The 47,977-nt window shown below is 71.6% G+C and carries 43 protein-coding genes (1 of these 43 running past the window's edge); 31 read left to right on the top strand and 12 right to left on the bottom strand.

What is annotated here, in order from left to right; genetic code table 11:
- Positions 1 to 145: 145 nt before the first annotated feature.
- Positions 146 to 400, bottom strand: a complete 255-nt coding sequence (locus ACWGUG_RS09310; RefSeq protein ID WP_452324494.1) for a hypothetical protein — start codon at positions 398 to 400, stop codon at positions 146 to 148.
- Positions 401 to 888: 488 nt separating this feature from the next.
- On the opposite strand from ACWGUG_RS09310, the gene smc reads away from it, so the two are divergent.
- From smc to ACWGUG_RS09295, 3 genes are all read left to right on the top strand, one after another.
- Positions 889 to 4,437, top strand: coding sequence for a chromosome segregation protein SMC (smc, locus tag ACWGUG_RS09305; RefSeq protein ID WP_452324493.1), 3,549 nt, complete (start codon positions 889 to 891; stop codon positions 4,435 to 4,437).
- Positions 4,438 to 4,452: 15 nt separating this feature from the next.
- Positions 4,453 to 5,325: a signal recognition particle-docking protein FtsY gene (gene ftsY / locus ACWGUG_RS09300; protein ID WP_336396923.1), complete on the top strand. Its 873-nt coding sequence runs from the start codon at positions 4,453 to 4,455 to the stop codon at positions 5,323 to 5,325.
- A gap of 104 nt (positions 5,326 to 5,429) precedes the next feature.
- Positions 5,430 to 5,930 (top strand): DUF2004 domain-containing protein, encoded by a 501-nt coding sequence (locus ACWGUG_RS09295; protein ID WP_336396924.1) that lies wholly within the window; start codon positions 5,430 to 5,432, stop codon positions 5,928 to 5,930.
- Between the two features lie 17 nt (positions 5,931 to 5,947).
- On the opposite strand, the gene lipA is transcribed toward ACWGUG_RS09295, so the two are convergent.
- Positions 5,948 to 7,000: a lipoyl synthase gene (gene lipA, locus ACWGUG_RS09290; RefSeq protein ID WP_452324492.1), complete on the bottom strand. Its 1,053-nt coding sequence runs from the start codon at positions 6,998 to 7,000 to the stop codon at positions 5,948 to 5,950.
- Positions 6,997 to 7,635, bottom strand: coding sequence for a lipoyl(octanoyl) transferase LipB (lipB, locus tag ACWGUG_RS09285; RefSeq protein WP_378881264.1), 639 nt, complete (start codon positions 7,633 to 7,635; stop codon positions 6,997 to 6,999). Before lipB ends, lipA begins: the two co-directional genes overlap by 4 nt.
- Before the next feature lie 93 nt (positions 7,636 to 7,728).
- On the opposite strand from lipB, the gene ACWGUG_RS09280 reads away from it, so the two are divergent.
- Both ACWGUG_RS09280 and ffh read left to right on the top strand, forming a co-directional pair.
- Positions 7,729 to 8,724 (top strand): TetR family transcriptional regulator, encoded by a 996-nt coding sequence (locus tag ACWGUG_RS09280; RefSeq protein ID WP_452324491.1) that lies wholly within the window; start codon positions 7,729 to 7,731, stop codon positions 8,722 to 8,724.
- 70 nt (positions 8,725 to 8,794) lie between these two features.
- A complete protein-coding gene (gene ffh, locus ACWGUG_RS09275; RefSeq protein WP_452324490.1) occupies positions 8,795 to 10,357 on the top strand; it encodes a signal recognition particle protein in 1,563 nt (520 codons plus the stop codon).
- Between the two features lie 40 nt (positions 10,358 to 10,397).
- Here the strand turns inward: ffh and ACWGUG_RS09270 are convergent, their stop codons facing one another.
- Positions 10,398 to 11,561, bottom strand: coding sequence for a glutamate--cysteine ligase (locus ACWGUG_RS09270; protein WP_336396928.1), 1,164 nt, complete (start codon positions 11,559 to 11,561; stop codon positions 10,398 to 10,400).
- Between the two features lie 300 nt (positions 11,562 to 11,861).
- Between ACWGUG_RS09270 and rpsP the strand changes: the two genes are divergently transcribed.
- From rpsP to ACWGUG_RS09250, 4 genes are all read left to right on the top strand, one after another.
- Complete coding sequence (gene rpsP, locus ACWGUG_RS09265) at positions 11,862 to 12,293, top strand: 30S ribosomal protein S16 (RefSeq protein ID WP_452324489.1); 432 nt, start codon at positions 11,862 to 11,864, stop codon at positions 12,291 to 12,293.
- A 4-nt stretch (positions 12,294 to 12,297) separates the two neighbouring features.
- Complete coding sequence (locus ACWGUG_RS09260) at positions 12,298 to 12,528, top strand: RNA-binding protein (protein ID WP_018171095.1); 231 nt, start codon at positions 12,298 to 12,300, stop codon at positions 12,526 to 12,528.
- A gap of 49 nt (positions 12,529 to 12,577) precedes the next feature.
- The gene (gene rimM, locus ACWGUG_RS09255) at positions 12,578 to 13,201 is read left to right on the top strand and encodes a ribosome maturation factor RimM (RefSeq protein WP_452324488.1); all 624 of its coding nucleotides are present in this window, start codon (positions 12,578 to 12,580) and stop codon (positions 13,199 to 13,201) included.
- Between the two features lie 101 nt (positions 13,202 to 13,302).
- Complete coding sequence (locus ACWGUG_RS09250) at positions 13,303 to 17,364, top strand: molybdopterin-dependent oxidoreductase (protein ID WP_452324487.1); 4,062 nt, start codon at positions 13,303 to 13,305, stop codon at positions 17,362 to 17,364.
- Between the two features lie 87 nt (positions 17,365 to 17,451).
- On the opposite strand, the gene ACWGUG_RS09245 is transcribed toward ACWGUG_RS09250, so the two are convergent.
- Entirely contained in the window at positions 17,452 to 18,885 is a 1,434-nt protein-coding gene (locus ACWGUG_RS09245) for an MFS transporter (protein ID WP_336396932.1), read from the bottom strand.
- A 181-nt stretch (positions 18,886 to 19,066) separates the two neighbouring features.
- Between ACWGUG_RS09245 and trmD the strand changes: the two genes are divergently transcribed.
- Positions 19,067 to 19,762, top strand: a complete 696-nt coding sequence (gene trmD / locus ACWGUG_RS09240; protein WP_194398189.1) for a tRNA (guanosine(37)-N1)-methyltransferase TrmD — start codon at positions 19,067 to 19,069, stop codon at positions 19,760 to 19,762.
- Positions 19,763 to 19,790: 28 nt separating this feature from the next.
- Here the strand turns inward: trmD and ACWGUG_RS09235 are convergent, their stop codons facing one another.
- From ACWGUG_RS09235 to nirB, 4 genes are read right to left on the bottom strand one after another with little or no spacing between them, the layout of a single operon-like run.
- Complete coding sequence (locus ACWGUG_RS09235) at positions 19,791 to 20,927, bottom strand: uroporphyrinogen-III synthase (protein WP_452324486.1); 1,137 nt, start codon at positions 20,925 to 20,927, stop codon at positions 19,791 to 19,793.
- Positions 20,924 to 21,679: a uroporphyrinogen-III C-methyltransferase gene (gene cobA / locus ACWGUG_RS09230; RefSeq protein ID WP_452324485.1), complete on the bottom strand. Its 756-nt coding sequence runs from the start codon at positions 21,677 to 21,679 to the stop codon at positions 20,924 to 20,926. Before cobA ends, ACWGUG_RS09235 begins: the two co-directional genes overlap by 4 nt.
- Positions 21,676 to 22,074, bottom strand: coding sequence for a nitrite reductase small subunit NirD (gene nirD, locus ACWGUG_RS09225; protein WP_194398192.1), 399 nt, complete (start codon positions 22,072 to 22,074; stop codon positions 21,676 to 21,678). The genes cobA and nirD overlap by 4 nt, the downstream gene beginning before the upstream one ends.
- Positions 22,071 to 24,650: a nitrite reductase large subunit NirB gene (gene nirB / locus ACWGUG_RS09220; protein ID WP_452324484.1), complete on the bottom strand. Its 2,580-nt coding sequence runs from the start codon at positions 24,648 to 24,650 to the stop codon at positions 22,071 to 22,073. Before nirB ends, nirD begins: the two co-directional genes overlap by 4 nt.
- Before the next feature lie 309 nt (positions 24,651 to 24,959).
- On the opposite strand from nirB, the gene glgX reads away from it, so the two are divergent.
- From glgX to treZ, 3 genes are read left to right on the top strand one after another with little or no spacing between them, the layout of a single operon-like run.
- Positions 24,960 to 27,173 carry a glycogen debranching protein GlgX gene (glgX, locus tag ACWGUG_RS09215; protein ID WP_452324483.1) on the top strand — a complete coding sequence of 738 codons (2,214 nt, stop codon included), beginning with the start codon at positions 24,960 to 24,962 and terminating at the stop codon, positions 27,171 to 27,173.
- On the top strand, positions 27,170 to 29,527 hold the full coding sequence (gene treY / locus ACWGUG_RS09210; RefSeq protein WP_452324482.1) for a malto-oligosyltrehalose synthase: 2,358 nt from the start codon (positions 27,170 to 27,172) through the stop codon (positions 29,525 to 29,527). The genes glgX and treY overlap by 4 nt, the downstream gene beginning before the upstream one ends.
- Positions 29,524 to 31,257 carry a malto-oligosyltrehalose trehalohydrolase gene (gene treZ / locus ACWGUG_RS09205; protein WP_452324481.1) on the top strand — a complete coding sequence of 578 codons (1,734 nt, stop codon included), beginning with the start codon at positions 29,524 to 29,526 and terminating at the stop codon, positions 31,255 to 31,257. Before treY ends, treZ begins: the two co-directional genes overlap by 4 nt.
- 1 nt (position 31,258) lies before the next feature.
- On the opposite strand, the gene map is transcribed toward treZ, so the two are convergent.
- On the bottom strand, positions 31,259 to 32,041 hold the full coding sequence (gene map, locus ACWGUG_RS09200) for a type I methionyl aminopeptidase (RefSeq protein WP_452324480.1): 783 nt from the start codon (positions 32,039 to 32,041) through the stop codon (positions 31,259 to 31,261).
- A gap of 119 nt (positions 32,042 to 32,160) precedes the next feature.
- Here map and ACWGUG_RS09195 point away from each other — a divergent pair, with 119 nt between their 5' ends.
- The 9 genes from ACWGUG_RS09195 to ACWGUG_RS09155 all read left to right on the top strand — a co-directional run bounded on the left by ACWGUG_RS09195 (position 32,161) and on the right by ACWGUG_RS09155 (position 39,334).
- A complete protein-coding gene (locus ACWGUG_RS09195; RefSeq protein WP_336396939.1) occupies positions 32,161 to 32,655 on the top strand; it encodes an MFS transporter permease in 495 nt (164 codons plus the stop codon).
- A 167-nt stretch (positions 32,656 to 32,822) separates the two neighbouring features.
- Entirely contained in the window at positions 32,823 to 33,170 is a 348-nt protein-coding gene (rplS, locus tag ACWGUG_RS09190) for a 50S ribosomal protein L19 (RefSeq protein ID WP_172989725.1), read from the top strand.
- A gap of 134 nt (positions 33,171 to 33,304) precedes the next feature.
- Positions 33,305 to 34,081, top strand: a complete 777-nt coding sequence (gene lepB / locus ACWGUG_RS09185) for a signal peptidase I (protein WP_336396940.1) — start codon at positions 33,305 to 33,307, stop codon at positions 34,079 to 34,081.
- Positions 34,078 to 34,737 (top strand): ribonuclease HII, encoded by a 660-nt coding sequence (locus ACWGUG_RS09180; protein ID WP_336396941.1) that lies wholly within the window; start codon positions 34,078 to 34,080, stop codon positions 34,735 to 34,737. Before lepB ends, ACWGUG_RS09180 begins: the two co-directional genes overlap by 4 nt.
- Before the next feature lie 63 nt (positions 34,738 to 34,800).
- Positions 34,801 to 35,124 carry a DUF2469 family protein gene (locus ACWGUG_RS09175; RefSeq protein ID WP_159843786.1) on the top strand — a complete coding sequence of 108 codons (324 nt, stop codon included), beginning with the start codon at positions 34,801 to 34,803 and terminating at the stop codon, positions 35,122 to 35,124.
- Between the two features lie 111 nt (positions 35,125 to 35,235).
- Positions 35,236 to 35,604 carry a YraN family protein gene (locus tag ACWGUG_RS09170; protein WP_336396942.1) on the top strand — a complete coding sequence of 123 codons (369 nt, stop codon included), beginning with the start codon at positions 35,236 to 35,238 and terminating at the stop codon, positions 35,602 to 35,604.
- Positions 35,601 to 37,124, top strand: coding sequence for a YifB family Mg chelatase-like AAA ATPase (locus ACWGUG_RS09165; protein ID WP_452324479.1), 1,524 nt, complete (start codon positions 35,601 to 35,603; stop codon positions 37,122 to 37,124). The genes ACWGUG_RS09170 and ACWGUG_RS09165 overlap by 4 nt, the downstream gene beginning before the upstream one ends.
- The gene (gene dprA, locus ACWGUG_RS09160; RefSeq protein ID WP_452324478.1) at positions 37,121 to 38,311 is read left to right on the top strand and encodes a DNA-processing protein DprA; all 1,191 of its coding nucleotides are present in this window, start codon (positions 37,121 to 37,123) and stop codon (positions 38,309 to 38,311) included. The genes ACWGUG_RS09165 and dprA overlap by 4 nt, the downstream gene beginning before the upstream one ends.
- Before the next feature lie 117 nt (positions 38,312 to 38,428).
- Positions 38,429 to 39,334 (top strand): tyrosine recombinase XerC, encoded by a 906-nt coding sequence (locus ACWGUG_RS09155; RefSeq protein ID WP_452324477.1) that lies wholly within the window; start codon positions 38,429 to 38,431, stop codon positions 39,332 to 39,334.
- Between the two features lie 33 nt (positions 39,335 to 39,367).
- Here the strand turns inward: ACWGUG_RS09155 and ACWGUG_RS09150 are convergent, their stop codons facing one another.
- On the bottom strand, positions 39,368 to 39,907 hold the full coding sequence (locus tag ACWGUG_RS09150) for a murein hydrolase activator EnvC family protein (RefSeq protein WP_452324476.1): 540 nt from the start codon (positions 39,905 to 39,907) through the stop codon (positions 39,368 to 39,370).
- A 351-nt stretch (positions 39,908 to 40,258) separates the two neighbouring features.
- On the opposite strand from ACWGUG_RS09150, the gene rpsB reads away from it, so the two are divergent.
- The 9 genes from rpsB to ACWGUG_RS09105 all read left to right on the top strand — a co-directional run bounded on the left by rpsB (position 40,259) and on the right by ACWGUG_RS09105 (position 46,993).
- Entirely contained in the window at positions 40,259 to 41,164 is a 906-nt protein-coding gene (rpsB, locus tag ACWGUG_RS09145) for a 30S ribosomal protein S2 (RefSeq protein ID WP_452324475.1), read from the top strand.
- Positions 41,165 to 41,269: 105 nt separating this feature from the next.
- Positions 41,270 to 42,097 (top strand): translation elongation factor Ts, encoded by an 828-nt coding sequence (gene tsf / locus ACWGUG_RS09140; protein ID WP_336396948.1) that lies wholly within the window; start codon positions 41,270 to 41,272, stop codon positions 42,095 to 42,097.
- Between the two features lie 84 nt (positions 42,098 to 42,181).
- Positions 42,182 to 42,901, top strand: a complete 720-nt coding sequence (gene pyrH / locus ACWGUG_RS09135; RefSeq protein ID WP_336396949.1) for a UMP kinase — start codon at positions 42,182 to 42,184, stop codon at positions 42,899 to 42,901.
- Between the two features lie 48 nt (positions 42,902 to 42,949).
- Positions 42,950 to 43,504, top strand: coding sequence for a ribosome recycling factor (gene frr, locus ACWGUG_RS09130; protein WP_336396950.1), 555 nt, complete (start codon positions 42,950 to 42,952; stop codon positions 43,502 to 43,504).
- Between the two features lie 9 nt (positions 43,505 to 43,513).
- The gene (locus tag ACWGUG_RS09125) at positions 43,514 to 44,620 is read left to right on the top strand and encodes a phosphatidate cytidylyltransferase (RefSeq protein WP_452324474.1); all 1,107 of its coding nucleotides are present in this window, start codon (positions 43,514 to 43,516) and stop codon (positions 44,618 to 44,620) included.
- On the top strand, positions 44,617 to 45,180 hold the full coding sequence (locus ACWGUG_RS09120) for a DivIVA domain-containing protein (RefSeq protein WP_336396952.1): 564 nt from the start codon (positions 44,617 to 44,619) through the stop codon (positions 45,178 to 45,180). The genes ACWGUG_RS09125 and ACWGUG_RS09120 overlap by 4 nt, the downstream gene beginning before the upstream one ends.
- 58 nt (positions 45,181 to 45,238) lie before the next feature.
- Positions 45,239 to 45,976, top strand: a complete 738-nt coding sequence (locus ACWGUG_RS09115) for an aggregation-promoting factor C-terminal-like domain-containing protein (RefSeq protein ID WP_452324473.1) — start codon at positions 45,239 to 45,241, stop codon at positions 45,974 to 45,976.
- A 3-nt stretch (positions 45,977 to 45,979) separates the two neighbouring features.
- Positions 45,980 to 46,264, top strand: a complete 285-nt coding sequence (locus tag ACWGUG_RS09110; protein ID WP_452324472.1) for a hypothetical protein — start codon at positions 45,980 to 45,982, stop codon at positions 46,262 to 46,264.
- Entirely contained in the window at positions 46,265 to 46,993 is a 729-nt protein-coding gene (locus ACWGUG_RS09105) for an alpha/beta hydrolase (protein WP_336396955.1), read from the top strand.
- 22 nt (positions 46,994 to 47,015) lie between these two features.
- On the opposite strand, the gene ACWGUG_RS09100 is transcribed toward ACWGUG_RS09105, so the two are convergent.
- Positions 47,016 to 47,977, bottom strand: the 3' portion of a protein-coding gene (locus tag ACWGUG_RS09100) for an AI-2E family transporter (RefSeq protein WP_336396956.1). Its footprint extends 106 nt past the window's final position; 962 of the gene's 1,068 nt are visible here — the last part of the coding sequence; its start codon lies beyond the right edge, outside the window; its stop codon occupies positions 47,016 to 47,018.

Raw genomic sequence — 47,977 nt, 5'->3', positions numbered from 1 at the left:
GTCACCCCCCCCTGCCCCCCGCGGGGCCCCGCCGTGGGGGCATGGGGGGTGGGTTCCCCCCCCCTCTGGCGGGGGCCGGGCGGGTGGGGGTTGGTTTCATGGGGGGGGCCCGCCCCCGGGGGGGGGGGGCCGGACCCGGTGGCCGTCACGGCCGTGGCGCGAGGGAGGCCTCGCGGAAGTAGAGGCGCTCTCGGAGCGCCGCGTCCTCCTGCCGCCGGTACGCCTCGGCGTGTCGGCGGCGATCGTCGGTGAGCCGCGGTGTGCGGGTGCTCCACAGCAGGAGACGCACGCCCGCGTGCAGGGCGAGACGGTCCAGGAGCGAGACGCGGGTGTCGCGGCTCGGGAGCCGCAGCGTATCGGGGCGGCCCGAGGGGCGCTGCGGCGCGATGAGGGTGTTCATGATGGTTCTCTTTCCGATCTGGAAGGGATGCCTCCGGCGGGCGCCGGAGGCGGAGATGCCGTGCCGCAGCACGACGGGACGATGCAGGGGGAGCGCGCTCAGCACCGCGGGGCGGATGCGGCGCAGCAGACGGGTGTCGCCCGGAAGCGGGCAGACTCGTCCCCTGCGGGGATCAGATGGCGGCGGGGAAGCGGCCGCTCAGCACGGCGCCGAAGGAGAGGGTCCCCGACGCGCGCAGACGAATCGCACCGCCGAATCCGGCGGTGATTCCTGTGGTGTTCATGTGCATCATCGGTGACCTCCTTTCTCGACTTCAGACGCGGTGAGTGACGTTACAGGGTGCGGGAGACCCTCGTCAAGCGTTTTCGCAGATTCGGTGATCCCATGGCGTGTCGCCGCATCCGCCCGGCGCTCCGCTCGCCTGCCGGGCTCACGCGGCCGGCTCGGGTAGCGTAGGCGGGTAATCGAGGCGGGGTGGAGGGCGATCCATGCACCTGAAGAGCGTGACGCTCAAAGGGTTCAAGTCGTTCGCCCAGCCGACGACCTTCGCCCTCGAGCCGGGCGTCACCTGCATCGTGGGACCGAACGGATCCGGCAAGTCGAACGTCGTCGACGCCCTCGCCTGGGTCATGGGCGAGCAGGGGGCGAAGACCCTCCGCGGCGGCAAGATGGAGGACGTCATCTTCGCCGGCACCGCGACCCGTGGGCCGCTGGGCCGCGCCGAGGTGCAGCTCACGATCGACAACAGCGACGGGGCGCTGCCGATCGACTACTCCGAGGTGACGATCAGCCGCACGCTGTTCCGCAACGGCACGAGCGAGTACGCGATCAACGGCGAGTCCTGCCGGCTCCTGGACGTCCAGGAGCTGCTGAGCGACTCCGGGCTCGGCCGCGAGATGCACGTGATCGTCGGCCAGGGCCGGCTCGACAGCGTCCTGCAGGCCACGCCCGAGGACCGCCGCGGATTCATCGAGGAGGCGGCGGGCATCCTCAAGCACCGCCGGCGCAAGGAGAAGACCCTGCGCAAGCTCGACGCGATGGAGGCCAACCTCACGAGACTGAGCGACCTGGCCGGTGAGCTGCGGCGCCAGCTCAAGCCGCTGGGCCGCCAGGCGGAGATCGCCCGCGAGGCCGCGACGATCGCTGCGGTGGTGCGGGACGCCAAGGCGCGGCTGTTCGCAGACGAGATCGCGGGCCTGCGGGACGAGCTGGCCTCGCACGCCCGGAGCGAGCAGGAGCGTCATGGGGAGCGCATGGTGCTGCAGGAGCGCCTCGACAACGCCCGGGTGCGCATCGAGCAGCTCGAGAACGATCAGCGCTCGGAGAGCGTCGACCGCGCCCGCCACGTCGCGCACGGCCTCGAGCGCGTCCAGGAGCGGCTGCGGAGCCTGTACGCCCTGGCCGGCCAGCGGCTCGCCCTGCTGGGTGACGCCGAGGACGAGGAGCGCATCGAGCTGACGACCGTGTCCCAGGCGATGATCGACGAGGCGCGCGCCGAGATCGACGACGTGTCCGACGGGCTGGGAGCGGCGCAGGATGCCGCCGCCGAGGCGGCACGCGAGGTCGTGCGCGCCCGCGCCGAGCTGGACGCGCTCGACGCCGACATCGCGGAGCAGAGCGCCCTCGTGTCGGAGCACGACATGCGCATCACGGCGCTCCGCGGCACCGCCGAGGCCGCGGCATCCGCTCTCGCGGCAGTCCGCGGCGCCGTCGAGCGTCAGCAGCGGGCGCTCGATGCGGCACTGACACGCCGCGCGGAGGCCGAGGAGATCCTCGACGGCGTCGACCCCGATCTCGTGCCGGAATCCTCGTCCGCCGACCAGGCCGCCGCCTACGAGCGCGCGCAGCGGGAGGCGGCCGACGCGGAGGCGGCGGTCGCGGCCCTCCGCGACCGTCTGCACGCCGCCGAACGCGAGCGAGACGCCCTGACGGCTCAGACCATGGCGCTCAGCCGCGCCCTCGACGTCAAGAACGGCGCGTCCGCGCTGATCGCCCAGGGGCGCGAAGGCGTCCGTGGGCTCGTCGGAGACGCGGTGCAGGTCAAGCCGGGGTTCGAGGCGGCCATCGCGGCCGTCTTGGGTCCCGTCGCGGAGGGCGTGCTCGTCGACGACCGCGACAGCGCGTTCGCCGTCGCGGACGACGCGCGCGACTCCGAGGCCGGGATGGTCGACATCGTGATCGCCTCGGCCGGGACGACGCGTCCGGCGTTCCCGCCGCAGGACGGCGTGGTGCCGGCGCGCGAGGTGGTCACGGCGCCCGACGGCGTGCTCGGGCTGCTCGCGTACGTCGTGGTCGCCGACGACCTTCCGACCGCGCGTGCGGCCGGTCCGGCGCTGGCCGCCGCAGAGCTCGGCGGGCCGATCACGCTCGTCACCCGTCGTGGCGAGGTGTACACCGAGCACTCGCTGCGCGCGGGCGCGGGCGCGTCTCGATCGCGCCTGGAGCTTGCTGCTGAGCGGGATGCCGCAGCCGACCGCCGCGACGAGATCGCCGTCGTCGCCGACTCGCTGCGGGAGGCGCTGGCGGACGCGACGCGCGAGCTGGAGTCGGCGCGGCAGCGCACCAAGACGGCGCTGGCGACGCTGCGCGAGCACGATGCTGCCCTCGCCGCCCACGCCGAGCAGGTCAACCGGGCCACGGTGCGTCATGAAGCCGCCGTCGCCGAATGCGAGCGCCTGGCCGCCGGACTCGCGCAGGCTGCAGCAGCCGTAGACGAGGCCGAGGGCGCCGCGCGCTCGGCGGAGGAGCAGCTCACCGCGGCACTGGAGGCCCCGCGCCCGATCCTCGACGCCTCGGCGCGCGAGGGCATGCTCGCGGCGCTCGAAGAGGCGCGGGACGGCGAGATGCGCGCGCGGCTCGACGTCGAGACGCTGCGGGAGCGCATCCGGGCCGGCGAGGCGCGCGTGATCGCGCTCGAGCGTCAGCGCGAGCGGGAGCGCGAGGCGGCGGCCGAGGCCGCACGCCGCGCGGTCGTCCGCCGCGCGCAGCGCGAGATCGCCGCAGGCGTGGCGGGGCAGCTTCCGGCCGTCATCGACTCGGTCGACCGGTCGCTCGCGCAGGCGCGCGCGGAGCTCTCCGCGGCCGAAGCCGAACGCACCGCCGTCACGACGGAGCTCGCGACGCTGCGCGGCCAGGAGGCGTCGGTGCGCGAGCGCCTCGCGGGGCTCACCGAGAGCGTGCACAGCCTGGAGCTGCAGATCCACGAGAAGAGGCTGCACGTCACCGGCATCCTCGAGCGGGTGCAGTCCGAGCTCGGCCTCGACGAGGACATTCTGATTTCGGAATATGGCCCGGATCAGCCGGTTCCGCTGGATCCCGTGGCGGATGCGACCGAGACGCTGCGCGACGACGACGGTGCGGCATCCACCCCGTTCGACCGTGCGCAGCAGCGACGACGCCTGCAGGACGCGGAGCGGAAGCTCAGCCAGCTGGGCCGGGTGAACCCGCTGGCGCTGGAGGAGTTCGAGGCGCTCGAGCAGCGCCACAAGTTCATGACCGAGCAGCTGGCCGACCTGACGCAGACGCGCAAGGACCTGCTGACGATCATCGAGGAGCTCGACGAGCGGATGCAGGCCATCTTCCTCGCCGCGTTCGAAGACACGAGGACCGCGTTCGGCGAGGTGTTCCCCATCCTGTTCCCCGGTGGCACGGGATCGATCAGCCTCACCGACCCCGACTCGCCGCTCACCACCGGCATCGAGGTCGCGGTGAGGCCAGTGGGCAAGAAGATCGAACGCCTCTCGCTGCTGTCGGGCGGCGAGAGGTCGCTCGCCGCCGTCGCGCTGCTGACGGCGATCTTCAAGGCGCGCCCGAGTCCGTTCTACATCCTCGACGAGGTTGAGGCGGCGCTCGACGACGCGAATCTGGGTCGCCTCCTGGGCGTCTTCGAGCAGCTGCGGGAGTCCAGCCAGCTCATCGTGATCACGCATCAGAAGCGCACGATGGAGATCGCCGACGCCCTCTACGGGGTGTCGATGCGGCAGGACGGCGTGTCCGCCGTGGTGGGGCAGCGCATCGCCGAGCGCGTCGCGTCCTGACCCTAGGCTGGGGGTATGGCAGAGAGCTCCTGGTCGCTCGGTCGCGCGCTGCGCGGCATGTTCGTCAAGCCCACCATCGACGACAGCACGTGGGAAGACCTCGAGACGGCGCTGCTGACCGCGGACTTCGGCCCCGACATCACCGAGCGGATCGTGGATGAGCTGCGCGAGAAGGTCGAGCGCTATCGCACGACCGACCCGCGGGACCTGCAGCGGATGCTGAAGGAGACGCTCGAGGAGCACTTCGCGAAGTTCGACACGACGCTCCGGCTCACGGAGCGCCCGGCCGTCGTGCTGGTGGTCGGGGTCAACGGCGTGGGCAAGACGACGACGATCGGCAAGTTCGCGAAGTTCCTGCAGCGCTACGGCCGCTCGGTGGTCGTCGGCGCCGCCGACACCTTCCGCGCTGCCGCCGTCGACCAGCTCGCGACGTGGGCCGAGCGCGGCGGGGCTGCGATCGTCCGGCCGCAGCAGGAGGGTCAGGATCCGGCATCCGTCGCCTTCCAGACCATCGCGTACGCGAAGCAGACCGGCACCGAGATCGTGCTGGTCGACACCGCGGGTCGGCTTCACACCAAGGGCGGGCTGATGGACGAGCTCGGCAAGATCCGCCGCGTCGTCGAGAAGCAGGCGCCGATCAGCGAGGTCCTGCTCGTGCTCGATGCGACCACCGGCCAGAACGGCGTCATGCAGGCGCAGGCGTTCCTCGAGCACGCCGGCGTGACCGGGCTGGTGATCACGAAGCTCGACGGCTCCGCGAAGGGCGGATTCGTCCTCGCCGTCCAGGAGCGCACCGGGATCCCGGTCAAGCTCCTCGGCCAGGGCGAGGGCATCGGCGACCTCACCGGCTTCACGCCGCACGTGTTCGCGGCCTCGCTCGTGGACTGATCCGGGGCCCTGAGCCCGGCCGCGCGACGCGGGTGCGGCGGCCGATTCCGCGCCATGCCGGGTTCGGGGTATCGCCTGGGCGCGGGTTGCGGTTTCATGGGGACATGGCGATCGAGCACGACTATTTCGGACTCCTCGAATCCGGGCCGGACGGATCGATCTTCTGGTCCGAGAACGTCGAGCTCGGCGACCAGTCCGTGACCGTCGATCTGACCGCGCCCGATCAGGACGACGTCTCCGAGGCGGCCCTCGACGTCGCGGCGGCGCTGATCTCCGCGCTCGAGGACATCGACCGCAGCGCCCGCAACGCGATGGTCAACGAGCTCAGCGATCGCACCAGCGAGGTGACCGAGTACATCCTGCAGCAGCAGGAGACGCTGGGGGAGTCGCTGGAGGACACCCTCGTCGACATCTCCGGCGATGTCCACATCGACGTCATCCGCTCGCTGCAGCTGATGAGCATGACGATCCTCGCGGACGAGCACGGCGGAGCCGACCCGTTCGCCGTCCTCGAGTACGCGCTGGACCCGGATGCCACCGACGACGTGCTGCTGGTCAACCTCGGCTCCGACGGCGCGGTGCTGTCGGTGACGAGCGCCGACTGACCCCGCCCAGAGGCGGGTCACACCGCCTGGGCGAATCCCCGCTCGACGTGGACGTCCTCGGCGATGTGCGCGAGGTGCGCGGGGATCGGGCGGCCCTTCGACAGCATCGACTGCGCCCACAGCCGCCCCGCCCGGTACGAGGAGCGCACGAGGGGGCCGGCGAGCACCCCGAGGAAGCCGATGCGCTCGGCCTGCTCCTTGAACTCCACGAACTCCTGGGGCTTCACCCATCGGGCGACCGGCAGGTGGCGGGGCGACGGCCTGAGGTACTGCGTGATCGTGATGATGTCGGTGCCCGCGGCGTGCAGATCCTCGAGGGCCTGAACCACCTCGTCGGGCTCCTCGCCCATCCCGAGGATCAGGTTGGACTTGGTGATGAGCCCCGCATCCCGGGCCCGCGTCAGCACGTCGAGCGAGCGCTCGTACCGGAACGCAGGGCGGATGCGCTTGAAGATGCGCGGGACCGTCTCGACGTTGTGCGCGAACACCTCCGGGCGACTGTCGAACACCTCGGCGAGCAGCGCGGGATCGCCGTTGAAGTCCGTCGCGAGGATCTCGACTCCCGTGTTCGGGTTCATCTCGTGGATCTGCCGGACGGTCTCGGCGTGGAGCCACGCGCCGCCGTCGGGCAGGTCGTCGCGCGCGACGCCGGTGACGGTGGCGTACCGCAGGTTCATGCGCACGACGCTCTCGGCGACGCGGCGCGGCTCGTCGGTGTCGTAGTCGGCGGGCTTGCCGGTGTCGATCTGGCAGAAGTCGCACCGGCGCGTGCACTGCGAGCCGCCGATGAGGAACGTCGCCTCGCGGTCCTCCCAGCACTCGTAGATGTTGGGGCAGCCGGCCTCCTGGCACACGGTGTGCAGCTCCTCGGTCTTCACGAGGGAGTGCAGCGCCTGGTACTCGGGGCCCATCTTCGCGCGGGTCTTGATCCACTCCGGCTTGCGCTCGATCGGCGTCTGCGCATTGCGGACCTCGAGGCGCAGCAGCTTGCGCCCCTCGGGGGCGGACGGCGCGGATGCCGCACCCGGGACGGCCGCGGTCGCCCCGTGGGAGCCGCCGCACGCGCTCATGCCGGCACCCCCGCGAAATCCGCGGCGAACACGCGGCTCACCGTGTCGATGACGTCGGCCGGGCCGATGTCGGCGCCGGCGATCTCGCTGAGGGTCGTGACCCCGGCATCCGTGATCCCGCACGGGATGATCCCGCGGAAGCCCGCCAGCGTGTTGTCGCAGTTGAGCGCGAAGCCGTGCATCGTCACGCCGCGCTGCACGCGGACGCCGATGGCCGCGACCTTGTCCTCACCGAGCGGGCGGCGCACCCACACGCCGCTGCGCCCCTCGACCCGGTAGCCCTCGACGTCGAACTCGCGGAGCACGTCGATCAGCAGCTGCTCGAGGCGCCGCACATGCGCGACCACGTCGACCGGCTCGGCGAGCCGGACGATCGGGTAGCCGACGAGCTGGCCGGGCCCGTGCCAGGTGATCTTGCCGCCGCGGTCGACGTCGACGACCGGCGTGCCGTCGGCCGGGCGCTCATGGCGTGCGGTGCGGGCACCGGCGGTGTACACCGGCTCGTGCTCGAGGAGCAGCAGCGTGTCGGGACGCACCTGCGCCACGACGTCGGCGTGGACGCTGCGCTGCAGTGCCCAGCCCTCCAGGTACGGCACGTAGTCGGGGGAGAGGCCGACCGTCCTGATGTCGAGCATCGTGCTCCTTCGCGCTGAGTCTGCAGTCATTCATGGATCGCGTCCAACAATATATCGCGGCGCGCGGGATGGAGCCCGCCGTAGGGTGGCTTCATGTCCAGCGAGCACCGGGCGGGCCGGCCGAAGGCGTCGTCGCGCGAGACGATCGCCGAGGCGGCCTGCGAACTGTTCCTCGAGCAGGGATACGAGCAGACCTCGATCGTCGACATCTCCCGGCGGGCGGGCGTCAGCCGCTCCAGCTTCTTCAACTACTTCTCCTCGAAGTCCGACGTGCTGTGGGCAGGCCTGGACGAGAGGCTCGCGGAGTTCGAGCGGCGCATCGCGACGGACGGGAGCACGGATGCCGCGGCCGCCGTGCGCGCAGCGACGCTCGCCATCGCCGACGGCTTCGCGCCCGACAGCCTGGCGCTCGGCATCGTCAACGCCGCGGCGATGGGCCTCGAGGTCGAGTACGAGCGCGACGCCGCGCTCCGACGAGCCCGCGTCGCACGCGCGGTGTCGGCCCGCTTCGCCCACAGCGGCGCCGATCGGGTGCGTGCCGAGGTCGCCGGCGCGGCATGGGGCGGCGCGGTGATCGCCGCGATCGAGGCCTGGGCGCACGACGGCGCCGGTCGCACGTCGCTGGCGCGGTTCCTCGCCCGGGCGAGCGACGCGGCAGGGTCGACCTCGTGGACGGATCCGGTGGGCGAGGTCGCGCAGTTGCGGGTGGTCGTGCAGGCCGCCGCCTTCGAGCAGACCCTCGCGTTCTATCGCGACGTCGTGGGGATGCCGCAGGCCGAGGCGTACGAGGCCGACGGAGGTGCGCGCGTGGCGATCCTCGCGGCGGGGCGCGCCACTCTCGAGATCGCCAATCCTGCGCAGGTCGAGTTCATCGACCGCGTCGAGACCGACGGCGACGCCCCGAGCGACCGCATCCGTCTGGCCCTGGAGGTCGCCGACACCGACGCCGCCGTCGCCCGGCTCGACGAGGGCGGCGCCGTGATCGAGGCATCCGCCCGCGTCACGCCGTGGCGATCCCGCAACGCGCGCCTGCGCGGGCCGGCGGGACTGCAGCTCACCCTCTTCCAGGAGCTCGGGCCCGAGAACTGAGTCGCCGCCCGGGCCCGGCAGGGGGCGAGCGCGAGGCGATGGCATCCGTCGCCGTTAGAATCGGGGGATCATGGCGACTTTCGGCACTCTCTCCGACCGGCTCACCGAGACCTTCCGCAACCTCCGCACCAAGGGCAAGCTCACGCCCGCGGACGTCGACGGCACGGTCCGCGAGATCCGTCGCGCGCTCCTCGACGCCGACGTGGCGCTTCCCGTCGTCAAGGACTTCACCGCCAAGGTGCGCGAGCGCGCCCTCGGCGACGAGGTCAACCGGGCGCTCAACCCGGCGCAGCAGGTCGTGCAGATCGTCAACGAGGAGCTCGTCGCCATCCTCGGCGGCGAGCAGCGGCGGCTGCAGTTCGCCAAGAACCCGCCGACGGTGATCATGCTCGCCGGCCTCCAGGGCTCCGGCAAGACGACGTTCGCCGGCAAGCTCGCGCGTCAGCTCGAGAAGGACGGGCACACCCCGCTCCTCATCGCCGCCGACCTCCAGCGCCCGAACGCCGTCAACCAGCTGCAGGTCGTCGCGGAGCGTGCCGGCGCCGCCATCTACGCACCGGAGCCCGGCAACGGCGTCGGCGACCCGGTGAAGGTCGCGCGCGACGGCGTGGAGGTCGCGCGCCGTCAGCAGCACGACGTCGTCATCATCGACACCGCCGGTCGCCTCGGCGTCGACGCCGAGCTCATGAAGCAGGCCGCCGACATCCGCAAGGCCACCGATCCCGACGAGGTGCTGTTCGTCATCGACGCGATGATCGGTCAGGACGCCGTCAACACGGCCAAGGCCTTCCAGGAGGGCGTCGACTTCACCGGCGTCGTCCTGTCCAAGCTCGACGGCGACGCGCGCGGTGGCGCTGCGTTGTCGGTGGCCTCCGTCACCGGCCGCCCGATCATCTTCGCGTCCACCGGCGAGGGTCTCGAGGACCTCGAGGCCTTCCACCCCGACCGCATGGCGTCGCGCATCCTCGACCTCGGCGACATCCTCACCCTCATCGAGCAGGCCCAGCAGGCCTTCGACGAGGAGGAGGCGCTCAAGGTCGCCGAGAAGCTTGCGACCGAGCAGTTCACGCTCGAGGACTTCCTCGAGCAGATGCAGCAGATGCGCAAGATGGGCTCGATGAAGAAGATGCTCGGGATGCTTCCGGGCATGGGCTCGATGAAGCAGCAGCTCGAGGACTTCGACGAGCGCGAGATCGACCGCACCGAGGCGATCATCCGCTCGATGACGCCGGCCGAGCGGCGCAACACCAAGCTCCTCAACGGCTCCCGCCGCCTGCGCATCGCGCGGGGCTCGGGCATGACGGTCACCGACGTCAATCAGCTCGTGCAGCGCTTCGAGCAGGCGGCCAAGATGATGAAGACGGTCGCGCGCGGCGGCGTGCCCAACATCCCGGGTATGGGCCCGGTTCCGGGGGCGGGTCGTCCCGGCGCCTCGTCCAAGCGCGGCAAGCAGCAGAAGGCGAAGGGCTCGCGGTCGGGCAACCCGGCCAAGCGCGCCGCCGAGAACGCGGGCATCGCCGCACAGGCCTCCGAGGCGCCGACGGGGTCGGGCTTCGGCCTGGGCGCGGGCGCCAAGGGCGTGCCGAGCGAGGCCGAGCTGGCCGAGCTGCAGAAGATGCTCGGACGCGGCTGACGACGGCGGGATCAGGCGCGGTCGGCGCGCATCGGCCGTGTCAGTGGCCGAGCGTGGCCAGATGCTCGCGCAGCGTCGGGCCGGAGCGGAACTCGCCGACGAGGTGGCGCACGACCTCGCGCAGATCGCCGTCCGCGGCATCGGCGACCGCGAGCTGCCGCGCGTAGCTCGCGCCCTGCGTGAGGATCGTGTCGATGCCCGCGAGCTCGCGCGCGCACTTCAGATCGACCGCGATGTCGCGGACCTGCTCGAGGGTCTCGCGCAGGTGGTCGACGACCGGGCGCTGCGTGCCCGCGCGATCGACGATCACCCGGGCGTCCAGGCCGTAGCGGGCGGCGCGCCACTTGTTCTCGCGGACGAACCAGGGCTGGATGGTCTCGAGTTCGAGCCCCTCGTCCAGCCGGCGGGAGAGATGCTCGACGAGCACCTGCACGAGGGCGGCGACCGCCGCGAGCTCGGGCAGCGTCGACATCCCGTCGCACGCGCGCACCTCGATCGTTCCCCAGCGCGGTGCCGGGCGGATGTCCCAGCGCACCTCGGTGGCGTCCTCCATCACGCCCGTGCCCACCATGTCGTCGAGGTAGCCCTCGAACTCACGCCAGTCCTGCAGGGGCCACGGGAGCCCCGCGGTCGGCAGCTGCTGGAAGACCAGCGCCCGGTTCGAGGCGTAGCCCGTGCGCTCGCCCGCCCAGTACGGGCTCGACGCCGAGAGCGCCTGCAGGTGCGGCAGGTACACGGCCAGCGCGTTGATGATGGGGAACACCTTGTTGACGTCCTCGACGCCGACATGGATGTGGATGCCCCAGATCATCATGTTGCGTCCCCACCACTGGGTGCGCTCGATGAGCTTGTGGTACCGCGTCTTGTCGGTGACCGCCTGGTGGTACCACTGCGCGAACGGATGACTGCCGGCGCACAGCAGGTCGATGCCGTGCGGATCGGTGAACGTGCGCACCGCCGCGATCGCGTCGCCGATGTCGTCGACGGCGGCCGCGACCGTGTCGCCGATGCCGCTGGTGAGCTCGATGGTGTTCGTGAGCAGCTCGCCGGTGACGGTGTAGCGCTCCAGCGCGGAGTCGTCTTCGAGCGCGTCGAGCACGTCCGGAGCGCGGGGGATGAGGTCTCCGGTCGCGGTGTCGGCGAGCATCAGCTCCCATTCGAGGCCCACCGAGGAACGGGCTGATGTCGCGAAGGGCACCGTCATGCGCACAGTCTGGCACGGTGTTCCGCCGGTCCCGTCCGCTTGACGGCACGGTGCGTCACGTGGTGGGCGGGGTGTTCGCGGGGGCTCCTGCGGTCTGGTGGGCGGGGTGTTCGCGGGGGCTCCTGCGGTCTGGCGGGCGGGGTGTTCGCGGGGGCTCCTGCGGTCTGGCAGAATAGAGGGCTGGATCACCCGCTCGACCCTCTATCCAGCGCGGAGATCCTCCCTTCAGAGCTTCCGCCGGGTGTGCACCCCACGCTCCAGGCGATCGGTTCGATCACTTTCCACACATTCAGGAGAATCGTGGCTGTCAAGATCCGTCTCAAGCGTCTCGGCAAGATCCGTGCGCCGTACTACCGCATCGTCGTGGCCGACTCGCGCACCAAGCGCGACGGTCGTGTCATCGAGGAGATCGGCAAGTACCACCCCACCGAGGAGCCCTCGTTCATCGAGGTCGACTCCGACCGCGCGCAGTACTGGCTGTCGGTCGGCGCGCAGCCGACCGAGCAGGTGCTCGCCATCCTCAAGCTGACCGGCGACTGGGGTCGTTTCAAGGGCGACAAGGACGCCGTCTCGACCGTGAAGACGCGCGACGAGAAGGCCGCGTTCGAGGTCGACTCCGCCAAGAAGTCGGTCGTCAAGCCCAAGGCCGAGAAGAAGGCCGAGGAGCCCGCCGAGGCTCCCGCCGCCGAGGCGACCGACGCGGCCGACGAGGCCGCCGACTCCGCCGAGTAATCCGTTGCTCGCCGCCGCGCTCGAACACGTCGTCAAGGGGATCGTCGATCACCCGGACGACGTCCGCATCGACTCGTCCACGTCGCCTCGCGGCGACGTGCTCGAGGTGCACGTCCACCCCGATGACCGGGGTCGCGTGATCGGGCGCGGCGGCCGCACGGCCAAAGCCCTGCGCACCCTCATCACCGCCCTCGCCGACGGACGCCGCGTGCGCGTCGACGTGGCGGACGACTGAGGTGGCAGGCGAAGACACCACGGGAGCGGGTCCTGAGGCCCGCCGCCCCGTGAACGCGGTTCCCCCCGCCGGCAGGACGCAGCTACGCGTCGGACGCCTGGTGAAGGCCCACGGCCTCAAGGGCGCCATCAAGATCGAGCTGTACACCGACGATCCCGACGGACGCTTCGTCCCGGGCGCGACGTTCACGCTCCAGGTGCCGGAGTCGTCGCCGTGGCACGGCAAGCCGCTGACGGTGCGCGAGTTCCGGTGGATGAACAGCCACCCCGTCGCGTTCTTCGAGGGCGTCGACGACCGGTCCGCCGCAGAGGAGCTCATCCGCGCGATCCTGTGGGTCGACGAGGACTCCCAGTCCTCGCCCGCCGAGGACGACGCGTGGTTCGACCACCAGCTCGTCGGCCTCGACGTGGTGCGCGACGGCGAGACCGTCGGCCGTGTCGTGCGTGTGGACCACCTCCCGGCGCAGGACCTCCTCATCGTGAAGGTCCGCGAGGACGAGGTGCTCGTGCCGTTCGTCAAGGCGATCGTCCCCGAGGTCGATGTCGCCGGCGGCCGCGTGATCGTCACGCCGCCGGACGGCCTCTTCGAGGAGCTCCCCGACGACGAGGGCGATGAGACGCCGTCGCGGTCGGACGACGACGCCGAGGACGCGGAGGACGGCACCGCCGGCTGACGCCGCCCTCACGCCGCTCTCCCGGCGGGCGTGCGGCAGATGTGATCTGCGGGAAACACGGCGGGAAAGGTCCCGGAACCTCTCTGCCCGACCATGGTCACATGGCCGAAGTCCGCTCCCCGGTGCGCACCGTGTGCTCCTACTGCGGCGTCGGCTGCGGCATCTCGGTGACCACCGCGGACGGCGGAGCGGGGCATCCGCTCACCATCGCGAAAGTCGTGGGCGACCGCGAGCATCCGACGAACGCCGGACGCCTCTGCACCAAGGGAGCCACGCACGCCGAGCTCATGCAGGCCCCCGGCCGCATGACGTCGGCGCATATCCGACCGGCCCGGGGCGAGCCCGCCGAGCCCGTCCTGCTGACCGATGCGGTCACGGATGCCGCCGCCCGCCTGCGGGCCATCCTCGACGAGCACGGCCCCGACGCCATCGGGCTGTACGTCTCGGGCCAGATGAGCATGGAGGCGCAGTACCTCTCCAACAAGCTCGTGAAGGGGTACCTGCGCGGCATCCACATCGAGTCGAACTCACGACTGTGCATGGCATCGGCCGGCACCGGCTACAAGCAGTCGCTCGGCGCCGACGGCCCGCCCGGGTCGTACGAGGACTTCGACAGGGCGGACCTCTTCTTCGTCATCGGGTCCAACACCGCGGACTGCCATCCGATCCTCTTCCTGCGGATGGCGGATCGGCTGAAGCAGGGCGCGCGGCTCATCGTGGTCGACCCGCGCCGGACGGCGACGGCGGACCGGGCCGACCTCTTCCTGCAGATCCGCTCGGGGACGGATCTCGCGCTCCTGAACGGGCTGCTGCATCTGCTCGTGGCCGCCGGCGACATCGACGAGGAGTTCATCGAGGCGCACACCGAGGGCTGGGAGCACATGCCCGCGCTCCTGGCCGACTACCCGCCCGATCGCGTCGCCGACATCACCGGCCTCGCCGAGGAGGACATCCGCACCGCCGCGCGCTGGATCGGCGAGGCCGGCGAGTGGATGACCCTGTGGACCATGGGACTCAACCAGTCCACGCACGGCACCTGGTCGACCAACGCCATCTGCAACCTGCACCTGGCGACCGGGGCGATCTGCCGCCCGGGCAGCGGCCCGTTCTCGCTCACCGGTCAGCCCAACGCGATGGGCGGCAGGGAGATGGGGTACATGGGGCCCGGCCTGCCCGGCCAGCGCGCGGTGTTCAGCGCGACGGACCGCGCCTTCGTCGAGGATGTGTGGGGCCTGGAGCCGGGGACGATCCGCGCGGAGTCGGGCTCCGGGACCATCGACATGTTCCGTCGCGCCGCCGAGGGCGAGATCAAGGCGCTGTGGATCGTCTGCAGCAACCCGGTCGCTTCCGTCGCCAACCGCAGGACCGTGATCGAGGCGCTCGAGAGCGCGGAGCTCGTCATCGCGCAGGACGTCTACACCGAGACGGCCACCACGGCATACGCCGACATCCTGCTCCCCGCGACCCTCTGGGTGGAGGCGGACGGCGTCACGGTCAACAGCGACCGCACCCTCACCCTGGTGCGGGACGTCGTGCCCGCTCCGGGCGACGCGCAGCCGGACTGGCTGCTGATCTGCCGCATCGCGCAGGCGATGGGATTCGACGGCTTCGACTTCGCCTCCAGCGCCGAGGTCTTCGACGAGATCCGCCGGTTCTGGAACCCGCAGACCGGCTGGGACCTGCGCGGGGTCACCTACGAGCGCCTCCGCGAGACGCCGGTGCAGTGGCCCGCCCCGCCCGGCGACCCCGCGACGCGTCATCCGATCCGGTATGTGAACGACGGCGTCAGCCAGTCCCTCCACGTCGAGGACGACGGCACGGTGCCGCGGCTGGCCTTCGCGACGCCGTCGCGGCGCGCGCAGTTCCTCGCCCGTCCGCACCTCGATCCGGCGGAGCTGCCCGACGACGACTACCCGTGGGTGCTCAACACCGGACGCCTGCCGCATCACTGGCACACCCTGACCAAGACGGGCCGGGTGGCCAAGCTCGCCAAGCTGCACCCTGGACCGTTCGTCGAGGTGCACCCGTTCGACGCCGAGCGTCACGGCATCTCGGACGGCGACCAGGTCGAGGTCGCATCGCGCCGCGGCCGGTTCGTCGTGCCGGCGGTGCTCACCGATCGCGTCCAGCCCGGCAGTCTGTTCGCCCCGTTCCACTGGAACGACGAGCACGGCGAGTACGTCACCGTGAACGCCGTGACCAACGACGCGGTGGACCCGATGTCGGCGCAGCCGGAGCTCAAGGTCGCCGCTGTGTCGCTGCGCCGCGTCGGGCCCGGTGCCGGCGCCGCCGAGCCGTCGACGGCCTCCGCCGACGAGGCGCTGGCCCAGGCGGGCGTGCCCCTTGCGCCACCCCCGCTGAGCGACACCGAGGGCGCCTATCTGGCGGGCTTCCTGTCGACGGTGCGGTCGGTGGCGCTCGCGCCCGGTGAGGTGCCGGTGCTGCCGGCCGAGGCGCCGCTGGGGGCGCTCGCGCGCGCCTGGTTCGACGGCGTGCTCGCCGGCGCGTTCTCGCGCGCCTCCGTCGGCGGCGCGACGCCGCAGTCCGGCGATGCCGATGAGGTCGTCGTGCTGTGGGGCTCGCAGACCGGGAACGCCGAGGAGTTCGCCACGGCCGCGACCGCCGCCCTCCGGGCGCGCGGCATCCCGGCGCGGTCGCGGAGCATGGCGGAGCTGCGCGCGACCGATCTCACCGCCGTGCGCCGACTGCTCGTCGTCACGTCCACGTTCGGCGACGGCGGCCCGCCCGACAACGGCGCGGCACTGTGGCACGACCTGAACGCCGACGGCGCGCCGGAGCTCTCGGACCTCCGCTACGCCGTGCTGGCGCTCGGCGACTCCAGCTACGACGACTTCTGCGGTCACGGCCGGCGTCTGGACGCGCGGCTCGGCGAGCTGGGGGCGACGGCCCTGCTCGAGCGCGTCGACGTCGAGCCCGATGCCGACGAGCCGCGCGAGGCGTGGCTGGCGCAGATCCTCGAGACGCTGGCGGGGGAGGGGACGGTGGCTGCGGCATCCGTCGTCGCACCCCCGGCCCCCATGAAGCGCCTGTTCACCCGCGCCAACCCGGTGCACGCGCCCCTGGTGCGCAATGAGCTCCTCAGCCGGCCCGGGTCGCAGAAGGAGGTGCGGCGGATCGGCTTCGACCTGTCGGAGTCCGGCGCGACGTACGAGGCGGGCGACTCGCTCGGCGTCGTGTGCGCCAACGCGTCGGGTGTGGTGACGGAGTGGCTCCAGGCCACCGGGATCGCCCCGAACACGATCGTCGAGCTCGACGGCGAGGAGCGCACGTTCGCCGACGCGCTGCGGACGCGGCTGGACATCACCAGGACGCCGCTGGACCTCGTCCGCTTCATCGCCGAGCGCAGCGGCGACAGCGCGCTGAACGCACTGCTCCGGCGCGAGAACAAGGGCCGGCTCGAACAGTTCCTGTGGAGCCAGCAGGCCGTGGACCTCGTCCGCGACTTCCGCGTCGCCGCGTCGGCCGACGAGTGGGTCGGCGTGCTCAAGCGGCTCCAGCCGCGCCAGTACTCGATCTCGTCGAGCCCGAAGACCGATCCGGGCACCGTCGAGCTCACCGTGTCGGTGGTGCGGTTCCAGACCGAGTCGGGCCGTGCGCGGGGCGGCGTCTGCTCGACGTTCCTCGCGGACGGCGAGGCGACGGCGGCGCCCGTGTACCTGCAGCGCTCGCCCGCCTTCCGTCCGCCGGCCGCATCCGATGCGCCCATGATCATGATCGGGCCGGGCACGGGCATCGCCCCGTTCCGCGGATTCCTCCACGACCGTCGCGCCGACGGGCACACCGGCCGCAACTGGCTGTTCTTCGGGGAGCAGCACGCCCAGACGGACTTCTACTACCGCGAGGAGCTGCAGCAGATGCACGCGGACGGCTTCCTCACCCGCCTGGACCTGGCCTTCTCGCGCGACCAGCGGCAGAAGATCTACGTCCAGGACCGCATGGTCGAGCACGGTGCGCGTCTCTGGCGCTGGCTCGAGGACGGAGCCCACGTCTACGTGTGCGGCGATGCGACGCGCATGGCCAAGGACGTCGAGGCGACGCTCGTCGGCATCGCCCAGCAGCACGGCAAGCTGTCCGAGGACGCGGCGACGGAGTACGTCCGCGCCCTGGCGGCCGACGGCCGCTACGCCCGCGACGTGTACTGAGGACCGCCTCGTCCCCACGGGCGCGGGGGCAGCACGAAGATGAGCGGATGCCTCGGCCGAGGCATCCGCTCATCTTGTGGTGTCGCGTCAGATGCGCTGCTTCGCCAGCGAGGCCCGGGGGACGACGTAGACGAGCACCGTCACGAGCAGCAGCGCGACGTACGCGGCGACGAACCCGGCGAACGCCGCGGTGTAGCCGCCCGTCGCCAGCTGCGAGGCGTTGAGCACCTGCGGCACGAGGAACCCGCCGTAGGCGCCGATCGCGGAGATCAGGCCGAGGGCGGCCGCGGCCTTGCGCATCATCCTGGTCGCCTCCGGCGACCCCGGCTCGTCGCCTCGCGCGAGGGAGCGGGCCGCGAAGATGCTCGGGATCATGCGGTAGGTCGAGCCGTTGCCCATTCCGGTCGCGGCGAACAGCACGAGGAAGCACGCCAGGAACACGGCGAAGTTGCGCAGCGGCATCGTCAGGATGAGCGCCAGCGCGCCCAGAGCCATCACCGCGAAGGCGCCGACGGTCACGCGCGCGCCGCCGAAACGGTCGGCGAGCCTGCCCCCGTACGGACGGGCCAGCGAGCCGACGAGGGCGCCGAGGAAGGCCAGCGAGATCGCCGCCTGGCCGACCTGGATGGTCGACAGCGCCGGGAACTGGTCGGCGATGAGCTTCGGGAAGACGCTCGCGAAACCGATGAACGATCCGAACGTCCCGATGTACAGGACCGCCATGACCCACAGGTGCGGCTCGCGGAGGGCCGCCGCGGACCCCGCGAAGTCGGCCTTCGCGGACGAGAGGTTGTCCATGTAGCGCCACGCGCCGAACATCGCCAGCAGGATCAGCGGGATCCACATCCAGCCGGCGAGCGAGATGTTCAGCGTCGCCCCGGCGCCGATGGTCACAGCGATCGGCACGGCGAACTGGGCGACCGACGTGCCGAGGTTGCCGCCGGCGGCGTTCAGGCCGAGGGCCCAGCCCTTCTCCTTCTGCGGGAAGAAGTACGTGATGTTGGCCATGGAGCTGGCGAAGTTGCCGCCGCCGACGCCGCCGAGGGCGGCGACGAGCAGGAGCACGCCGAACGGCGTCTCGGGGTTGGACACGACGATGCCCAGGAGCACGGCCGGGATGAGCAGGAGCGCGGCCGAGACGATCGTCCAGTTGCGGCCGCCGAAGATCGCCACCATGAACGTGTACGGGAAGCGGAGCGTGGCGCCCACGAGACTCGGGAGGGAGATGAGCCAGAACGACTCCGAGCTGGTCAGCTGGAAGCCCGCGGCCGGGAGCATCACGACGACGATGCTCCACAGCTGCCAGATGATGAAGCCCAGGAACTCGGCGAAGATCGACCAGCCGAGGTTGCGGCGTGCGATCGCACGCCCCTCGGCCTTCCAGAACGCCGGGTTCTCGGCGTTCCAGCCGTCGATCCAGCGTCCGGGTCGATGAGTGAGGGCGACCGGCGCGTCGGCCGGCGCGATGGAGCGGGGCGGTGCGTCGGTCTGGGTCGTGGACGGGGTCACGGTGGTTGTCATGGCGCCTCCCTGAGGTGAGCTGACACTGGGGGTGAGTGTGCTTCCACGCTAGGAACGGGGTGTTTCGGGCCGTCTGCCCGCGCGGTTACTTCCCGGTCACTTCTCGATCACCGTCCGGCGCCTCCCGCGGTGGGTGCCGCGACACACGTCCGAAACACGCGCGCCTCCTAGACTCGGAGGCATGCGCGTCGACATCGTCACGATCTTCCCGACGTTCTTCGACGTGCTGGGCGTCTCCCTGATCGGCAAGGCCCGTGACCGCGGCATCCTGGACATGCACGTCCACGACCTGCGGGACTGGACGCACGACCGTCATCGCACGGTCGACGACACGCCGTACGGCGGCGGGGCCGGCATGGTGATGAAGCCGGAGCCGTGGGGCGAGGCGCTGGACGCGGTGCTCACCGACGACGCCGTGCTGCTGGTGCCGTCCCCGGCGGGGGAGCTGTTCTCGCAGCCGATGGCGCGCGAGCTCGCCCAGGAGGAGCACCTCGTGTTCGCCTGCGGGAGGTACGAGGGCATCGACCAGCGCGTCGTGGACCACTACGCCGAGCGCGGACGCGTGCGGCTGGTGAGTCTCGGCGACTACGTCCTCAACGGCGGGGAGGTCGCCGCCATGGCCGTGATCGAGGCGGTCTCGCGGCTGATCCCCGGCGTCGTGGGCAATCCCGAGAGCCTCGTCGAGGAGTCGCACGAGCTGGGACTGCTGGAGTACCCCAGCTACACCAAGCCCGCGCAGTGGCGCGGGCTGGAGGTGCCGCCCGTGCTGCTCAGCGGGAATCACGGGGCCATCGCGGCCTGGCGGCGCGAGCAGAGCCTCGCGCGCACGCGTGCGCACCGGCCCGACCTGCTGCCGGAGCCCGACGCCGCGTCGTAGCGGCGGCGCGTCCCTGCGCCCGGTCCGCTCACGCCGGATCGATGACGTTGAGCCGGTAGCCGCGCTTGACGACCGTCTTGACGAGGTCCGGCACGCCCAGCGACTCGCGGAGGCGTGCGACGGCCATCTCGACCGCGTGGGTGTTCTCCCCCGAGCGCGGCAGCGCCGTCTGCAGGCGATGGCGCGACACGACGCCGCCGTGCGCGTCGAAGAGCACGCCGACGATGTCGGTCGCGCTGCGCGACAGCGCGATGTGGCGGCCGTCGAGCACGATGCCCGTGCTGCGGAGCTCGAGGCGGCCGGCGGAGGTGGGAAGCGATGCCGCGCCGCCGCCGCCGAAGTGCGTGACGACCGCCCGCACCAGCGAGCCGAGCCGGCCGCGCTCGGCGATGAGGGGCTCGAGGCCGGCGTCGAGCAGCGGGCCGGCCGTGATCGGCCCGACCGCTGCCGTCAGCAGGCGGCCCTCGGCGTCGCGCTCGAGGATCGCCTCGAGCATCCCCTCCTGCCGTGCCGCCGCGAGCCACTCGGCGGCGCCCGGTGCCGAGGTGAACAGGACGGCGTCGACCTCGCCGTGCGCCGCCGCGACGACGGACCGCGACACCGCCGCCGGGTCCGGCGGTGGCCCCCAGCGGTAGACGGTGAGGCTCACCACGTCGGCGCCGGCGCGCTGGAACAGCTCATCCAGCCCGTCGGCACCCGAGCCGTGATGCTGCACCGCGACGCGGCGGCCCGCGATGCCCTCGGCCAGGAGGTACTCGCCGAGCTCGGCGGACGTCTCGGACTCGGCCACCCAGTCCGCCGTGAGCCCGGCCTGCTGGATCGCACCCCGGGCCTTGGGGCCGCGGGCGACGATCTGCGCCCCGGCGAGCGCGTCGTGCAGCTCGTCGAGGAGCCCGGCCTCGTCGGCCGCCTCCATCCAGCCGCGGAAGCCCACGCCGGTGGTGGCGACGACGATGTCGGGGGGACGCGCGATGAGCTCCTGCGTGGCGGCGATGAGCGCGTCGTCGTCGATGTGGGGGACGATCGTCAGCGCGGGCGCGTGGCGCACCTGCGCGCCGTGTCGCTCGAGTGCGGCTGCCAGCTCGAGCGAGCGACGGTCGACGGCGATGACGATCGTGCAGCCGTCGAGCGCGGCCGAGAGGGTGGGGCGGGTGGTGGAGCTCAACGGACGGTGTCACCTGCCAGCTGGCGGTCGGGAAGCAGCAGCCCGGCGCGGGCGACCTCGCCCACGACGATGACGGCGGGGTTGCGGACGCCGGCGACGCCCGCGTCGAGCACGACCGCGCCCAGCGTGCTGCGTGTCGTCCGCTGATCGCGGTGGTGGCCGCGTTCGACGATGGCCACGGGCCGGTCCGCCGGGACGCCCGCGTGCAGCGCGTCCGAGACGATGCGGGGGAGGGCTCCGACGCCCATGAGGATCACGGTCGTCACGGCGTCGTCGCGCATCGCCGCGAGAGTGGCCGCGGTGACCTCGGCGGGGCCGTTGACGATGTGCACCGCGCCCGCCACGCCGCGATGGGTGACGGGGATGCCGGCGGCCTGGGGCACGGCGATGGCGCTCGAGATGCCCGGCACGACGTCGACCGGGATGCCGGCGGCCAGGCACGCGGCGACCTCCTCGCCGCCCCGCCCGTACACGAAGGGGTCGCCGCCCTTCAGACGGACGACGTGCTTGCCCGTCTTCGCCCGGGCGACCAGCAGCTCGTTGATCTCCTCCTGCGGCACCGGGTGGTGGCCGGGATGCTTGCCGACGTCGATGATCTCGACCTCCGGCCCGACATGCTCGCGGATGTCGGTGGGCCCCAGCCGGTCCATGACGATGACGTCCGCACGCGTGAGCAGCCGCCAGGCGCGCACGGTGAGCAGGTCCAGGGGCCCCGGTCCGCCGCCGATCAGGTCGACGCGGCCGACGCTCATGCCTCGTCCTCCCAGCGCACGAGCACGTGCCCGCCGTCGACGGACACCGGCCACACGTGCAGGCTCATCGGCTCCTTGCCCTGCGTGTCGAGGCAGGCGCCGGTGCGAAGGTCGAACACCTGCTTGTACATCGGCGACGCGACCGTCGGGATGTCCTGGCGCGTTCCGACGATCCCGCGCGAGATGACGTGCGCGCGACTGTACGGGTCGAGGTTCGACACCGCGTGGACGCGGCCGCCCGTGCCGTCCGGGCCGCGGAGCAGGAAGAGGGCGATCTGGGTCCCGCCCAGGAGCGCGGCGCGCCCGCGCTCGATCTCGAGGTCGGCCAGTTCGCACACGCGCACCCATCCGGGAGGTGCGGTGTACTCGGTCGTCTGCGGGTCGACGAGGGTCATCGGCGCACCTCCAGTGTCGTGCCGGCGATGAGCACGCGCGAGTCGGCCCGCTCGTCCTCGGTGGCAGGTCGGGGCTGTCCGCGCTCGGCGGTGTAGGCCAGTGACGGGTCGGGGGTCTTCGGGGCGTTCACGAACGAGGCGAAGCGGCGCAGCTTCTCGGGGTCCTCGAGCGTCGCCTTCCATTCGTCCTCGTACGATTCCAGGTGCGCGGCCATCGCGGCATCCAGATCCGCGCAGATGCCGAGGCTGTCGTCGAAGATCACGGCGCGAAGGCCGTCGATGCCACCGTCCAGATCCTCGAACCACGGCGCCGTGCGCTGGAGGCGGTCCGCGGTGAAGATGTAGTACATCAGGAACCGGTCGATCGCGGTGAGCAGTTCCTCGTCGCTGAGCCCCTCGGCCAGCAGCACCGCGTGGCGCGGCGTGAAGCCGCCGTTGCCGCCGACGTACATGTTCCAGCCGGCCTCGGTCGCGATGACGCCGACATCCTTGCCTCGCGCCTCGGCGCACTCCCGGGCGCAGCCCGAGACGCCCAGCTTGATCTTGTGGGGCGAGCGGAGGCCGCGATAGCGCAGCTCCAGCTGGACCGCCATGCCCACGGAGTCCTGCACGCCGTAGCGGCACCACGTGGATCCGACGCACGACTTCACCGTGCGCAGCGACTTGCCGTAGGCGTGCCCGGACTCGAACCCCGCCTCGACGAGGCGCTGCCAGATGTCGGGCAGCTGCTCCAGGCGGGCGCCGAACATGTCGATGCGCTGTCCGCCGGTGATCTTGGTGTACAGCCCGAAGTCCTTCGCGACCTGCCCGATGACCAGGAGCCCCTCCGGCGTGATCTCGCCGCCCGGGATGCGCGGCACCACCGAATAGCTGCCGTCCTTCTGCAGGTTCGCCATCACGTGGTCGTTGGTGTCCTGCAGCGTCGCGTTCTCGCCGTCGAGCACGTGGCCGCGCACGAGCGTGGACAGGATGCTGGCGAGCGCCGGCTTGCAGATGTCGCAGCCGCGACCGGTGCCGAAGCGCTCGATGACGGCGCTGAACGTCGTGAGACCGGAGACGCGCACCGCGTCGAACAGCTGGCGGCGCGACATGTCGAAGTGCTCGCACAGCGCGTTGCTCAGTGCCGCACCGGTCTTCGCGAGCTCGGTGCCGACGATCTTCTTGACCATCATCACGCACGAGCCGCAGGCGGCTCCCGCCTTCGTGCACGCCTTGACACCTGCGACGTCGGTGCAGCCCTCCTCGTGGACCGCGTGACGGATGGCGCCGGCGGTCACGCTGTTGCAGGAGCAGACCAGCGCCTCATCGGGGAGGTCGCCGGTGGGCGCGGCCACGCCGCCTTCGGGCATGAGATACGCGGCGGGATCGCCGCCGAGCGCGCCGCCCACGAGCGGCCGCAGCGATCCGTACGCGGAGGCGTCGCCGACGAGGATCCCCCCGAGCAGCGTCTTCGCGTCGTCGGACAGCACGAGCTTCTTGTAGACCCCGGCCACGGGATCGGCGTAGGTGACGTCCAGTGCACCGGGCGTCTCGGCGAAGGCGTCGCCGAAGCTCGCCACATCCACGCCGGAGAGCTTGAGCTTGGTCGACAGATCGTAGCCGGGGAAGGATGCCTCGCCGCCGAGCAGCCGCGTCGCCGCGACCTCGGCCATCGCGTAGCCCGGGGCGACCAGGCCGACGCACAGGCCGTCGTAGTTGGCGACCTCGCCGATCGCGAGGACGCGGGGATCCGACGTCTGGCAGCCGGCGTCGATGAGGATGCCGCCGCGCTGGTGCACGTCCAGGCCTGCGGTCCGCGCGAGCTCGTCGCGCGGGCGGACCCCCACCGTGAAGACGACCACGTCCGTCCGGTCGTACGAGCCGTCCTGGAACTCCAGTCCCGCGACCTGGCCGGTGCGGTCGGGATCGAGCCGTGTGGTGACCGTCCGGGTCTTCACCGCGATGCCCCGGGACTCGATGAGTCGCCGGAGGGCGTCGCCCGCGGGGAGGTCGAGCTGCGCCGACATCAGCCGATCGGAGGACTGGACGACCGTGCAGTCCACGTCCAGCCCCTGCAGCGCCCCGGCCGCCTCGAGGCCCAGCAGTCCTCCGCCGATGACGGTGCCGACGAGCGGGCGGTCGAGCTCCGCGGAGCGGCGCTGGACGAACGCCTCGAGCTTCTCGACGTCGTCGAGAGTGCGGTACACGAAGCAGCCCTCGAGCCCGAAGCCGTCCACGGCCAGGCGGGCGGCGTACGATCCCGTCGCGAGCACGAGCCGGTCGTACGCGACGCTGGTGCCGCTGCGGGTGGTCACGCGCCGGGCCTGGCGGTCGATGCGGGTGACCGCGTCGCCGCGCAGGAAGCGGACGCGCGGGTCCTCGAGCACCGTGCGCTCGAGTTCGAGGTCGGCCGCCGAGGCGCCGCTGAAGAAGCCGGTCAGCCCCACGCGGTCGTACGGCGGGCGGTCCTCCTCGCCGATGAGCGTCACCCGCCACTCGTCGCCGGCTCGGGTGAGCAGGCTCTCGACGAAGCGGTGGGCGACCATGCCCGCGCCGACGACCACCACGTGGGTGCCGAGCGCGGGGCTGTGCATCATGAGGTCACCGTACGCGGGTGATGTTGCAGCGGCGTCAGCGTCATGTTTCCGGTTGTTGACACGGTCGCGGTGGGCCATGGCTCCTCCTCGTCGGCCGGATGTTCGGTGAACACGAAGCTACGAGCGCGGTGTTTCACCGCCCTGCGGGCGGGGGTTACCTCGAGCGAACGTTTCTCTCACACGGCATGCGACGCCCTTGTGAGGTCGCGGTCGTGGCGGGGGGCCTACCCTGTTCGCGCACGGTGCGCCAGTCCCGGCGCCCGGTCATCGCCGACCGATATCGTGAAGGCCCCGCAAGATGGAGGTCGTATGCAGATCTGGCCAGGTTCCCCGTACCCGCTCGGTGCGACCTTCGATGGGAGCGGGACGAACTTCGCGCTCTACAGCGAAGGTGCCGAACGCGTCGAGCTGTGCCTGTTCGACGACGACGGCAACGAGACACGGGTCGACCTCGTGGACGTGGACGCGTACGTGCATCACGGCTATCTGCCCTCCGTGCAGCCGGGCCAGCGCTACGGCTACCGTGTGCACGGGGAGTTCGATCCCAAGTCGGGCAAGCGGTTCAACGCCCACAAGCTCGTGCTCGATCCGTACGCCAAGGCCGTCGAGGGGCAGGTCGACTGGGGCCAGCAAGTCTTCGGCTACGACTTCGGCGAGCCGGACTCCCGCAACGACGAGGACTCCGCCGCGCACCAGATGATGGGCGTCGTCGTGAACCCGTACTTCGACTGGGCCGGCGATCGCCTTCCCAAGACCCCCTACTCGGAGACGTTCATCTACGAGGCTCACGTGCGCGGCCTGACGCAGCTGCACCCCGCGATCCCGGAGGAGATCCGCGGGACGTACAGCGCGATCGCCCACCCTGCGATCATCGAGCACCTGCAGAAGCTCGGAGTCACCGCGATCGAGCTGATGCCCGTCCACCAGTTCGTCAACGACTCGGTGCTCGAGGAGAAGGGCCTGTCGAACTACTGGGGCTACAACACCATCGCGTTCCTCGCCCCGCAGAACACCTACGCCTCGAACGGCCAGCGCGGGCAGCAGGTGCAGGAGTTCAAGGCGATGGTGAAGTCGCTGCACGCGGCGGGGATCGAGGTCATCCTCGACGTGGTCTACAACCACACGGCCGAGGGCAACCACCTTGGCCCCACCCTGTCGATGCGGGGGATCGACAACGAGGCCTACTACCGACTCGAAGCGGACGACAAGCGCTACTACACCGATTACACCGGCACGGGCAACAGCCTCAACGTCGGCAATCCGCACACGCTGCAGCTGATCATGGACTCGCTGCGGTACTGGGTGCTGGAGATGCACGTCGACGGGTTCCGCTTCGACCTGGCGTCGACCCTCGCGCGCGAGTTCTACGAGGTCGATCGGCTCGCGACGTTCTTCGAGCTGGTCCAGCAGGATCCCGTGGTCTCGCAGGTGAAGCTCATCGCCGAGCCGTGGGACGTCGGTCCCGGCGGCTACCAGGTCGGCAACTTCCCGCCCCAGTGGACGGAGTGGAACGGCCAGTACCGCGACACCGTCCGCGACTTCTGGCGCGGTGAGCCCGCGACCCTCGGCGAGTTCGCCTCCCGGCTCACCGGGTCGGCCGACCTCTACGAGCACTCCGGGCGCCGGCCGGTGGCATCCATCAACTTCGTCACCGCGCACGACGGCTTCACCATGCGCGATCTCGTCTCGTACAACGACAAGCACAACGAAGCCAACGGCGAGGACAACCGAGACGGGGCGGACGACAACCGCTCGTGGAACTGCGGCGCGGAGGGCCCGACCGAGGACGTCGAGGTGCTGTCGCTGCGGGCACGTCAGCAGCGCAACTTCATCGCGACACTGCTGCTGTCGCAGGGCGTGCCCATGCTGCTGCACGGCGACGAGCTGGGGCGCACGCAGCGCGGCAACAACAACGGCTACGCGCAGGACAACGAGATCACGTGGGTGGACTGGTCGGCCGTGGACCAGCCGCTGCTGGAGTTCACCGCGGCGCTGGCGCGGTTGCGCCGTGAGCACCCGACCTTCCGCCGTCGCCGTTTCTTCGACGGCCGGCCGGTGCGACGGGAGGAGGGCGCCCCCGTTCCCGACATCGTGTGGGCGCGTCCGGACGGCTCGCAGATGCAGCCGGAGGACTGGGACTCGGGCTTCGGCCGTGCCGTCGCGGTCTTCCTCAACGGCGGCGGCATCCGCGAGCGCGACCGCCGTGGCGAGCCGATCACCGACCGCCACTTCATCATCCTGTTCAACGCCGGAGACGACGACGTGGACTTCCTCATCCCCGCGGTGGAGTTCAGTCCCGAGTGGGACGTCATCGTCGACACCGCAGGTCAGCACGCCGACACCGACCCCGTCGAACCCGGCACCACGCTGACGGTGCGCGGTCGCTCGCTCATGGTGCTGCGCGAGCACCAGATGGAGGAGCCGGAGGTGGACCACTCCGTCGCCGCATCCCTCGCGGTCACAGGGGTGGCCGGGCCGGACGAGGTGCCCGGTGCGGCGCCGCGGGCGGAGCTGTCCCGGTGACCCGAACGCCACCGCGGGGGGCGCGGCCGCGCTCGACGTACCGGCTGCAGATCCGGCCGTCGTTCACGCTGGACGACGCCGCCCGGCTGCGCGACTACCTCGGCGCGCTCGGTGCCGACTGGGTGTACTTCTCGCCGATCCTCGCGGCGTCCGAGGGATCCGATCACGGGTACGACGTCGTCGATCCGAGCACCGTCGACCCCGCGCGCGGCGGCCGCGATGCGCTGGAGCGCGCCGCCCGCGCCTTCCACGAGGCGGGTCACGGCGTCCTGGTCGACATCGTGCCCAATCATGTGGGCGTCGCCCGCCCCGCCGAGAACCCGTGGTGGTGGGACGTGCTGGCGAAAGGGCGCGGGTCGCGGTACGCGCGCGCGTTCGACATCGACTGGGACTTCGGCGGCGGCAAGGTGCACCTGCCGGTGCTGGGCGAGACGGTCGAGGAGGCCGCAGCGTCGGGCGCTCTGCGCGTCGAGGACGGCGAGCTCCGCTACCACGACCACCGCTTCCCCCTGGCGGGAGGGTCTGCACCCGGCGATGGGGACGTCCTCGCCGTGCACGCCCGGCAGCACTACGAGCTGATGCACTGGCGGCGCGAGGCGTCCGACCTCAACTACCGCCGGTTTTTCGGGGTCTCCAGTCTCGCCGCCGTGCGGGTGGAGGACCCGGACGTCTTCGACGAAGCGCACGCCCAGGTCCGCAGCTGGTTCGACGACGGCCTCGTCGACGGTCTGCGCGTCGACCACCCGGACGGGCTGCGCGCCCCGGTGGAGTATCTCGAACGGCTCGCAGAGCTCACCGGCGGGGCGTACGTCCTCGTGGAGAAGATCCTGGAGCACGGCGAGGCGCTGCCCCCGTTCTTCGCCGCAGAGGGCACGACCGGATACGACGCGCTGGCCGAGATCGACCGCGTGCTGGTCGACCCCCGGGGCGAGGACGCCCTCGACGCCCTCGACGCCCGCCTCCGCGAGCGCTCCGGGCTTCCCGCTCCTCAGCCGTGGGCCGACGTGATCGCGGGGACCAAGCGCGCCATCGGCGAGGGGATCCTGCGATCGGAGGTGCGCCGTCTCGCGCGTGAGCTCGGCGCGCCCGACGACGCAGCGGTGGAGGACGCCGTGGTCGAGCTTCTCGCCCGGTTCCCGGTGTACCGCTCCTATCTGCCTGCGGGGCGGGAGCATCTCGACGCCGCCGCGGACGACGCGCGCGCGCACCGCCCGGACCTTGCCGCGGCGATCGACGCCGTCGTCGCGGCGCTCCGCGACCCCCGGCATCCCGCCGCCCTGCGCTTCCAGCAGACGAGCGGGATGGTGATGGCCAAGGGCGTGGAGGACACCGCGTTCTACCGTGCGACCCGCCTCGGCACCCTCACCGAGGTGGGCGCCGACCCCTCGCAGTTCGCGCTGCCGGTCGACAGGTTCCATGCGGCGCAGGCGGCCCGGCTCGCGGCGTGGCCGCACGCCATGACGACGCTGTCGACGCACGACACGAAGCGCGGCGAGGACGTCCGCGCACGCCTGTCGGTGCTGGCGGAGATCCCCGAGCGGTGGGCGGAGGTGCTCGAAGAGCTGACGGATGCCGCCTCCAGCGGTCACGGCCCCTTCGACGCGCTGCTGTGGCAGGCCGTCATCGGCGCATGGCCGGCGTCACGCGACCGTCTCCACGCGTACGCCGAGAAGGCGGCGCGGGAGGCCGGTGAGGCGACGAACTGGCTGGATCCGGATGCCGCGTTCGAGCGCCGCATGCACGCGATGGTCGACGCGGCCTTCGACGACCCCGCGGTGGCCGCCCGCGTCGAGTCGTTCGTGTCCGAGATCGAAGGCGCGGGGTGGTCGAACGCGCTGTCGGCCAAGCTCCTGCAGCTGGCAGGACCGGGCGTGCCGGATGTGTACCAGGGCAGCGAGCTGTGGGAGCACAGTCTCGTCGACCCCGACAACCGCCGTGCCGTCGACTTCGACGTCCGCCGCGGACTCCTCGCGGCGATCGATCGGGGCGAGCAGCCGCTGATCGACCGCACGGGCGCGGCGAAGCTCCTCGTCACGGCGCGCACCCTCCGCCTGCGGCGGGACCGTCCCGAGCTGTTCACGCGCTACACGCCGGCGGCGGTCGTCGGCGCCGCCGCGCATCACGCGATCGCCGTCGACCGCGGCGGCGCGCTGGCCGTCGCGACCCGCCTTCCGGTGGCCCTGGCGGCACGCGGCACGCGATCGGGCTCGCCCTGGGAGGACACGATGCTGCTGAGACACGCCGGCACCACGACCGACGTGTTCACCGGGCGGGTCTACCGCGGCCACGTCGCGCTCGCCGAGCTCCTCGAGCTGTACCCGGTCGCCCTCCTCGTCCCGGAGGAGCCGGCGTGATCCCCGAAGTGTGGGCTCCCCGGGCAGCTGCCGTGTCGCTGCGCGCTCCCGCACGCGGCGCGGACTCTCCGATGACGGCGCGCGGCGGGGGCTGGTGGCGGGCTCAGGTGGCGCTCCGGGACGGCGAGGAGTACGGTTTCGTGCTCGACGGCGCGGACCATGCCCGACCCGATCCCCGGTCGCGCCGGCAGCCGCGCGGCGTCCACGACCTCAGCGCCGTGTTCGATCCCGCAGCGCACCTCTGGGGCGACAGCACGTGGACGGGGCGCCAGCTCGCCGGGGGCGTCGTCTACGAGATGCACATCGGCACGTTCACCCCGGAGGGGACCCTGGATGCCGCGGCCGAGCGCCTCGATCACCTCGTGGAGCTCGGGGTCGACTTCGTCGAGCTGCTGCCGGTCAACGCCTTCAACGGCGTGCACAACTGGGGCTACGACGGCGTCCTCTGGTACGCGGTCCACGAGGCCTACGGCGGTCCGGCCGCGTACCAGCGCTTCGTCGACGCCTGTCATGCCGCGGGCCTCGGCGTGATCCAGGACGTCGTGCACAACCATCTCGGGCCGAGCGGCAACTACCTGCCGGAGTTCGGGCCGTACCTGCGCGACGCGGAGTCGAACACGTGGGGATCGTCGGTGGACCTCGATGAGGACGAGGTCCGCCGCTACATCGTCGAGAACGCCCTGATGTGGCTGCGCGACCACCACGTCGACGGCCTCCGCCTGGACGCGGTCCACGCGCTGAAGGACCGCCGCGAGGTCCACATCCTGCAGGAGCTCGCCGAGGCCGTCGACGCGCTCAGCGCGCACCTCGGCAGGCCGCTGACCCTCATCGCCGAGTCGGACATGAACGACGCCCGTCTGATCGCCGCGAGGGAGGCGGGCGGCTACGGGCTCACCGCGCAGTGGAGCGACGACTACCACCACGCGGTGCATGTCGCCCTGACGGGCGAGACGGCGGGCTACTACGCCGACTTCGCTCCGCTCAGCGCGCTGGTCAAGGCGTCCACTCGCGGGTTCTTCCACGACGGGACGTGGTCGTCGTTCCGCGGACGTGCCCACGGACACCCCATCGATCCGCGCATTCCGACCTGGCGCCTGGTCGCCTTCTCGCAGGATCACGACCAGATCGGCAATCGCGCGGCCGGTGACCGACTGTCGCAGTCGCTCGACGAGGGGGGACTCGCGATCGCGGCCGTCCTCACCGTGCTCGCCCCGTTCACCCCCATGCTGTTCATGGGGGAGGAGTGGGCGGCCTCCACGCCGTGGCAGTTCTTCACCTCGCACCCCGAGCCCGAGCTGGGGGAGGCGACCGCGCGCGGGCGCAAGGCGGAGTTCGCGCGGATGGGGTGGGACGAGTCCGTGGTGCCCGACCCGCAGGATCCCGAGACGTTCTCGCGATCGAAGCTGCGCTGGGACGAGAAGGATGCCGGAGCGCACGGCAGGATCCTCGCGCTGTACCGCGCGCTGCTGGCACTGCGCCGGGAGCGGCCCGAGCTCACGGATCCGGACTTCCGTCACCTCGAGGCGTCGGCCGACGAGGATCAGCGGTGGTACCGCCTCTCCCGGGGCGCGGTGGAGATCATCGTGAACTTCTCGGCGACCGAGGTGGAGCTCGCCGCGACGGAGGCCGCCGACCTCCTGCTGGCGACGGACGAACGTGCGCGTCTGGAGCGGTCTCGTCTCACCCTGCCACCGCGCGCGGCCGTCGTGACGGCTCGCGCGACGTCCTGACTCAGGCGACGCCGAGCCAGGAGCGGTCGGTGAGGACGATCGGCCCGTCCTCGGTGATCGCCACCGTGTGCTCGGAGTGCGCGCCGCGCGAACCGTCGACCGAGCGCAGCGTCCATCCGTCGGGGTCGGTCACGAGCTCGTCGGTCGTCTGCAGGAACCACGGCTCGAGCGCGACGACGAGACCAGGGCGCAGCGGGTAGCCGCGGCCGGCCTTGCCGTCGTTGGCGACGTGCGGGTCGCCGTGCATGACGCGGCCGACGCCGTGGCCGCCGAAGTCGGTGTTGATCGAGTAGCCCCGGCCGTGGGCGACCTCGGCGATCGCCGCGGAGATGTCGCCGATGCGGTTGCCGACCGTCGCCGAGGCGATCGCCGCGTCCAGCGCGCGCTCGGTCGTGTCGATGAGCACGAGGTCCTCGTCGCGCGGCGTTCCGACGACGAAGGAGACGGCCGAGTCGGCCACCCAGCCGTCGACCGACACCGCGAAGTCCAGCGACACCAGGTCCCCGTCGCGCAGGGCGTAGTCGAAGGGGAGCCCGTGCAGCACGGCGTCGTTCACGGACGTGCAGATGACCTTGCCGAACGGCCGGGCGCCGAACGAGGGGTGGTAGTCGATGTAGCAGGACTCCGCTCCGGCGCGACGGATCAGATCGTGGGCGCGCCGGTCGATCGCGAGGAGGTTCGTCCCCACCTTCGTCTCGTCGCGCAGGGTCGCCAGGGTCTCGGCGACGAATCGCCCTGCGGGCTTCATCGCCTCGATCTCGGCAGGCGTGCGCAGCTCGATCATGTGGAGGTTCCTCTCGTCCGGATCCATTCTGGCCGACCGGTGACCCCGAGGCTGTGAGGATGCCGCGCGGCGCGCGGAAGGGCACCACGGCGCGGTGGGGCGGGCGTACCATCGGGGGCATGTGGCTGCGTCGTGCGTTCTTCGGCTGGCTCCTTCCTGCCGCCTTCCTCCTGCCGCTGTGGCTGCTCGTCGGCTGGGCCGTGTTCAACGCCGGCGGCTGGGCGTTCCTCTGGGTGCTGTTCCTGGCGATCCCCGGCGTCTTCCTGTGGCAGCTGCTGCTCACCCTTCTGGTGCGTGCCCGAGGAACCGTCCGTGCGCACCGCGCGGTATCGTGGTGGGACGTCCTCGGGTTCACGGTGTGGCACGCTCTGGTGATCTCGCTGGGGTTCTTCGCCGAGGACTGGTGGGCGCCGATCATGGTCGTGGCGATCCTCGCCGGCGTCGGCCTGTTCTGGCTGGAGCTGTGGCAGCTGTGGAGCGAGGCCCGACCCACCCGCTTCGTGCTGCGCACGTCGGAGGGGATGGCCTACCTCCCCGCCGAGGGCGCGGCTCCGGAGCAGCAGGACCGGGAGGTCTTCGTGATCACCGAGAAGCAGGCGCCGCCCGCCGGCTGACGCGTTTTGGCCGGTCGCGGCATCCGTGGCAGAATGGATGTTTGTGCCCTGACCGGTTCTGCCTCAGGGGAACCAGCTGTACGGCGTCACGCCGGAGGCCTGCGGCACACCCAGTCCTTACTATCCTTCCCGCGGTCGACCTGTGGCGGCCGCAGAGAGAGACGATCATGCAGATCCTCGACGCCGTCGATGCGGCCTCGCTCCGCTCCGACATCCCCGCCTTCAACGCCGGCGACACCGTGAAGGTGCACGTCAACATCACCGAGGGCAACCGCTCGCGCATCCAGGTCTTCCAGGGGGTCGTCATCGGCCGCTCGGGCGACGGCGTTCGCGAGACCTTCACGGTCCGCAAGATCAGCTTCCAGGTCGGCGTCGAGCGCACCTTCCCGGTGCACTCCCCGGTCATCGACCACATCGAGGTCGTGACCCGCGGTGACGTCCGCCGCGCCAAGCTCTACTACCTCCGCAACCTCCGTGGCAAGAAGGCCAAGATCAAGGAGAAGCGCGAGAACTGACACCCGCTCTCGCATCGCGGTCACGAAGCCCCGGACGCCACGCGTCCGGGGCTTCGTCGTTCTCCGCGGCGGCGCGGAATGTGCGACCCTTGAACACGGGCCGCCGCGACCGACGGCGCCTGCGAAGGAACTCCATGACGACCGAGAAGTCGGCTCCTGCCGAACCGGCGCCCGGGCCCGAGAACGCGGCAGCCCTGCAGCCGCGGCGTCGCGGCTGGCTGACCTTCCTGCGCGACGTGATCGTGATCGTCCTGATCGCTGTGCTCGTCTCGCTCGTCGTGAAGACCTTCCTGGTGCGGTCGTTCTACATCCCCTCCGGATCGATGGAGGACACCCTCCACGTCAAGGACCGCATCCTCGTCGACGAGATCACCCCGCGATTCGGCGAGTACGAGCGCGGCGACATCGTCGTCTTCCGCGACCCGGGCGGCTGGCTGCCGCCGAGCACCGAGCCCGCGCGCCCGCCCGTGGTCGAGGGGATCGAGTGGGTGCTGTCGCTGGTGGGGCTCGCAGCGCCCGACAGCGACGACCACCTGGTGAAGCGGATCATCGGCGTCCCCGGCGACCACGTGGTCTGCTGCAACGCCGCCGGTCAGATCACGATCAACGACGTCGCGATCGACGAGACCGACTATCTGAAGCTGCCGACGGGGGAGGCCGCGGCGTCCGGCGACGCCTTCGATGTCGTCGTCCCCGAGGGAAGCCTCTGGGTGCTGGGCGACAACCGCTATCGCTCGAAGGACTCGCGGTACAACACCGAGCAGCCGGGCAAGGGATTCGTGCCGATCGACAACCTCGTCGGCCGCGCGTTCCTCGTGACGTGGCCGTTCGACCGGTTCGGCCCGCTGGACTTCCACCACGAGGTCTTCGCGAGCGTGCCGAGCCCGGCCGCGGAGGGCAGCGGGCGGTGACCGTCGCGGAGCCTCGGCTCACGCTCGAGCGCCGCCTCCTGCGGGAGCACGCTCTCGTCATCGCGTTCGACGAGGTCGGGCGGGGCGCGCTGGCCGGACCGGTGGCCGTCGGCGCGGCCGTGATCGACCCCGCGCGCTCCCGCAAGCGGATCCCGCAGGGCCTGCGGGACTCCAAGCTCGTCCCCGAGCCCAAGCGCGCCGACGTCGCGGCCCGCGCGGCGGCATGGGTCGCCTGCAGCGCGGTGGGCTGGGCGAGCTCCGAGGAGGTCGACGAGATCGGCATCATCCGGGCGCTGGGACTCGCGTCGGTCCGGGCTCTGGCCGACCTCCGGGCGCACGGCGTGGTGCCCGAGGAGAGCATCGTGATCCTCGACGGGAACTACGACTACATCACCCCCGCCGGCGCGTGGGGACTGACCGTCCGGCCCGTCGTCAAGGCCGACCGCGACTGCGCCTCGGCGGCTGCGGCATCCGTCATCGCCAAGGTCGCACGCGACCGGCTGATGACCGATCTCCACGACGAGCTGCCCGCGTACAACTGGGCGCGAAACAAGGGCTATGCCAGTCCGGATCACCGCGAGGCGATCCGTCTGCACGGCATCAGCAGGCATCATCGCGCCTCGTGGTCGATCGCGGACGCGCCGACCCTCTTCTGAGGGTGTTCGCCTCGCGCGGACCGGACATCGAGCCTGCCCCGGCGCCCATAGGATGGAGGCACCATGGATGACGAGGTCTTCGAAGACTATGACCGCGAGCTCGAACTGGCGCTCTACCGCGAGTATCGCGACGTGGTCTCGCAGTTCCAGTATGTGATCGAGACGGAACGGCGCTTCTACCTCGCGAACGAGGTCAACGTCGTCCGGCGAGACACCGAGCACGACTTCTACTTCGAGATCTCGATGTCCGACGTCTGGGTGTGGGACATCTACCGCGCAGACCGGTTCGTCAAGGCCGTGCGGGTGCTCACCTTCAAGGACGTCAACGTCGAAGAGCTCTCGCGCCGCGACTTCCACCTTCCGGAAGAGCTCTCGCTCGACAGCTGAGCCCCGCGGCGGCTCCTCCCCAGCCCGGCGATTCCCGCCGGCAGCCGGCGTTCTGAACGGATGCCTCCCTCCGCCGCCCGCGCACGCGGGACCGTGCGCGAGCATGCCGTCATGGCAGACAAGGACGTGCTCGGGCGCGCCGGCGAGGATCGCGCAGCCCGCTACTTCGAGGAGCTGGGCTATACGGTCCTCGCCCGCAACTGGCGTTCGCGAGAGGGTGAGCTCGACCTCGTCGTCGCGGACGCGCGCGCCGTGGTCGCCGTCGAGGTCAAGACGAGACGCGGGGAGGACTTCGGGCACCCCTTCGAGGCGATCGACGCGCGCAAGCGGGCGCGGCTGTGGCGGCTCGCCGTCGCCTTCGTGGCAGCGAACCGGGATGCCGTCCAGGGGCGCCGTCTCCGCATCGATGCGATCGGACTGACCGGCGCCGTCCCCGAGCACGCCCGGCTCGAGCATCTCGTCGACGTGGAGGTGCCGTGAGCGTCGCGCGCACCTGGGCGGTCGCCCTCGTGGGCGCCGAGGGCGAGTGCGTCGAGGTGGAGGCCGACCTGTCGAAGCAGACGCCGGAGTTCCGCATCATCGGCCTTCCCGACAAGGCGCTGGGCGAGGCGGTGCAGCGCGTGCACAACGCCTGCGCGAACAGCCGCACGCCGCTGCCGCGACGCCGGCTCACGGTGAACCTCTCACCGGCCAGCCTTCCCAAGCAGGGATCCGGATTCGACGTGGCCATCGCGATCGCGTGCCTGGCGACCGAATCGTCGATGGACGCCGCGTCGGTCGCCGGCACGGTGCACATCGGCGAGCTCGGGCTGGACGGTCGGCTGCGTCCCGTCGTGGGCGTGCTGCCCGCCGTCGTCGCGGCACGCCGCGCCGGGCATCGCCGCGTCGTGGTGCCTCACGCGAACGGCGCCGAGGCGGCCCTCGTCGACGGCATGGAGGTGCTCGCCGCGGTGAATCTGGCTCAGGTCGTGGCGTGGCACGGCGGCGACGTCGAGGTCCCCGACGACGAGCCGGTCGCCGTCACCGACGACGACCCGCCCGCCGAACCCGCTCCCGAGCTCGCGGAGGTCATCGGCCAGCGCGACGCGGTCGAGGCCCTGATCGTCGCCGCCGCCGGGGGTCACCACCTGCTGATGTGCGGCCCGCCCGGCGCCGGCAAGACCATGCTCGCGCGGCGGCTGCCGGGGATCCTCCCCGAGCTCGACGACGAGGCTGCCCTCGCCAGCGCGTCGATCCGCAGTCTCGCCGGAGCCCGGGTGGTCGAGTTGTCGCGCACGCCGCCGTTCGAGGCGCCCCACCACAGCGCGAGCATCGCGGCGCTGGTCGGCGGCGGCACCCGGTTGATCCGGCCCGGTGCGATCGCCCGCGCGAGCGAGGGCGTGCTCTTCCTCGACGAGGCGGGCGAGTTCGCCGCCAGTGCACTGGACGCGCTGCGTCAGCCGCTGGAGTCGGGCGCGATCACCATCCACCGCGCGGGGGCCTCCGCGAGCTACCCGGCGCGCTTCCAGCTCGTGCTGGCGACCAACCCGTGCCCGTGCGGCGACTACGGCATCCGCGGCGGGACCTGCACGTGCCCGCCGGCGGCCATCCGCCGGTACCTCGGCAAGCTGTCCGGTCCGCTGCGCGATCGCATGGACATCGAGCTGACCCTCACCCGTGTGTCCGTCGCGCAGCGTGACCTCGGCCCGGCGATGTCCAGCGCGGCGGCCCGGGAACGCGTGAAGGACGCCCGGGCCCGGGCGCGACGACGGCTGGAGGGCACGCCATGGCGTGTCAACGCCGACGTTCCGGGAACCTGGCTCCGCGAAGGACCCTCGGCGCCGCCGCCGGCCGTGCGTCGACCGCTGGACGCGGCGCTGCACCGCGGCGCACTCACCCTCCGGGGGTACGACCGGGTGCTCCGCGTGGCATGGTCGCTCGCCGACATCGACGGACGCCCCCAGCTGGGCGGCGAGCACGTCGGTCGCGCCCTCTATCTGAAGAAGGGATTGGCCCCGTGAACGGAATCGACCTCAGCCCGCGTGCCTCCCGCCGGGCACTCGCGCCGCTGGGACGCGAGACATGCGACGACGAGGACGCCCGCGAACGCCACGCCACCGTCGTCTGGTGCCTGCTCACCGAGCCGGGTGACTCCGTGGCGCGCAGGGTCATCGCGGCGTGCGGCGCCGCGGACGGCCTCGAGGCGGTCCTCGCCGGCGACCCCGTCCCGGCCCTCACGCCGCGGGAGCTGGCCGACGGCCGCAGACGCTGGCTTCCCCGTCTCTCGTCCGAGGCGGTCGGTGACGCGGTGCGCACCGCGGCGGCACGCGGCGTCCAGCTCGTCACGAGAGGCGATCCCGACTGGCCCGATCCGATCGACGACCTCGGCGACCACGCTCCGCTGTGCCTGTGGGTCCGCGGCGACGCCACGGCGCTGCGCCGGCTCACCCCCTCGGTGGCGATCGTCGGGGCCCGGGCGGCCACGGGGTACGGCGACCATGTCGCGATGGAGCTGGCCTCCGAGCTCGCAGCGCGCGGTGTCGCGGTGGTCTCCGGGGGCGCCTACGGCATCGACGGCGCGGCCCATCGCGCCGCTCTCACGGCCGGCGGACTGACCGTGGCCCTCCTCGCCGGTGGCGCCGATCGTGCGTACCCCGCCGGGCACACGCAGCTGATCGACGACATCGCCCGTTGCGGTGGCGTCGTGATGAGCGAGGTGCCGTGCGGCTCGGCGCCGACGAAGTGGCGATTCCTGCAGCGCAATCGCCTGATCGCCGCTCTCGCGGGGGCGACCGTCGTCGTCGAGGCCGGGTGGCGCAGCGGATCCCTGAACACGGCGGGCCACGCCGCCGCGCTGTCACGGCCGCTCGGCGCCGTCCCCGGCCCGATCACCTCGGCGGCGTCGGCCGGCGCGCTGCGCCTCATCCGCGAGTACGGAGCCGAGTGCATCACCGGTGCCGACGACGTCTGCGAGATGCTGGGGCTCAGCGCGCACGCGAACGGCGCGGCGTCCGCGGACGGCTACACCGACGACACCACGCGCGTGCAGGACGCCCTGAGCAGCCGGGTGTGGCGCAGCGTCGATGAGATCGCGCGGCGCGCAGGGATGGCGCCCGACGCCGTCGAGCCGTGCCTGGGCATGCTGGCGCTGGCCGGGGAGGCCGAAGCGGGCGCGAGCGGATGGCGGCGTCCGCCCGGCGGCCGATGACGACCGGGTGCGCGCGAGGGCACCAGACCCGCCGCCGTCCAGCGATCGGGGCCGCCGCGCGCCGCGAGAGGTGCGTCGTACTGCGACGCCGAGGCGTTCCGGGCGCAAGCTGGGGGAGTGGAGATCTCGGAGGCGGCCGACGCGTACCTGCACCACCTGGCCGCCGTGCGCCGCCTCGCGCCGGCCACCGTGCGGGCCTACCGATCCGACCTTGCAGGCCTCGCCGAGGCCTGCGGCGACGCGGAACTCGCCGCGGTCGACCTCGAGCAGCTCCGGGAGTGGCTGTGGCGGGCCGTCCAGCGCGGCGACAGCCGCGCGACCATCGCGCGGCGCACGGCCGCCGTGCGCGGCTTCTTCGCGTGGGCGGCGGAGGAGGGCGCGATCGCCGCGGACCCGAGCCTGCGGCTGGTCGCCCCGAAGCGCGGGCGCACGCTGCCGAAGGTTGCGACCGTCGACGCGCTGAACGGCGTGCTGCTGCGCCTGCAGACGGCCGCCGCGGACGGCGACCCGGTCGCCCTGCGCGACCACGCCGTCCTGGAACTGCTGTACGGGGCGGCGGTGCGGGTGTCGGAGCTGTGCGGGCTCGATGTCGACGACCTCGATCGGGAGCGCCGGACGCTGCGCGTCCTGGGCAAGGGGTCGAAGGAGCGGGTCGTGCCGTTCGGCCTGCCGGCGCTGCGGGCGGTAGAGGCGTACCTGGTGCGCGGTCGGCCGGCGCTCCTCGCCCGCGGCGCGACGGACGCGGCGGCATCCGCCCTCTTCCTCGGTGTGCGGGGTGCGCGCCTCGGATCACGCGCGGTCTTCGACCTCGTGTCGCGCGAGTTGGGCCCCGAGATCGGAGCCGGTGCAGGTCCGCACGCACTGCGGCACTCGGCGGCCACGCATCTGCTCGACGGGGGCGCCGACCTCCGCGCGGTGCAGGAGATGCTGGGCCACGCGAGCCTCGGCACGACGCAGATCTACACGCACGTGTCGAGCGAGCGCCTCGCGGCCTCGTACCGCCTCGCGCACCCCCGCGCATGAGCGGCGACCACCCGGCCGGCTGAGCGCCGCAGCTCAGCAGCACGGGAGCAGCACGGCGCGCGGCACACCGCCGAGCAGCACGAGCGGGTTGACGTACTCGCCGCCCAGTCGCACGCCGAAGTGCAGGACGCCCGGCTCGACGTGTCCGCCGGTGGCCAGCACGCCGACAGGAGCGGATGCCGCCACGGGCGTCCCCGCGACGAGCTCGGAGGCGACGGGCTCGAGCGTGGAGACGAGGCCGTCGCCGTGGTCGATCGTCACCACCGGTCGCCCCGCCACCTGACCCGAGAACGCGACGACCCCCGGGGCGGGAGCGATGACGGGGTCGTCGTCGAGCGGACGCAGATCGACCCCGCGATGGCCAGGCCCGTACCGGTGGGGCGGGGCGACGAACAGCCTCCCCAGCCGGAACGGCGCGACCGGCCATTGCCATCCCCGTGACACCGCCACCGAACCGCCGTCCCCGGCGGGGAGCGGGTCGGCGCGGCGGGCGCCTGCGGCGGGCGTCGGCCCGCCCGCGACGAGGAGGAGGGCCGCGGCGACGCCGACCGCGCGGGTGCCGGCTGCTCTCATGCCCTCGACTCTGCGCCGCTCCGGGAGCCGATCACGCGGGAGGGACGAGAGACGTGGAGAACCGCGGTGAGGGCGACATGGGGGAGGAGGGGCGGTGGGGTCGCCTGCTGATACACTGGAGGCCGCACTCCGCCTGTCGGAGTGACTCCGCGTGCCCAGAGCGCTGCGATCCGGTCTCCGGTCCCCGAGGTCTCCGAGGGGCAGCAGCGCGGCATCCCATCCCATCGGTCCCCGTGAACGCCTGAGTGCGAGCGCGGGGCGGGAGAGAGCCGGGCGCCAGGCCCGCCGGCACCACACCGGCGAGAGAACAACCGCAAGCAGGCGCAACAGCGCCGGAACAGGAGAACGGCCATGGCCGTCGTCACCATTCGCCAGCTGCTCGACAGCGGCGTCCACTTCGGACACCAGACCCGCCGGTGGAACCCGAAGGTCAAGCGCTTCATCCTCACGGAGCGCAGCGGCATCCACATCATCGACCTCCAGCAGTCGCTGACGTACATCGACAAGGCGTACGAGTTCGTCAAGGAGACGGTCGCGCACGGCGGCACCATCCTCTTCGTCGGCACCAAGAAGCAGGCGCAGGAGGTCATCGCCGAGCAGGCGACCCGCGTCGGCCAGCCCTACGTCAACCAGCGCTGGCTGGGCGGTCTGCTCACGAACTTCTCGACCGTGTCCAAGCGCCTCGCGCGCATGAAGGAGCTCGAGGAGCTCGACTTCGAGGACCCGGCGGCGAGCGGCTTCACCAAGAAGGAGCTCCTCCTCAAGAAGCGCGAGCTCGACAAGCTCCACAAGTCGCTCGGCGGCATCCGCAACCTGCAGAAGACCCCCTCGGCCATCTGGGTCGTCGACGCCAAGCGCGAGCACCTCGCGATCGACGAGGCGTCCAAGCTCGGCATCCCGGTGATCGGCATCCTCGACACCAACGCCGACCCCGACGAGTTCCAGTACCCGATCCCCGGCAACGACGACGCGATCCGCTCGGTGGGCCTGCTCACCCGCATCATCGCCGACGCCGCCGCGGAGGGCCTCATCCAGCGCCACCAGCCCAGCGACGAGGCCGCCGACGCCGAGCCGCTGGCCGACTGGGAGCGCGAACTGCTCGAGCAGGGCGCTCCGGTCGAGACCGAGGCCGCCGCCGTCGAGACCGCCGCGACCGAGTCTGCCTCGGACGAGGCCGGTGCGGAGGCAGCCGAGGCCGCTGAGGCTCCCGAGGCCGCTGAGGCTCCCGAGACCGCCGAGGCGACCGCCGCCGAGTAAGGCTCGCACACGCACTCCGCCTCGGCGGGATCGCCCTGGCCGCACGGCCGGACGGTCCCGCCGAGGCATCCACGAGAAGTCACACACATCAAGGAGCCGCCACCCATGGCAAACTTCACGATCGCCGACATCAAGGCGCTGCGCGAGCAGCTCGGCACGGGCATGGTCGACACCAAGAAGGCGCTCGAGGAGGCCGACGGCGACCTCGAGAAGGCCGTCGAGATCCTCCGCCTCAAGGGCGCGAAGGGCAACGCCAAGCGCGCCGACCGCTCCACCAGCGAGGGCCTCGTCGCCGCGAAGGAGGTCGACGGTCAGGTCACGATCATCGAGCTCAACACCGAGACCGACTTCGTCGCGAAGAACGACCGCTTCATCGCGCTGGCCGAGAAGGTCCTCGACGCCGCCGCCGCCGCGCACGCCGACTCGGCCGAGGCCGCCCTCGCCGCGTCCGCGGGCAGCCAGACGGTCGCCGAGCTCATCTCGGACGAGGCCGCCATCATCGGCGAGAAGGTCGAGCTGCGTCGCGTGGACACGCTGTCCGGCGACAAGTTCGAGATCTACCTCCACCGCACCAGCAAGGACCTGCCGCCGCAGGTCGGCGTCGTCCTCGCCTACTCGGGCGACGACGCCGAGACGGCGCGCAGCCTCGCGCAGCACATCTCGTTCGCGAACCCGACGTACCTGTCGCGCGACGAGGTGCCCGAGGCCGAGGTCGAGAAGGAGCGCGAGATCGTCACCGAGATCTCGCGCAACGAGGGCAAGCCCGAGGCCGCCCTCCCGAAGATCGTCGAGGGACGCGTCAACGCGTTCTTCAAGCAGGTCTCGCTGCTGGACCAGGACTACGCGAAGGACAACAAGCTGTCTGTCGCGCAGGTCGCCAAGGACGCAGGGCTCACCCTGACGGGCTTCGCCCGCTACAAGGTCGGCGCCTGATCATCTGAGAAGGCCCGCATCGGCAATCCGATGCGGGCCTTTTCTCATGCCCTTCGGTAGTTTGTCGTAGACGAGAGGACCACAGTGATCAACGAGAACACCGGGCGCCGGCGCGTCCTTCTGAAACTGTCCGGTGAGGCGTTCGGCGGGGGGCAGCTCGGAGTCAACCCCGATGTGGTCAGCCAGATGGCGCGGGAGATCGCCGCCGCGGTCGACCGCGTCGAGATCGCGGTCGTCGTCGGCGGCGGCAACTTCTTCCGCGGGGCCGAGCTCAGCCAGCGCGGGATGGACCGTGGCCGCGCGGACTACATGGGGATGCTCGGCACGGTCATGAACGCGCTGGCGCTGCAGGACTTCCTCGAGCAGGCGGGGGCCGCGACACGGGTTCAGTCGGCGATCTCCATGACGCAGGTCGCCGAGCCGTACATCCCGCGGCGGGCCGAGCGCCACATGGAGAAGGGCCGCGTCGTGATCTTCGGCGCCGGCGCCGGCCTGCCGTACTTCTCCACCGACACCGTCGCCGCGCAGCGTGCGCTCGAGATCGACGCGCAGGAGGTCCTCGTCGCCAAGAACGGCGTCGACGGGGTGTACACGGCTGATCCGAAGAAGGATGCCACGGCGACGCGCATCGACCGCATCACCTACCTCGACGCGCTGCAGCGGGGTCTGAAGGTCGTGGACTCGACGGCGTTCAGTCTGTGCATGGACAACCGGATGGATATGCGGGTGTTCGGGATGGAGCCGGCCGGCAACGTCACGCGGGCGCTGCTCGGCGAGTCCATCGGCACGCTCGTCACGGCGTGACGGCCCGCCGATACACTTGACGAGCCCCATCAACGCGAAGGAGACACTGTGATCGCGGACGTCTTGGCCGATGCCCGAGCGCGCATGGACCGCGCCGTCGAGGCTGCGAAGGAGGACTTCGCGACGGTGCGCACCGGCCGCGCGAACCCGCAGCTGTTCCAGAAGGTGCTCGTGGACTACTACGGCACCCCCACGCCCCTCGCGCAGCTCGCCTCGATCAACAACCCCGAGGCGCGCACGCTCATCGTCACCCCGTACGACAAGTCGGCGCTGAAGGCCATCGAGCAGGCCATCCGCGACATCCCGAACCTCGGCGTGAACCCGACGAACGACGGCAACCTCGTGCGGGTCACGATGCCGGAGCTCACCGAGGAGCGCCGCAAGGAGTACGTCAAGCTCGTGCGCAGCAAGGGCGAGGACGCGCGGGTGCACGTGCGCGGCATCCGCCGCAAGACGAAGGACGACATCGACTCGCTCAAGGGCGAGGTCGGCGACGACGAGCTCGCCCGGGGCGAGAAGGAGCTCGACGCACTCACGCGCTCGCACGTCGATGAGATCGACGAGGCGCTCAAGCGCAAAGAGGCAGAGCTGCTCGAGGTCTGAGCCCCGCGCATGACCGACCCCTCCGATCCGCTCGCCGGTGAGCCGGCCGCGCCGCTGACCCGGCGCGAGGCCGAGGAGCTCCGGCGCGCCGCCGACGCGCAGCGTGCGCACGACGCGCAGCGTGCGCACGACGCGCAGCCGGCGCACGACGCGCAACGCGCGCACGACCCGCACGAGCCCGCCCTCCAGGCGCACCTGCGCGCCGCGCGAAGCGAGCTGGAGAGCCAGGTCGAGCGGGCGAGAGCGGACTTCGAGGTGGCGAACGAGCGCATCAAGGAGCGCACGGGCCGTGACCTCATCGTGGCGACCCTGATCGGCCTGGCGATCGGCGCCGTGCTGATCGCATCGCTCCTGTTCGTCAAGTGGGCCTTCATCGGCTTCGCGCTCGGCGCGGCGCTGCTGGCGGTGTTCGAGTTCTCGCGCGCGCTCATCGTCAGCGGCCGCCGCGTCGACGTCGTCCCGCAGCTGATCGCGACGACGGTCGTGGTCGTCTCGGCGTACTTCGTGGATCCGTGGTCGCTGTGGTTGCTGCTCTTCGTGGCACTGGCCTTCGTCGTCGTGTGGCGTCTCGTGGCGCAGATGGCCGCGCACGACGGCCGCGCCTACGACGCCGTCCTCGGCGACGTCCTGATCGCGTCGCTCCTGCAGCTGTACGTCGCGTTCCTCGGCAGCCTGTGCGTCGTGCTGCTGAGCCAGGACCGCGGCGAGTACTGGGTGCTGTCGTTCATCATCGTTGCCGTCGCCGCCGACACCGGGGCGTACGTGGCGGGCATCACGATGGGCAAGCACCCCATGGCGCCGCGCATCAGCCCGAAGAAGACCTGGGAGGGCTTCGCCGGCGCGGCAGCCGCGGCGATCCTCGCGGGCGTCATCGCCGGCATCTTCCTCCTCGGGATCACCTGGTGGATGGGCGTCGTGTTCGGCATCCTGATCCTCGTCACCGCGACCATCGGCGATCTCGGGGAATCGATGATCAAGCGCGACCTCGGCATCAAGGACATGAGCTCGTGGCTTCCCGGCCACGGCGGCGTCCTGGACCGGCTCGACTCGATCCTCCTGTCGGTCGTCGCGGCTCTGGGCCTGTACTACCTCTTCACCCCGCTGGTGGCTTCATGACGACGTCCGATACGAGTGCCCGCACCGCCTTCCCCGAGGCGCACGGACGCGAGAAGGGCTACGACAAGCAGCCGGTCGACGAGTTCCTCGCCCGCGCCCGCACCTCCTTCGAGCAGGGCACGGACGACCTGAGCTCGGCCGACATCCGCCAGGCCGCCTTCCCGCTCGTGCGGCACGGCTACGCGATCGCGTCGGTGGATGCCGCGCTCGGCCGCATCGAGGACGCCTTCGCGGCTCGCGAGCGTTCGACGGCGGTGGCCGAAGCGGGTGTGCAGGCGTGGGTGGGTCACACGCGCGAACTCGCGCAGGAGGTGCTGGACCGGCTGTCGCGCCCGCCCCAGCAGCGTTTCGACCGCGTGTCGGCGCTGCGATACGGCTACCGCGTCTCCGAGGTGGACCTCGTGACCGACAAGCTCGCCCGCTACCTCGAGACGGGTGAGTCCGTCACCGTCGAACAGGTGCGCTCGGTCGCCTTCCGTATGCAGCGCGGCGGCTACCGCGAGACCCAGGTGGATGCCGTCCTCGACGCGGTCGTCGAGGTGATGCTCGCCGTCAAATGACGGACGGCGGCCGGGCTGATGGCACGGCACGGCGGGCGTGTGCGAGAATCGGGGCACTGTGACTTCTGGAAACGAGCTGCACCCGACCCGGCGCGCCCGTCGTCAGGAGGTGTCGCCCCGGACCAGGACGCCTGCCGCGCCGACGCGCAGGGCCCCGACACCCGACCCCCGCTGGTCGCGACGACGCGGGGTCCTCGGCGCGTTCGCGGCTTTCGCGGTCCTCGGGTTCGTGGTGGCGTACATCGGGCCCACCGGACTAGCCCTCGCACAGGCGAGCGTCGATGACGACACCACGGTGTCGCTGTACGCGAGCGGCCTGGGAGACGTGCAGCGCATCGAAGGCGACGACGAGGCGGCGCCTGTCGAGCCGGCGGTCCTCGATCGCGGCAACTACACCGTCTATGTGAAACCGAAGCCGACACCCACGCCGACGGTCCGGGCGGCCTCGTCGAACGCAGGCACGGGGTGGCGGCCTCCGTTCGCGACCCCCGATCCCGGCACCGCCCAGGCGATCGCGTACGACATGGTCCTGGCGCGAGGCTGGGGCGACGACCAGTTCGCGTGCCTCGTGGCGCTGTGGAACAAGGAATCCGGGTGGCGGGTCAACGCCTACAACGCCAGCAGCGGCGCGTACGGCATCCCGCAGGCGCTGCCCGGGACCAAGATGGCCACGGCGGGCGCCGACTGGGAGACCAACCCCGCCACGCAGGTCACCTGGGGCCTGGGCTACATCGGCGGCCGCTACGGCACGCCGTGCGGCGCGTGGGACCACTCGCAGCGCACAGGCTGGTACTGAGCCGTGCCGCGGTCCCATCGCCGTCGGCACCCTGGGAGCGGCGACGCCTCCTTCGAGCGCCTGCTCGCGGGCTGGAAGCGCACCGAGGTGCGTCGCGGGGTCGAGTGGACGGTGCAGCCGGTGTCGGCAGCACAGGCGCAGAAGCCGTACACCTGCCCGGGCTGCGGCGGACAGATCGACATCGGGGTGGCGCACCTCGTGACCTGGCGCGCGGACGGGGTGCTCGGCGACGCGGCCGACCTGGCGGCCCGGCGGCACTGGCATCAGCACTGCTGGAAGGTGGCTTGAGTGGAGATCCGCGGACCGATGCTGCTGCCCGCCCGGCGCGAGGACATCGAGCTCGAGACGCTCGACGGCCTGACGCTGGTGGGCGAACTCGCACTGCCCGAGACGCGCGATCCGGTGGCGACGCTGGTGACGTTGCATCCGCTTCCCACCGCCGGTGGCTTCATGGACTCGCACATCCTGCGCAAGGCCGCGGGGCGCCTTCCCGCCCTCGCCGACCTCGCGGTGCTGCGGTTCAACACGCGCGGCACGACCTCGCCGCGGGGCACGAGCGAGGGGGCCTTCGACGGCGGCCGCGCAGAGGCCTTCGACGTCGCGGCGGCCATGGACTTCGTCCACGCCCGGGGGCTGCCGCGGCCCTGGCTCGTCGGCTGGTCGTTCGGCACCGAGCTCGCCCTCAAGTACGGCCGTGACCATGCGGTCGAGGGTGCGGTGCTGCTCTCGCCGCCGCTGCATCGGGCTACCGACGCCGAGGTCGCGGCGTGGTCGGGTGACGAGCGGCGGCTGATCGTGCTGGTGCCGGAGTTCGACGACTACCTGCGACCGGATGCCGCGGCCCAGCGCTTCTCCAGCGTGCCCGACGCAGTCCTCATTCCGGTCGAGGGCGGAAAGCACCTGTGGGTGGGGGAGAACCAGACGCGGCGCGTGCTCACCGAGATCGTCGCGGCGATCAACCCCGACGCGCTTCCGCTGCCTGGCCAGTGGAACGGCCCGATCGTCGCCGACGGCTGACCCGATCGGGTCGCGCGCGGCGTCATCTCTCGTTCTGACGCGGGATCACGACCTGGCGGTAGATGATGAGGATGCTCGCCGCGACCGGGATGGCCACGAGCGCGCCCAGCAGGCCCAGCAGGGAGCCGCCGGCGAGTGCCGCGATCACCACGACGGCGCCCGGCACGGACACCGCACGGCCCATGATGCGCGGCGCGATGACGTAGGCCTCGATCTGCATGTAGATCAGGTAGTAGATCGCCGCGATGAGCGCTGTCGTGGGGGAGCCGACGACGAGGCATGTCAGCACGATGATCGTCGAACCGGTGAGCGTGCCGACGAGAGGGATGAGCGAGAAGAAGAAGGCGATCACGGCGAGCACCGCAGGGAAGGGCGCGTCGATGATCGACAGGAAGATCGCGCTCAGGACGCCGTTGATGACGCCGAGCGCCGCCTGGCCGATGACGAAGTACCCGACCGAGTCGGTGATCTGCTCGCCGAGGTCCATGAAGCGCGCGCGCTTGGATGCCGGGACCAGCTGGTAGACCGCACGCTTCAGGTTCGGCGTGGAGGCGGTGAAGTAGATGGTGAGGATGAGCACGATGAACGCGCCCGCGAATCCGGCGAGGAGGGCGCCCACGATGGCGATGATGCTCCCGCCCACCTCAGAGCCGATCGCGCCGACGTCCAGCGAGGCGTACCAGTCCTCGATGTAGGTCCAGACCTCGTCGACGTTCAGCGCCGGGAACACGGTGTGCAGCCAGTCCTGGATCGCACCGACGGGGTCGTCGAACATGCCGTCCTCGGCGAGCTCTTGGATGGCCACCACGAGCTGCCCGATCTGCTGCACGATGACCGGCACGATCATCAGCACGATGCCGGCGAAGGCGGCGAGGACCCCGAGGATCGTGATGAGCACCGCCGCCCACCGCGGCAGCCTGCGTCGTTCGAGCCACTCCACGATCGGGTCGAGGCCCAGCGAGAGGAACAGGGCCGTGCCGACGT

It is taken from the genome of Microbacterium sp. NPDC055455 (genome assembly GCF_053619935.1).
The sequence above is the reverse complement of the archived record's forward strand: the minus strand, read 5'-3'. Positions and strand labels throughout refer to the sequence as shown.

Excerpts from the sequence above, each read along its gene's own strand:
- ACWGUG_RS09310 (WP_452324494.1), bottom strand. The coding sequence starts at position 400 with ATGAACACCCTCATCGCGCCGCAGCGCCCCTCGGGCCGCCCCGATACG.
- smc (WP_452324493.1), top strand. The coding sequence starts at position 889 with ATGCACCTGAAGAGCGTGACGCTCAAAGGGTTCAAGTCGTTCGCCCAG.
- ftsY (WP_336396923.1), top strand. The coding sequence starts at position 4,453 with ATGGCAGAGAGCTCCTGGTCGCTCGGTCGCGCGCTGCGCGGCATGTTC.
- ACWGUG_RS09295 (WP_336396924.1), top strand. The coding sequence starts at position 5,430 with ATGGCGATCGAGCACGACTATTTCGGACTCCTCGAATCCGGGCCGGAC.
- lipA (WP_452324492.1), bottom strand. The coding sequence starts at position 7,000 with ATGAGCGCGTGCGGCGGCTCCCACGGGGCGACCGCGGCCGTCCCGGGT.
- lipB (WP_378881264.1), bottom strand. The coding sequence starts at position 7,635 with ATGCTCGACATCAGGACGGTCGGCCTCTCCCCCGACTACGTGCCGTAC.
- ACWGUG_RS09280 (WP_452324491.1), top strand. The coding sequence starts at position 7,729 with ATGTCCAGCGAGCACCGGGCGGGCCGGCCGAAGGCGTCGTCGCGCGAG.
- ffh (WP_452324490.1), top strand. The coding sequence starts at position 8,795 with ATGGCGACTTTCGGCACTCTCTCCGACCGGCTCACCGAGACCTTCCGC.
- ACWGUG_RS09270 (WP_336396928.1), bottom strand. The coding sequence starts at position 11,561 with ATGACGGTGCCCTTCGCGACATCAGCCCGTTCCTCGGTGGGCCTCGAA.
- ACWGUG_RS09250 (WP_452324487.1), top strand. The coding sequence starts at position 13,303 with ATGGCCGAAGTCCGCTCCCCGGTGCGCACCGTGTGCTCCTACTGCGGC.
- ACWGUG_RS09245 (WP_336396932.1), bottom strand. The coding sequence starts at position 18,885 with ATGACAACCACCGTGACCCCGTCCACGACCCAGACCGACGCACCGCCC.
- trmD (WP_194398189.1), top strand. The coding sequence starts at position 19,067 with ATGCGCGTCGACATCGTCACGATCTTCCCGACGTTCTTCGACGTGCTG.
- cobA (WP_452324485.1), bottom strand. The coding sequence starts at position 21,679 with ATGAGCGTCGGCCGCGTCGACCTGATCGGCGGCGGACCGGGGCCCCTG.
- nirD (WP_194398192.1), bottom strand. The coding sequence starts at position 22,074 with ATGACCCTCGTCGACCCGCAGACGACCGAGTACACCGCACCTCCCGGA.
- nirB (WP_452324484.1), bottom strand. The coding sequence starts at position 24,650 with ATGATGCACAGCCCCGCGCTCGGCACCCACGTGGTGGTCGTCGGCGCG.
- glgX (WP_452324483.1), top strand. The coding sequence starts at position 24,960 with ATGCAGATCTGGCCAGGTTCCCCGTACCCGCTCGGTGCGACCTTCGAT.
- map (WP_452324480.1), bottom strand. The coding sequence starts at position 32,041 with ATGATCGAGCTGCGCACGCCTGCCGAGATCGAGGCGATGAAGCCCGCA.
- ACWGUG_RS09195 (WP_336396939.1), top strand. The coding sequence starts at position 32,161 with ATGTGGCTGCGTCGTGCGTTCTTCGGCTGGCTCCTTCCTGCCGCCTTC.
- rplS (WP_172989725.1), top strand. The coding sequence starts at position 32,823 with ATGCAGATCCTCGACGCCGTCGATGCGGCCTCGCTCCGCTCCGACATC.
- lepB (WP_336396940.1), top strand. The coding sequence starts at position 33,305 with ATGACGACCGAGAAGTCGGCTCCTGCCGAACCGGCGCCCGGGCCCGAG.
- ACWGUG_RS09175 (WP_159843786.1), top strand. The coding sequence starts at position 34,801 with ATGGATGACGAGGTCTTCGAAGACTATGACCGCGAGCTCGAACTGGCG.
- ACWGUG_RS09170 (WP_336396942.1), top strand. The coding sequence starts at position 35,236 with ATGGCAGACAAGGACGTGCTCGGGCGCGCCGGCGAGGATCGCGCAGCC.
- ACWGUG_RS09150 (WP_452324476.1), bottom strand. The coding sequence starts at position 39,907 with ATGAGAGCAGCCGGCACCCGCGCGGTCGGCGTCGCCGCGGCCCTCCTC.
- rpsB (WP_452324475.1), top strand. The coding sequence starts at position 40,259 with ATGGCCGTCGTCACCATTCGCCAGCTGCTCGACAGCGGCGTCCACTTC.
- tsf (WP_336396948.1), top strand. The coding sequence starts at position 41,270 with ATGGCAAACTTCACGATCGCCGACATCAAGGCGCTGCGCGAGCAGCTC.
- ACWGUG_RS09125 (WP_452324474.1), top strand. The coding sequence starts at position 43,514 with ATGACCGACCCCTCCGATCCGCTCGCCGGTGAGCCGGCCGCGCCGCTG.
- ACWGUG_RS09120 (WP_336396952.1), top strand. The coding sequence starts at position 44,617 with ATGACGACGTCCGATACGAGTGCCCGCACCGCCTTCCCCGAGGCGCAC.